The 43,115-nt window shown below is 58.0% G+C and carries 27 protein-coding genes, 6 pseudogenes and 1 riboswitch; of the genes and pseudogenes, 11 read left to right on the top strand and 22 right to left on the bottom strand.

The genetic code is table 11. From position 1 onward, the window contains the following. Positions 1 to 652 precede the first annotated feature (652 nt). A pseudogene (locus AC04SF_RS35600) lies at positions 653 to 1,099 on the bottom strand (aminotransferase class I/II-fold pyridoxal phosphate-dependent enzyme); the annotation flags it as partial. A 751-nt stretch (positions 1,100 to 1,850) separates the two neighbouring features. Between AC04SF_RS35600 and AC04SF_RS35595 the strand changes: the two are divergent. Together AC04SF_RS35595 and AC04SF_RS35590 are read left to right on the top strand one after the other, a co-directional pair. Then, complete coding sequence (locus AC04SF_RS35595; protein ID WP_488481588.1) at positions 1,851 to 2,414, top strand: hypothetical protein; 564 nt, start codon at positions 1,851 to 1,853, stop codon at positions 2,412 to 2,414. 26 nt (positions 2,415 to 2,440) lie between these two features. Continuing rightward, positions 2,441 to 3,424: a S8/S53 family peptidase gene (locus tag AC04SF_RS35590; RefSeq protein WP_488481587.1), complete on the top strand. Its 984-nt coding sequence runs from the start codon at positions 2,441 to 2,443 to the stop codon at positions 3,422 to 3,424. Positions 3,425 to 3,679: 255 nt separating this feature from the next. Here AC04SF_RS35590 and AC04SF_RS35585 read toward each other — a convergent pair whose 3' ends face one another. From AC04SF_RS35585 to AC04SF_RS35570, 4 genes are all read right to left on the bottom strand, one after another. Next, a complete protein-coding gene (locus tag AC04SF_RS35585; protein ID WP_488481586.1) occupies positions 3,680 to 3,868 on the bottom strand; it encodes a hypothetical protein in 189 nt (62 codons plus the stop codon). A 63-nt stretch (positions 3,869 to 3,931) separates the two neighbouring features. Continuing rightward, entirely contained in the window at positions 3,932 to 5,563 is a 1,632-nt protein-coding gene (gene groL / locus AC04SF_RS35580) for a chaperonin GroEL (protein ID WP_488481585.1), read from the bottom strand. A 56-nt stretch (positions 5,564 to 5,619) separates the two neighbouring features. Then, a complete protein-coding gene (locus AC04SF_RS35575) occupies positions 5,620 to 5,934 on the bottom strand; it encodes a co-chaperone GroES (RefSeq protein WP_488481584.1) in 315 nt (104 codons plus the stop codon). A 301-nt stretch (positions 5,935 to 6,235) separates the two neighbouring features. After that, positions 6,236 to 6,430, bottom strand: coding sequence for a hypothetical protein (locus AC04SF_RS35570; protein ID WP_488481583.1), 195 nt, complete (start codon positions 6,428 to 6,430; stop codon positions 6,236 to 6,238). Positions 6,431 to 7,213: 783 nt separating this feature from the next. Here AC04SF_RS35570 and AC04SF_RS35565 point away from each other — a divergent pair. Beyond that, the gene (locus tag AC04SF_RS35565; protein WP_488481582.1) at positions 7,214 to 8,377 is read left to right on the top strand and encodes a porin; all 1,164 of its coding nucleotides are present in this window, start codon (positions 7,214 to 7,216) and stop codon (positions 8,375 to 8,377) included. A gap of 382 nt (positions 8,378 to 8,759) precedes the next feature. On the opposite strand, the gene AC04SF_RS35560 is transcribed toward AC04SF_RS35565, so the two are convergent. From AC04SF_RS35560 to AC04SF_RS35540, 5 genes are read right to left on the bottom strand one after another with little or no spacing between them, the layout of a single operon-like run. Then, positions 8,760 to 9,542 (bottom strand): ABC transporter permease, encoded by a 783-nt coding sequence (locus AC04SF_RS35560; RefSeq protein ID WP_488481581.1) that lies wholly within the window; start codon positions 9,540 to 9,542, stop codon positions 8,760 to 8,762. 4 nt (positions 9,543 to 9,546) lie between these two features. Continuing rightward, entirely contained in the window at positions 9,547 to 10,575 is a 1,029-nt protein-coding gene (nodI, locus tag AC04SF_RS35555; protein ID WP_488481580.1) for a nodulation factor ABC transporter ATP-binding protein NodI, read from the bottom strand. A 39-nt stretch (positions 10,576 to 10,614) separates the two neighbouring features. Continuing rightward, a complete protein-coding gene (gene nodC / locus AC04SF_RS35550; RefSeq protein ID WP_488481579.1) occupies positions 10,615 to 11,895 on the bottom strand; it encodes a chitooligosaccharide synthase NodC in 1,281 nt (426 codons plus the stop codon). A gap of 13 nt (positions 11,896 to 11,908) precedes the next feature. Continuing rightward, a complete protein-coding gene (gene nodB, locus AC04SF_RS35545) occupies positions 11,909 to 12,541 on the bottom strand; it encodes a chitooligosaccharide deacetylase NodB (RefSeq protein WP_488481591.1) in 633 nt (210 codons plus the stop codon). Positions 12,542 to 12,564: 23 nt separating this feature from the next. Further along, positions 12,565 to 13,149, bottom strand: coding sequence for a NodA family N-acyltransferase (locus AC04SF_RS35540; protein WP_488481578.1), 585 nt, complete (start codon positions 13,147 to 13,149; stop codon positions 12,565 to 12,567). Positions 13,150 to 13,607: 458 nt separating this feature from the next. Between AC04SF_RS35540 and AC04SF_RS35535 the strand changes: the two genes are divergently transcribed. The 3 genes from AC04SF_RS35535 (at position 13,608) to fcl (ending at position 16,951) form a co-directional block, all read left to right on the top strand. Further along, on the top strand, positions 13,608 to 14,645 hold the full coding sequence (locus tag AC04SF_RS35535; protein WP_488481577.1) for a nodulation protein NodZ: 1,038 nt from the start codon (positions 13,608 to 13,610) through the stop codon (positions 14,643 to 14,645). A gap of 210 nt (positions 14,646 to 14,855) precedes the next feature. Then, a complete protein-coding gene (gene gmd / locus AC04SF_RS35530) occupies positions 14,856 to 15,926 on the top strand; it encodes a GDP-mannose 4,6-dehydratase (RefSeq protein WP_488481576.1) in 1,071 nt (356 codons plus the stop codon). After that, positions 15,926 to 16,951, top strand: a complete 1,026-nt coding sequence (gene fcl, locus AC04SF_RS35525) for a GDP-L-fucose synthase (protein ID WP_488481575.1) — start codon at positions 15,926 to 15,928, stop codon at positions 16,949 to 16,951. Before gmd ends, fcl begins: the two co-directional genes overlap by 1 nt. Here the strand turns inward: fcl and AC04SF_RS35520 are convergent. From AC04SF_RS35520 to AC04SF_RS35510, 3 genes are all read right to left on the bottom strand, one after another. Continuing rightward, the gene (locus AC04SF_RS35520) at positions 16,948 to 17,556 is read right to left on the bottom strand and encodes a 4'-phosphopantetheinyl transferase family protein (protein ID WP_488481574.1); all 609 of its coding nucleotides are present in this window, start codon (positions 17,554 to 17,556) and stop codon (positions 16,948 to 16,950) included. The two genes, fcl and AC04SF_RS35520, sit on opposite strands and share 4 nt — an antisense overlap. Before the next feature lie 251 nt (positions 17,557 to 17,807). Further along, on the bottom strand, positions 17,808 to 19,190 hold the full coding sequence (locus tag AC04SF_RS35515; protein WP_488481573.1) for an MATE family efflux transporter: 1,383 nt from the start codon (positions 19,188 to 19,190) through the stop codon (positions 17,808 to 17,810). Next, complete coding sequence (locus AC04SF_RS35510) at positions 19,165 to 25,689, bottom strand: amino acid adenylation domain-containing protein (protein WP_488481572.1); 6,525 nt, start codon at positions 25,687 to 25,689, stop codon at positions 19,165 to 19,167. The genes AC04SF_RS35515 and AC04SF_RS35510 overlap by 26 nt, the downstream gene beginning before the upstream one ends. Positions 25,690 to 27,625: 1,936 nt before the next feature. On the opposite strand from AC04SF_RS35510, the gene AC04SF_RS35505 reads away from it, so the two are divergent. The 4 genes from AC04SF_RS35505 (at position 27,626) to metE (ending at position 35,425) form a co-directional block, all read left to right on the top strand. Further along, positions 27,626 to 28,969, top strand: a complete 1,344-nt coding sequence (locus AC04SF_RS35505) for a serine hydroxymethyltransferase (protein WP_488481571.1) — start codon at positions 27,626 to 27,628, stop codon at positions 28,967 to 28,969. Between the two features lie 44 nt (positions 28,970 to 29,013). Then, entirely contained in the window at positions 29,014 to 30,210 is a 1,197-nt protein-coding gene (gene metK, locus AC04SF_RS35500) for a methionine adenosyltransferase (protein WP_488481570.1), read from the top strand. A gap of 107 nt (positions 30,211 to 30,317) precedes the next feature. Next, a complete protein-coding gene (locus tag AC04SF_RS35495; RefSeq protein ID WP_488481569.1) occupies positions 30,318 to 31,310 on the top strand; it encodes an adenosine kinase in 993 nt (330 codons plus the stop codon). 1,473 nt (positions 31,311 to 32,783) lie between these two features. Beyond that, positions 32,784 to 32,982: riboswitch (cobalamin riboswitch) on the top strand. Positions 32,983 to 33,100: 118 nt separating this feature from the next. After that, positions 33,101 to 35,425, top strand: a complete 2,325-nt coding sequence (metE, locus tag AC04SF_RS35490; protein ID WP_488481590.1) for a 5-methyltetrahydropteroyltriglutamate--homocysteine S-methyltransferase — start codon at positions 33,101 to 33,103, stop codon at positions 35,423 to 35,425. A 451-nt stretch (positions 35,426 to 35,876) separates the two neighbouring features. Here metE and AC04SF_RS35485 read toward each other — a convergent pair. From AC04SF_RS35485 to AC04SF_RS35445, 9 genes and pseudogenes are all read right to left on the bottom strand, one after another. Continuing rightward, positions 35,877 to 36,826, bottom strand: a pseudogene (locus AC04SF_RS35485) (LysR family transcriptional regulator). A gap of 389 nt (positions 36,827 to 37,215) precedes the next feature. Continuing rightward, positions 37,216 to 37,470 carry a hypothetical protein gene (locus AC04SF_RS35480; RefSeq protein ID WP_488481568.1) on the bottom strand — a complete coding sequence of 85 codons (255 nt, stop codon included), beginning with the start codon at positions 37,468 to 37,470 and terminating at the stop codon, positions 37,216 to 37,218. 1 nt (position 37,471) lies between these two features. Further along, positions 37,472 to 37,816 carry a hypothetical protein gene (locus AC04SF_RS35475; protein ID WP_488481567.1) on the bottom strand — a complete coding sequence of 115 codons (345 nt, stop codon included), beginning with the start codon at positions 37,814 to 37,816 and terminating at the stop codon, positions 37,472 to 37,474. After that, positions 37,817 to 38,194, bottom strand: coding sequence for a hypothetical protein (locus tag AC04SF_RS35470; RefSeq protein ID WP_488481566.1), 378 nt, complete (start codon positions 38,192 to 38,194; stop codon positions 37,817 to 37,819). It lies immediately after the preceding gene. Positions 38,195 to 39,137: 943 nt separating this feature from the next. Further along, positions 39,138 to 39,252 (bottom strand): annotated as a pseudogene (locus AC04SF_RS35465) (class I tRNA ligase family protein); the annotation flags it as partial. A 69-nt stretch (positions 39,253 to 39,321) separates the two neighbouring features. After that, positions 39,322 to 39,511, bottom strand: a pseudogene (locus tag AC04SF_RS35460) (class I tRNA ligase family protein); the annotation flags it as partial. A gap of 152 nt (positions 39,512 to 39,663) precedes the next feature. Next, positions 39,664 to 40,044, bottom strand: a pseudogene (locus tag AC04SF_RS35455) (MFS transporter); the annotation flags it as partial. Positions 40,045 to 40,050: 6 nt separating this feature from the next. Beyond that, positions 40,051 to 40,999 (bottom strand): IS630 family transposase gene (locus AC04SF_RS35450; protein WP_488481589.1). Its coding sequence is split into 2 segments (ribosomal slippage): positions 40,051 to 40,662 and positions 40,664 to 40,999, totalling 948 coding nucleotides; the frame shifts between segments, so codons are not numbered across the junction. Positions 41,000 to 41,088: 89 nt separating this feature from the next. Continuing rightward, positions 41,089 to 42,357: pseudogene (locus AC04SF_RS35445) on the bottom strand (MFS transporter); the annotation flags it as partial. A 493-nt stretch (positions 42,358 to 42,850) separates the two neighbouring features. Here AC04SF_RS35445 and AC04SF_RS35440 point away from each other — a divergent pair. Next, complete coding sequence (locus tag AC04SF_RS35440) at positions 42,851 to 43,051, top strand: hypothetical protein (RefSeq protein ID WP_488481565.1); 201 nt, start codon at positions 42,851 to 42,853, stop codon at positions 43,049 to 43,051. Positions 43,052 to 43,115 lie beyond the last annotated feature (64 nt).

Here is a 43,115-nt window from a genome sequence, read left to right as displayed (position 1 = left end):
GCGGCGTCTTTGTGGTGGACGGCACGCGCGAGCTGGTTAGGCGATTGGCGCAACCAGGGCAGCCAGTCCAGCTGGACCTCGACGGGCTCCGTGCCGATCGGCAGGCACTGCAAAACCGACTGAGGGGCTGAAGCTTCGCCATGGCGGGATAGCTTAGATTTAGATTGGAGCACCTCACGCCTACGGCTTGGGGTTCGGGTCCGATAGGTGGGCGGCGCACGGCCTGCGAAGGAGCATTCCCACCCGACCTGAAAAAGCAGCTGACTCATTTCTTGTGACTGCCTTTGGCCAGAAAATTCCGACGCAGGGGACCATCAAAAATTACACTTTGATTCAAGGGGAAAATTGCAAAAAATATCTTTGAGGTTATGCGAACTATTGGACCAGTCGGGCGGGCTCGCCAGCGGCTGAGAGTGGCACCTGCTCGCGCGATATGGATCGAGTGACGGAACTTTTTGCGGGAGTCGGATATGTCGTCGCCTGGTGTCGCAGCCATTACGTCGTTCACCGCTAGTGGAGCTGACCTCGATCTTTCCCGCCCCATGAAGAGCCACGGAAAATCGACGCTTCCTCCTCGATACCAACATGATCAGCAATGTCGTAAAATAGCAGCCGTCGGAATCGCACCTGGCATGAATGTCGAGACAGCGTCGTGCGCCTCGTCGACGACGATGAAGGCCTCATGCCGATCGCCAAGCGCGATCAGGCTCTCCATCGGCGCGCGCGATCGCCATCCATGCCGTAAGAACTTTCGACTGCGATCCAGATGCGCCCGGTGCCGCCTTCGGCTCGCCAGCGCGTGATCGCATCCTCGAAAGGATCGACGCCGTGATGCTCGGAGAACTTGAGACCGGCGCGTGCCCCTCAAGTATGCTGGTATGGGCCAGCTCGTCGAGGATCAAAATGTCCCCTCCTGCGACAGGGCGGCCAGCAGAGCGAAGTTGGCGATGTAGCCGCTGCCGAAGAACAGCGCGCGTTCAGCTCGGAAGAACGCCGCGGCGCCCGCCTCCAGAGCCTCGCATTCCGGCGCATTGCCGCGCAGCAGCCGCGAACCGGTGGCGACCGGGGCACCCCGCGCGATCGCCGCCTCAACCGCGTCGCTTCAATCCCTTCCGGCAGTTTGCCTTTCCGTACAAGAAGATCCAGCAAGCCGACCAAACAAGCCTATGTCGTCAAATTGCCAAAGCGACACAAATTGTCGGACACCGTCCAAGTCTGCAGAACTCATCCGCTTCGACGAGAGCAGCGTCAGCTTCCGTTATAAAGACAATTCCCGCCTGGCGCCAACCCGTGGCAAGCCATGACGTCCAGACAGTTGGTCCGACATTCCTAATCCCTCCATGTCCTGCCACCCGGCTTCGGAAGTCGTCTGGTATTCCGGGGTGGTCATCGGGCGGCAGACATTCACCAATTACGGGCGAGTGGGGGCTTGATAATGCTGCGCCGGACACATGGGCGTCATCGAGTTGTTCGCCTGCCGTGGGGCAGTCGCGAGCGCCGCCGCACAGCTTTCCAGCAGCACGCAGGGCCGCGATTGGTCGGACCCAAGCCGCTCTTGCGCTGTATGCCTGCCAGGTTGCCTTCATTTTCTAGCGGCATCGTACAATCGGTATGAATTTTGCTGCTTCCATTGAGAGGCGGCGGAGTTGCTTGCCAGGTAAGAGCGAAGCGATCGCTCGGTAAATTGCAAGGACTGGAGCAAGTGAGTTTGTTGAGATCGATCGCGTTCTCTGCTGGCAGGCATGCGTCTGCGGCTACGGCCGCTGCCGCGCTTGAACACGTGCCCAGGGATATCGTGTGCCTGTCGAGGCCCGATGGTTTGGAGGCGGCTCCACCTATGGGCGTTGCAGATGGGCATTAGGTTACAGGCGAGTTTCGTCCTATTTGGGATGACATTTCCCCTCAGCGTGATCACTGCGAACGGACAGGAGACCTGTCTCGTCGACATTCAGCAGGGGTCAGAGCTAACCGCGGTCGCCAGCCGCCTGGGGAAGGGAGGATATGAGCTGTCGGATGGCACCCAGGTGTCTTTTGACAAGTGGTACCGTAGCAAATGGATCGACATGCGATTTGAAATGTTAACAAAGCTGTCGGACGATTTCGGTCTCCTGTGGGGAGCCAGTTCCGGCCAGCACGCCAAAAAGGTTCGTATCGACCCGGGCATAAAACTGGGCTTTATTGTGCAAAAGCGCCCGACACCCTCGACGGCGCTTTCTCTCATCGTCAGTTCGATTTTGGGCGGGAACCTGACTGAACAACCCTGCACCGCTAATTATGGCGACATCGGCGGGGTCCAGACCGTGAATTGCCGTCTAGCGGCGTCCCGGCTTCCGCCCGCCGATACGTTGAAGCATTTGGTAAACGTCCATCCGAGCCGATTGAGACTCAGTCTCTGGTTCAAAGGTCAGTTCTAAGTGATGGTGAATGGTTCATTTCGTTGATGTACAACCGCAGACAGGAGTTTGATTTGCGCAGAAAGCAATTGTTGCAGGCAGGGTTTGTTGCCGGTTTTGCCGTGTGCCTGTGGGCACCAAGCGGTTTCGCCGGTGACCTCGATTCCGGAGTGACCGGCAAATGGAGTGCCGGAACCCCAACCATGGAAGGCAGTAGCTCGGGCTGCGCACAAAATCCCGACGGCACCTTTTGCTGGATGAGTCCGGATATTGGTGAAGCATGGGCATCGGGCTATACCGGTTCTGGGGTATCTGTGACTATCGTGGACGACTTCAAAGGTGAAATCCAAGAGGGGGATCTCGGCCATGGCCCCCAATGGCGACACCATGGGCAGTGGAGTGCTGAAGTAGCCGGCATGGTGGCACCTGGCGCAAAGATAATCGAGGTTGACTATTCTGAATCCGTTCCGCTCACGCTGGAGGACGGGCTCAATGTCGTCAATCTGAGCTTTGCCCTTGAGGGTCCCGTGAGCGAATTTCCGCTTGAGCAATCGATTGCCGCTGCGGCTCGGGCGGGTGATGCGGTCTTCACAAAGGTAGCCGGCAACGAGGCTGTAGCGGTAGGGACCCCGATCGAGGGGACTGTGGACTACCTAGCTCTCGACCTGATTGGGGCGCCATCGACCATCTTTGTGGGTGCGCTCGAGCACAATGGCACTCCCGAAAACAAGGCAAAGCTCGCCTCCTATTCGAATTATGCCGGTTCAGATTCGGAGGTGCAGAGCCACTTCCTGACGGTGGGGGTCGAAAGTGACAAGACCGGGCTATCCGGAACTTCTGTCGCGGCACCTGTGGTTGCGGGCTATGCCGCCATCCTTGGCAGCAAGTTCACGTCTGCAACACCGACACAGATTACCAATCAGTTGCTGGATACAGCCAGGACCGACACGCTCGTCAACTATGATGCGGCGACTTACGGCCGCGGCGAGGCCAGCCTCTCGAGGGCACTGGCACCCGTTTCGATCGAGTAAAGGAGCTCATAGACCGGAAGAGCAAACGTGTTGCGAGGCGTTGATAAGCCACAAGAACGCCTCGCAATCCGCCTTGGGAACTGTGCTGTTTCGTGCAACAGCTCTTTGTGAACGACGAAAGTTCAACGATTGGCTCCGAAAAATGGGCAGGGAGAGCATCGGGAGTCGTGCATTCTGACTGCGAACCTCCTCGGTGCGAACAGACAGCCTTTTCAGCGGCCCCGGCGACGACGCCTCCGCGGGTGACGTTTGAGACTATCTGACGGGGGTGCCGGTCGGAATACCTTTGGGATCCAGTTCCACAACCGGCAGGGCGGGGTCGATGAAAGCTCTGAGCCAAACGCTGACCCCACCATCATTGTGGATATCGACCCAACCCAGGACACTTTCAGTTTCGATGCTGTAGGTCTCACTTGCCGCGCGCGCCCCGGGGCGCTCATTCATGGCGATCCCCATTCCAGGGAAGTGCTCGTTCCCGCGGGAGCGAGCACTTCCCCTTCAATTTGATCAAAAGTCCATGCCGCCGCCGCCCGGAATCGCCGGAGCGGGGGTGTCCTTCTTCGGCCTCTCGGCCACCATCGCCTCGGTGGTGACAAGCAGGCCGGCTACGGAAGCGGCATCCTGCAGCGCCGTGCGCACGACCTTGGCAGGATCAATAACGCCTTGGCCGAAGAGATCGCCGAATTCGTTGGTCTGCGCGTTCCAGCCATAGCCAAAATCGGGCTTTTCGCGAACCCTGCCCACGATGATGGAGCCTTCCGCGCCGCTGTTTTCGGCGATCTGGCGAGCGGGAGCCTCGATCGCGCGCCGCACGATGTCGACCCCGGTCTTCTGGTCCGGGTTGTCTACAGCGACATTCTCGAGCGCCCTTGCTGCCCTGAGTAGTGCCACGCCGCCGCCCGGCAAGACACCTTCCTCGACAGCTGCGCGGGTGGCGTGCAGCGCGTCGTCGACGCGGTCCTTACGCTCCTTGACCTCGACTTCCGTCGAGCCGCCGACGCGGATCACGGCGACACCGCCGGCGAGCTTGGCCAGGCGCTCCTGCAGCTTCTCGCGGTCATAGTCGGAAGTGGTCTCCTCAATCTGCACCCGAATTTGAGCCACGCGGCTGTTGATTTCGTCCTTATGGCCGGCACCATCGACGATGGTGGTGTTCTCCCTGTCGATGTCCACCTTGCGAGCGCGGCCGAGCATTTCCAGTGTCACATTCTCGAGCTTGACGCCGAGATCCTCGCTGATGGCCGTGCCGCCGGTCAGGATGGCAATATCCTCCAGCATCGCTTTGCGGCGGTCGCCGAAACCCGGGGCCTTGACGGCGGCGACCTTCAGTCCGCCGCGCAGCTTGTTGACCACGAGCGTAGCCAGTGCCTCGCCTTCGACGTCCTCGGCGATGATTAGCAGCGGCTTGGCGGACTGAACCACGGCCTCCAGCAACGGTACCAAGGCTTGCAGATTGGCCAGCTTCTTCTCGTGAATCAGCACGTAGGGCTCTTCGAGCTCGACGCGCATCTTGTCTTGGTTGGTGATGAAATAGGGGCTGAGATAACCGCGGTCGAACTGCATGCCTTCGACCACTTCCAGCTCTGTCTCGGCGGTCTTGGCTTCCTCGACGGTGATGACGCCCTCATTGCCGACCTTGTCCATCGCTTCGGCCAGGAAGCGGCCGATCTCTGCATCGCCATTGGCCGAAATCGTGCCGACCTGGGCGATCTCGTCGTTCTTCGTTACCTTGCGGGCATTGGCCTTTAAATCGCCGAGGATCGCTTCCACCGCCTTGTCAATGCCACGCTTCAAATCCATCGGGTTCATGCCAGCGGCGACTGCCTTGGCGCCCTCGGTCACGATCGACTGCGCCAGCACCGTGGCGGTGGTGGTGCCGTCGCCGGCGATGTCGCTGGTCTTCGAAGCAACTTCGCGGACCATCTGCGCGCCCATGTTCTCGAACTTGTCCTCAAGCTCGATCTCCTTGGCGACGGTGACGCCATCCTTGGTGATGCGCGGGGAGCCGAAGCTCTTGTCGATTACCACATTACGGCCTTTGGGACCGAGCGTCACCTTCACCGCATTGGCGAGAATGTCGACGCCGCGCAGCATGCGGTCGCGGGCATCAGCATGAAATTTCACTTCCTTGGCAGCCATTGGTTCACTCCAGCAAGTAGGCAGTTCTTGTTGACTCCTTGTGTCATGCGTCTCGGTTACGCGGCCTGGCTGGCCGAGCTCGAAACCTCGATGACGCCCAGGACGTCGCTTTCCTTCATGATGAGCAGGTCTTCGCCATTGAGCTTGATCTCGGTGCCCGACCACTTGCCGAACAGAACGCGGTCGTTGACCCTCACGTCGAGGGGGCTGAGCTTCCCGCTCTCGTCGCGAGCGCCGGCGCCGACGGCGATGACTTCGCCTTCCTGCGGCTTTTCCTTGGCTGTGTCGGGGATGATGATGCCGCCGGCCGTCTTCTCATCGGCCTCGATGCGGCGGACGAGTATACGGTCATGCAATGGACGGAACGTCATGTTGTTCTCCTTCAGGATAAACAGATTGCGAGAGCCTCCCCCGATCCTGGCTATCAGGACCAGAACGGGGTTCGCGCGACCTTTGCGGGGTCGCGCGCATGCCGAACGAGTTTTGCTCCTTTCGTTTCAAGGGGTGGACTGATTGAGGAAATTCCGATGGCCTCCGGTGATTGCGCCAGGGGACGATCGACGTCGATCGCCTGCGCGCGAGATCAACGTTCGCCCTTGGTCATCCTGGGTGTTGCGCGCATTGGGTCTGCAAGCCGAGGCGTCAGATGCACATCATATCAGGCTGATGAGTTCAACTTGCAGCATTGATATGAAAAGAGAGAAGTTTCCTCTTGCCATTGGCTGAGGCGACAGGTGACTTTTTTCGTGTTGATATAGCCAGCAATGCGAAACCTCGATGCTCGGCCACGTTGGCTTCATATAATTCCAATGCGAAGCCCAAGGTGGAAACAATCAGCAAAGCCGTTTCCGCCATTGTATAGGTCATCTGTTTTCTCCACTTCTGGTACACAACCTTCATTTGTTTTAGCCCTGAATAAATCGCATCAATCAGGCATCATGTCTGTTAAACGTTGGCGCACGAAAAACGACTGTTCGATAGTGTTAGAGGCGAGACAGCAAACGCCATGCCAGATGCAGCGATCTTGATTTTCAATGGGTTACGCCAATTGCCGTGCCGCTATTTTGTCGGATTCCTTGCAGAATTTTGAAGGGCACCGGTAGCTCCCGATATTTTGGGATCGGTTGAGGTCTTTCACCGTTACCGCCCTGCCCTGACGTACTGAACGGTGCCGCATAAGGGGTCAATGTCGAGGCTCAAACAATTCCCGTCACCATTCCACGAAACCTGTCGCGCATCGAACATAACAACAGTACCCAAAACGTCTGCGTTTCGTGTGCTCGGCTTGTCTCAAAGCAACGGCAAACCAAGGTTGGCCGGGAAACTGGATTTAACGCGGAACTGCGTTAGCGAATGGCACGTCAATTGCGTAGGAAAATTGGAAACTGTGGCGGCAGTGTGCACGACTAGGGACATAACTATGGCGATTGGCTCACACAATGGCTGAATTCTCTACCTTAATTGCGGTCAGTACAGTCTATAAACACCTATTACTGAGAGGACGCTATAGGTTTCGCCGCCTTTGTTCTTGACTGTTGGTCACCCGGCGCAAGTCGCCGCGCATTGCGCCTCACTTTTCCATCGTGGGGATAGCGGAAGGGTCCGCTCTTGACGTCCTTCCGCTTTTTTATCTTTGAACGGAGATCAAGAATGAACATCATGAGCCTTCTTGTCGGCTCAGCTGCGGCCCTGATTGCAGTTTCCGATGCCGGCGCCGTCGACGCGATCGTCGCCGAACCAGACTCGACCAAATACGTCAAGATCTGCGACGTCTATGGGGCGGGCTATTACTATATCCCAGGCACCGAAACCTGCCTGCGCATCGGCGGCTATGTCCGCTACGAAACCGGCTTTGGTGACGTTGGGTCATTCGATGGCGCGAAGGCAACCGACCGCAAAGACGGCAGCACCAACGCCACCTTGCAGAACAATGCCCGCTTCACGCTAAAGACCTGGACCAATCAGGAAACCGAGTTCGGCACGTTGAAGACCTATACCGAAACCCGCGTGAACTTTGGCAACCGTACCGCACATTCCGATCCGGACAGCCGTCAAGGTTTTGCTTCCAACAGAGACCTCGGCCTGACTTTCGCTTGGATTCAGCTTGGTGAGCTGCGAGTTGGCAAGGACTGGTCGGCCTTCGACATGTTTATCGGCTATCCTGCCAACGTGCTCAATCTGATGCTTGTTCCCTACGGTGATCTCGATACCAACGTAGTCCAGTACTATTTTGATGCCGCTAACGGCTTCTCGGCCGTAGTCTCGCTTGAAGAAGGCGAAGGCGCGGTCGGCACCATCGACAGCTACGTTCCGCACGTGGTCAGTGGCCTGAAATACACACAACAATGGGGCGCGATCGCCGGCGTAGCTGCCTATGCTAGCAGCTACAAATCGGTGGCCGGAAAGCTTCGCGTTGACATCAATGTCACCACCGAACTGTCGCTGTTCGGAATGTTCGGCTACGGCTCCAATGGCAAGCTCAACGATAATTCCACCAACGCAATTGACGCTCGCGGCCGCGGCTTCTACAAAATTTGGGGCGGCAACTGGGCTTTTTGGGCAGGTTCCACTTACAGGTTCAACGAGACAACTTCGTTCAACCTTCAGCTCTCGGGTGATCAGCTCAAGAACTATGGTATCGCTATCAATGTCGCCTATACTATCGTCCCTGATTTCACGATTACAGCCGAAATGGATTATAACCGCTACGGCGACTTCGCCGTCGACGTGGCTGACCCTTCCATCGTGAACAGGACCAACGCCGACAAAAAGAACAGCGTCGGCGGCATCCTGCGTTTCCAACGCTCATTTTAAGGGGATGAAATGCTGCATTTGGCTGGAGTGGCCCAATCCGAACGTCGCGTGGAAGCCAGGCGACATTCGTCGCCCGGTGCATAGCGGCGATACCATGGGCTTGTTTCGGTGCTGCAAGGAAGTCTCACGGTCGCCCTAAGCTCAGAGACAATGTCGTTGCATCCAGGCCGGGACTTCGGGTTCGTCACCGGTATGCGGCACCCTATGCCGAGACCGCATCGCCGGCAAATGCGCTTGATGCCGATCGGCGCTTTGACGCCGCTGTATCCTTTGGGAGTGACGCGGGGATTTTCCGGACCACCGACAAGCTGGATCAAGATCTACAGCCTAAATGCTTCGGAGTACCTATCCAGACGATACAGGTCGGATATGCGAACGTTGGTCAGCGCATCAGCCGCCTATGAAGCAAGCCCAGCGACAGGATGAACGGAATTACTATGTAGATGCAAAGCGCGCCGATGTGCAGGCCGACGCTTTCAACCGAGCGTCCAAGCAGCGTCGGACGAATGAGATCGATGGAATGTGACAGCGGCAAGAAACGCGACAGCCGCTGAATTGAGTCGGGTTGTTGCGTGAGCGGAAAGAGCGCGCCGGACAAGAACAGCATCGGGGTGACGACAAGGGTCTGGTAGAATATGAAATAGTCGTAGCTGGGTGCAAGGGCCGTGACAATCATGGCTAAGCTCGCGAAGGCAAAGCCCGTAAGCGCGATAAATGGCAAGGCACAGAGGACGGACGCCCATTGCGCATAGCCTAGCATGGCAGCAACAACAGTAATTCCTATACCGGCCACAAGGGCCTTGGTGGCTGCCCACGCCAATTCACCTAGAACGATATCGCCAAGAGAAAGTTGTGTACACAGGATCGCTTCCCAGGTTCCGCCCATACGACCGTAGACCGCATAAAGCGTTTCGAAGGTCGACGCAGTCATCGCGCTTGCGGCGACCATGCCCGCTGCCAGAAAGGCGATGTACGATGTACCCTCAACATGCCCTACCATTATTCCGAAGCCGGTGCCCAGGCCAAAGAAGTAGATCATTGGATCGGCAAGGCTGCCGAGAATTGAAGCAAGTGCAACCTTCTTCCACGCCAGATAATTGCGACGCCATACCGCAATCCAGTTCCACCCATTGGCGGGCAGAGCCGTCGCATAACGTTCCCACATCCGTCTAATCCCTCATTTCCCGACCAGTCAGCCGCAAAAAGACATCCTCAAGATTGGGCGGCCGCTCTAGAAGCCGCAGGCCGGGCCGCTCACGAAGTTGTGCGCGGACCTGATCCGGATTGGTCGCATAGCAGAAGAGGGTCTCTCCGCTCACCTCCAAGCGCCGAACATAAGGCCTGACCAGCGTACTCAGCTCACCCGGGTTACCACCGTATATCTCAACTACCTGACAGCCGATCTGCTCCTCAATCAGCACATGAGGCCGACCTTCAATAATCTTGCGCCCTTCTTCAAGGATGCACAATCGATCGCACAGCCGCTCTGCCTCATCCATGAAATGGGTCGTCAGGAGAATCGTTTTGCCGCGTGCCAACAGGTGCCGTAACCGTTCCCAGATCAAGTGGCGCGCGTGCGTGTCGAGACCAGTAGTCGGCTCGTCCAGTATCAGGAGCTGTGGGTCATTGATGAGTGCACGCGCAAGCATCAGGCGCCGCTTCATGCCGCCAGACAGATCCGCAACGCGCGAGTTCGCTTTGCTCTCGAGGCGCGCGAAATCGAGCAGAGATGGGATGACTGCTTCGATCTCGCGCGTGCTCATGCCGAAGTAACGACCGAACATCATCAGGTTCTCGCGCACCGTGAATTCCAGATCAAGGTTGTCGAACTGCGCTACCACGCCGATGCCGCTGCGTGCCAGGCGAGCCCTTTCTGGCACAGGTACTCCGAGCACAGCGATGCTGCCTGCGTGAGGCGGTGTCATGCCGAGGACCATACGCACGATTGTGCTTTTCCCCGCCCCGTTCGGCCCCAGCAGACCGAAGCACTCCCCGGCCGCAACCGTGAACGAGAGCCCGTCGACAACGGACCTGCCGCCATATGACTTTCTTACCCCCGCAAGATTAATCGCCGGGACTGAAACACAGTCAGCTGGAGAATGTTCTGCATCTATACGCCCGTCGTTCTCCTGCTCGAGCCGATTGGGACCGCACCGGGACCGACCATCCGCGATCGATTTCTGATGCAGTAAATTCATGCCCCGACTCAAGCTCGTCCATCTAGAGTAACGCAAGTATCACCCGTCACTTCGAGGGCCCTGAGGCACCGCCAGCCTTTGCGTTTGAAGGACGTTCAGTTTCTCATCACTATCGGCTACGCTGGTCGCGGGTCCGCGCGACAACCAATCGCTGTTGCTCAATGTACACAACGCATAGGCTTTCAAGGGAAGTAAGAGAAAGATGTTGATGAGTGTGTGCAGCGAGAACGCGAGAAATCGAAGTTGGCCCGCTCGCAGGGCCACTACGCTGCAGCGTATCGCGGTCATGGATCCAATCATGAGGATTGTCGACCAGGGAACCGTGGCGGTCAGTGCCAATTGTGCGAGCCCCGTCAGCACCGAGAGGGCGAGAAGCAGCGGACCAAGGTTCTGTCCGATCACGTCCAGCGTCAGATAGCGATCGAGACCAGATAGCAGACGCAGCCCAAGCAAGGTGTCCCGGAACGTACTCCTTGCCCAGCGCAGTTGTTGGCGCAGATACGGTTTTAGCCTATTTGGAACAACGGTGGCCGCGATGGCGTCGGGGACGTACTCCGTTTGAAAGCCTGCCTTCAGCATAAGGATCGTGAGATGGCGATCCTCGCCGAAGTCGCTTGGCTTGCCCCTAAAGAATTGCGTCTCGTATTGATCGAGCAGCAAAAGGAGCGCGGACCGGCGGTACATGGCACAGGGGCCACAGCAACACATTACAGCGCCGAAGCGAGCCTGCGCCGCACGCTCCTCGTTGCAAGCAAGCCAATACTCCATATCGATCAATCGTGTCAGCCAAGTGTCGCTGCGATTGCTAGCCACGAGCTGACCCATTGCCGCGCCTATCGCGGGATCCTTCATCTTCAGGACAAGTCTGGAAACGACGTCGGACGCGATTGTGGTATCCGAGTCCACGTTGAGCACCAAATCTCCCGACGAACGTCGTATCGCGGCAATCTGCGCTTTACGCTTTCCGACGTTCTTTGGCAGTAAAATGAAGTGAAACTTCGGGTTATGCGCATAATGCGCCTGCACGGATACGACGGCATCCCGATTGGCAGAACCGTCATCGACTACATAGACCCGCACCTCTCCCTTATAATCTTGATCCGCAATGGAGGCCAAGCAAGCACAAAGCGTCCGCGGCTCCTCATTGTAGCTCGGCACAATGACATCCACGCTCGGCAGCATGTCGGAAGCGGCGGCACTCCCAGGCGCAGATGACAAGTTCGGTGGCAAGGCATAAATGGCTTGCATGCCTTTGTAAGCAGTCGAGAGCAGCGCATATAAAGCAATGGCCACACTGCTGGTGGTGCCGAGCAGATCCATGGAATACCGTTCGTTAATGATGCTGAGCAAGCGAGCGGATTGAAAATCCGCGAAGCTGCAACGCTGGGATTATGCGAGATAGCGCCTCGACCGTCTGATCGCGTAGGCTGCCATGAGTGCCCGGCTCCGACTCGCCGGGAGGGCATCCGTCGTGCAGAAGGACGATCGCGCCGGGGCGGACCGACGCCAAGACTGAATCGACAATGGCATCGACCCCGGGGCGAGACCAGTCGCGAGGATCCACCGACCAGTGCACGGGCGCCATTTCGGCCTTGGCCGAGGCAGCAAGTACTTCTTCTGTCCAGGCTCCAAATGGCGCTCGCATGTGTCGGACCGAGGCGCGGGGGCATGCCATCCGGATCGCACTGTTTGCCTCAAGTATTTCGTGTTCTATTTCACCGAGACCGCATGTAGACAGGTCCAAATGAGTCATCGTGTGGTTAGCGACCTCGTGCCCTTCGGCAACCATACGTCGGATGAGTTCCGGTCGGTCTTTCGCGTAAGCACCAATGACAAAGAAAGTCGCCGACACACGGTGTTTCGCCAGCAGGTCCAGAATCTCAGGAGTGGAGAGCGGATCTGGGCCATCGTCGAACGTCAGGTAAACGCTACGATCTTCGGCGCCATCGACGGAGAGAAGCGGCATTTCGGATTTGCAATTCGGTTGTTTCACAGCTCTGGACCATTCCTGTCAATGAACGTTCCGGTGGGCCACTCGCTCATTGGACGTCCGATCGGAAAAACAACAACGAGTTGCTCCTCGAACCGCGTGGGGGGCAGGTCGAGGTACACATCTGCGAGGGTGGAGCGGACGCGAACGTCCGGAAGGATGGTCGCCAGACCGTCTTGGCAGAGCCTAGCAACACGCTTGAAGAGAGCGTGCCGCACAGTGCCGAACAGAAATGGAACGCCAAGCTGCCGAAGTGAAGGGACCAACGCCCGCATCGAATGAGCGAGTCCACGCCCTTCCAGGTCTGGGCGGACTCCCCACAGTCCTAGTTCGCCCACCAATAGGTCAGTCTCACCAACTTTGATAAAGCGGCGTAATACTCCAATGTGAGCCGCCACACCGCGCGAGTCGTAGCCGACGATACGCAGCTCGGGCCGTGCTCCGGCCCAGCTGCGACCATTCTCAAATGGTTTTGCGTTAAAGGCACCCGTCGGCCCATAGGTCGCTCGAAAAAACTCACAAAGCTCTGTGTGGTCGGAGAGTTCTAACTCGCTCTCCCAGCACCGTGTCCACCGGACCTGCATATGCGTGCTCCTGGCACCGCCCCGACTTTGGGGCCGGTGCAATCAGACTAATTCAGCATCTTCTAATAGCTCTCCACGCGGCCGGTAAAATTGATTCTTTGGATCATTTTTATCCAAACCGTGAATGTCTCGTGACTCGGAGCAAGTCGCGGGAATGCAGGGTTAGCCCGTCGTCAAAGGCATTTCCGATGGTATCCACCACATGGATAAAACCCATACACACAATCAATTTTACAAATTCCGCCTAGGCCCATTAGAACACGCTAAATTTGTCCGGAAGCGAGTGCATCGGCGTCAATATCTGCGAGCGGCGCGATAAGGGCGGGCAGAGCTGAGGAAGCTCTTCCGCTTACGTCGCAGTACAACGGGGACTCACAGGTGCCCGAGGTCGCGGTCGACCTGTGATCGGAAACGTCAGATGCAACTTCGTTTTCTTCTCTGAAACGAGACTATGAACAATGCAGGTCAGCGGATTGAAGCGCCGGTTTGTCGTCTCTCGCAGGCGTACGGGTTTCGGTGACTGTTTGTGGTCGCTGGCCGCGGCCTGGCACTACGCTCGGCGGTCGGGACGAACGCTAGCCATCGACTGGCGCGGATCCTGCTATCTCAATCAACCCTTCACAAATGCCTTTCCGGTGTTCTTCCAGCCGATCAAAGACATCGCTGGCGTATCGGTTGTTTGCGACGACGGGATCAATGATTTTTCCTTCCCGGGACCATTCTTCCCAGCCTCGTGGAATAGGTCATCGCTCGACTGCGTTTACCGTCCAGATGAGCTGATTTTCCAAGAGCGCGAGGAATTAAGCGATCTCTTCAAGGCTGAGCAGGATGTCGAAGCGAACACGGTCGTGTGTGACGCTTGTTTGATGTGGCGTTGTGATGAGGATGCCGAGCGGCAGGTGTTCCAGAGTGTCAAGCTCCGGCCCGAAATTCAATCACGTATAGACGACATCTATCAGGAGCGTTTTGAGGGACACAGCATAATCGGAGTTCATGTTCGGCATGGTAACGGTGAAGACATAATGGACCATGCCCCCTACTGGGGTGACCCGGAGCTCGCCGTTCGCCAAGTGTGCACTGCGATTGATGAAGCTAAAGCGTTACCGCACTCAAGGCCGGTCCGGGTGTTCTTGTGCACGGACAGCGAGCAGGTCCTGGATCAGGTGTCGGCAAGGTTTCCCGATCTTCTCACCGTCTCCAAACGTTTCCGATCCGACCAGGCGGGCCCTTTACACACTGCAGCACAAGGCGTTGACGGCGGAATTTCCGCCCTCGTTGAGATGTATCTTCTCGGGCGCTGCGACACCGTCATTCGTTTTCCCCCGACCAGCGCGTTTAGCCGATATGCGCGCCTTTTCGTCCCCCGGGTAATTGAGTTCGATCTGAAGGACCCAAGACGTCTGATTTTGATAGAAAACAGTCAAATCTCTGGTCCCAGCCGAGACGCGCCATGGCGGCCATTCAGCGAATGCAAGGAACCGGCATGGGGCCATTAGGTGCGTTCCACGGGATGCGGGCCCAAGTCATAATGTTCGGCCGCCGACGTCAAAACGCACCAAGCGCGACAGTGTGGCGGCACTCCCATTGCGCATGGCGTACCGCTGGCGCCGTCTGATGATCTGCGCCAACGAGGGATGATCTCGCTGGAGAACCCGGGCAGTCACCCAAACGCCTCGCGCCAAGCAAACACATCGGAGATTTCGAAGGTGGCAAACCAAAAAACAGCTTTGATAACGGGCATAACGGGACAGGATGGGGCATACCTTGCGGAACTGCTGTTGGACAAAGGCTACATAGTCCACGGCATAAAGCGTCGTTCATCATCATTCAACACCGGACGAATTGAGCACATTTATCAGGATCCGCACGACCCTGAGGCCAGACTTTTTCTCCACTATGGAGATATGACGGATGCAACCAATTTGCTGCGCATTATTCAGCAAGCCCAACCGGATGAAATCTACAACCTTGCCGCGCAAAGCCACGTCCAGGTAAGCTTCGAGACGCCTGAATACACCGCAAACGCGGATGCGCTAGGTACATTGCGCATGCTGGAAGCTATCCGAATTCTTGGATTGAGCAATCGGACGCGGTTTTACCAGGCGTCATCTTCAGAGTTATATGGGTTGGTTCAACAGGTCCCCCAAAACGAAAAAACACCGTTCTACCCACGTTCACCTTACGCTGCCGCTAAACTCTACGCATACTGGACTGTCGTAAATTATAGAGAGGCTTACGGCATCCACGCATCCAACGGTATTCTTTTCAATCACGAAAGCCCACTTCGTGGTGAAACATTTGTCACGCGCAAGATTACGCGGGCCGCGGCAGCAATCAGCGTGGGCAAACAGGAAGTGCTTTACCTCGGCAATCTCGACGCTCAACGTGATTGGGGCCACGCTCGCGAGTATGTGCGCGGCATGTGGATGATGTGTCAGCAAGATAGCCCTGACGACTATGTCCTGGCCACGGGCGTGACGACATCTGTCCGCACGTTTGTGGAATGGGCATTCGACGAAGTCGGAATGACGATTGAATGGCTGGGAGAAGGCATCGAGGAACGAGGTATTGATGCCGCCACAGGCAAGTGCATCGTGGCGGTGGATCCGCGTTATTTCAGACCGACAGAGGTAGATCTTCTCCTAGGCGATCCGACCAAAGCCCAGCAGGTCCTGGGCTGGAGACACGAGACGAGCGTAAGGGAGCTTGTCCGCGAAATGGCCAGGGAAGATCTGAAGTTAATGAACGGCACGTCACACTCTGGGGGTCGGATTTGATGTACTCGCTGAGCGGGAAACGAGTTTGGGTTGCAGGACACCGAGGTATGGTCGGCAGCGCCATAGTACAGTCGCTTGCTTCAGAAGATTGCGACGTCATTGTTGCGGATAGACAAACCCTTGATCTAACGCGGCAAGAGGCCGTTCTGCAATTTCTGTCAAAAGAAAAACCGGACGCCGTCGTAATGGCTGCGGCGAGGGTTGGCGGTATCCTGGCAAACTCGACCATGCCCGCCGATTTCATCTACCAGAACCTGATAATGGAGGCCAATGTCATCGACGCCTCGTTTCGAAATGGCGTTGAGAAGCTTGTTTTTCTGGGATCGAGTTGCATTTATCCGAAGTACGCCTCGCAACCCATCAAAGAAGACGCGCTCCTGACTGGTCCGCTTGAGCCGACGAACGAATGGTACGCAATCGCAAAGATCGCCGGCATTAAGTTGTGTCAGGCCTACCGCATACAATATGGCGTGGACTTCATCTCGGCCATGCCGACGAACCTCTATGGTCCTCGCGATAATTTCGATCTTAGCTTAGGACATGTTCTGCCGGCATTAATACGCAAGGCACACGATGCAAAGGTCAAAAACCTAGATCGGATGTGTGTATGGGGAAGCGGAACACCCCGTCGGGAGTTCTTGTACTGTGAAGATTGTGCCGACGCCTTGATTTTCCTGCTTAAACATTACTCTGAGGCAGAGCACATTAACGTAGGGTTCGGCAGCGACATGACTATTCTTGAGCTTGTGCGAGTCGTTTGCGATGTCGTCGGCTTTCAAGGCGAGATAGAACTTGATGTCTCCAAGCCGGACGGAACGCCGAGAAAGCTTATATCCAGCGAAAAACTGCTAGGGATGGGGTGGCGCCCTAAAACATCCATCGAGGTGGGAATTGCCAAAACTTATGACTGGTTTATCCGAAATGTAGCGGACAGACAGACTGCGATGAGCGGGCTGAGAGTACCTCCCGCAGCAGAACCGCCGGCTTCGGAGTTCACCCGTCAAATCCGGACGTATCTCACCTAGCGTCCGGCGGCTGGAAAACGCAACAGCGGATTGAGCGCCGGAACGAAGACGGCCGTGAGGATCAGTCCATCGGCAATGATGAACCGGCCGCGAAGCTCCCATGCACGACCTCTGGCCGGCCGGAATGTGTGAGGGAGGCGAGCACGAAATTTGCCTTCGTCGGGCATGATAGCGACCACGGCATCCTCGAAGCCCAGCCATTCACGTGTGAGCGGGAACCATGCCTTGAAGATGCTTTCCTTGGCACTGAAAAGCAACCGGTCCCACTTGAGGCGGCCGGATGCGTTGGCCAGCCAATTTCGTTCCTCGTCAACCGAGACGAGCTCCAATACGCCCGACGGCAACTCCTCGTCGACTTCTGCATCAATTCCAAGCGCAGCGCAGTCTTCATGGCGAGCGACGGCGGCAGCATAGAATCCAGCACAATGTGTTATGCTGCCAACCACACCAGGTGGCCAAAGCGGCTCACGGTCAGGTCCCCTTGGGATTGCGCAAGGAGGAACGCCGAGCTTGGACAATGCCGCTCTGGCGCAGGCGCGCCCGAGCGAGAATTCACGTCTTCTGCTTTCGGCCGCGGTGGCGATTGCACTCTCTTCTTCGGCCATCACCGGCACACTGCCGACATTCGCTGCTCGACAGGTTTGCACAGCAACATATGGGGGGAGCAACGTATCCAGATGTCCTCGCTTTCTCGACCATGACTCCGTTGTTTGGCGGCTTAGCGCGCTGCGGTCCACTTCCGTGCTTTGTCCTCGCCCTGTTGACGGAGTGATCATTGGCGTGCCCGTACGGAGCGGTCTTGTACTGGATCAGGTTCTTCAACCACCATTTGAGGCAGAACCGATATGATCGCTCTTCATGTCAGCCCTTTAGCCTCGACCCGATCCTCCAGCTCAGCGAGGGCATTCTTCAGAACGCCGATCTGACCGCGAATTACAAACAGAGCAATCAGCCCCGCCAGCAACTCGGCAACCGCCTGGCTCGCCAGCAGTCCGTCAAAGCCCCAAACAGCTGGAAACAGCAGTATGGCAGGTATGAAAAGATAGCCTTGCCTGGCTAGGGAAACGACGGCGCCAAGCCGCACTCTCCCCAATGACTGAAGCAGGGTGATCGTAACGTGCTGAACGCCAAAGAGGCCGAAGAAAAGGTGAAAAACAACACAGGCAGAGGCGGCGATATCGATTACATCCACGTTATCGCTGAAAAGCGAAACCACTGGTCGAGCAAAAATCAGGACCACGGCGGAAAAGCTGACTGAAAATGCGACGGCTATGGAAAGCATGAACTTGGCGGCCTTCTCAACCCGGGCGAAATCCTGTGCTCCCCAACCGAAACCAAGCACCGCCTGAGAGCCCATGCAGAAGCCTATAATTGGGAGCGCCCCGATCGTTGACAATCGCGTGGCTATTCCCACAGCGGCAACTGAAGCGTCACCAAATGGCGCGGCGGCGCGGTAGAAGAGCATGAATGCAACGGCAGACAAAATACTGGTGATGGTTGCCGGCGCTCCAACGGCCGCGATCTGTTTGATGCGACCCATCCTAAAGCTAACGTAAGAAGTTCCGACACGGACACGCCCACGCCTCTTCAGAAAATACGCCACGTAGAGGCTGATGGCGGCGATCTGGGACAACAGCGTCGCGAACGCCGCTCCTCGAACGCCCAGACCGAGCGAAAAAATGAAGATGGGGTCGAGCACGGCATTCAGCGCGAAGGCCGTGATCATGGTCCACATGCTGAAACGTGTATTGCCCTCGGCCCTTACGATGAACCCATTGACCACGTTCAGCAGCATGAGAGTGTAGCCTAACAGCAGCGTCGAAGCGTACTCGAGCGCGGCCGGCATGATTGTCGCACTGGTGCCCAGCAAAGCGAGAAGCTCGCGCAGATTCAGGAGCAGACCGACAGTAAGCGCCAATCCGATCGGAATCGCGAGAGCGAGTGCCAAGCTCGCGCCTCGGTTCGCCTCAAGCGACCTGCCCGCGCCAAGATTACTAGACACGAATGACGCCGTGCCAACGCCGATACCCTGTCCGATTGCCAAGAGGAGGACAACTATCGGAAAAGTCATGCTGACGGCGGCGATAGCCTGGGCCCCAAGCGTGCCTACAAAGATCGCGTTGACGAACTGCTGCAGCGCATTGATCGACAAGCCAATAATTGAAGGAATGGCGAGTCGGACGATGAGGCGGGAAAGTTTTTCGTCCGACAGATCAATGCGCTTTTCCGGTGCGGCCATGCTTCCGATTGCCCTGTTCATCACCTCGCACCGGCTTATAGTCGGCCGAACGACCGGCTACTGCAGATGTGTTGATTATCTGGAGCAGTTCCTGGTGCAAGATTGTGCACAGGTTGCGGGTCGTTCCATAGCCAACCTGTCTTGGATCGTATCTCACTTCAATCTGCAGCTCGCCAGCTTCGTATCCGACATTGAACCAGAAGAGGTAGTTCATGGCGGATTGTTTCATATTTTCGCCGATCCAAAGCGAGTGCGGATCTCTGTCTAACAGACGCCGTCGATAATGGTGTTGCAGTCGTGCTCGATAGTTCAGTCCGATCCTAGGCAACGGCAATTGGTCGATGCGCTTGCGCACTGCCGGATCCCGGTTCAAGAACTTCATCGCCCGAAAACCGATCCCCCGGCGCGGCAGCGCGTTGCGCTGCCGATATATCGAACGAGCGCGATCTTGAGGGGTGTCCTTCCCTGTCAGATATAAGGGAAGCGGAACCAGTTCGCCGACAAATCCGATGATCTGAGATGGATCGATGTCGTCGAACAATTCACCTCTGGTCGATGTGAGGCTGTCGATCCAAAGCGAGTAATTCCCGAATGCGCGGCCAAATGCCCCTGACAGGGCCGAAAGGACTATATCAAAATCCTCGCATTGTGCAGACGTCGCCGAGACATTGAGAAGTCTGGCCGTCTCCTTCTCGCCGAGCGTTACGCAATATTTGGCCTGATCCTGCCAAAATGGCCTGCAATATTCTTCATTTAACAACCCCTCCAGCCGTGCATAATGGAGCCTTCTGGCAGTTTCATCCAAAAATTCCGCTGTGCCCGATCCGCTATCGCTCACATGCAGATCGAGCAGATCATATCGAATCCCCTCCCAATATTCGAGTTCGGTTGGCGCCTCGCTATCTGCGTAATGGCCCAATCGCTCCAGCCAGTGAGAGAGAGACGTCGTCCCTTGATCCGCAATGGGGCCGCCTGCGGCTAGCGTATTGTAGGCTGTTTCCAGTGCATTGAGGAACAGTCGGTATCCAGTCCCGTCCACCACGAAGTGATGCATCAAAACAAGCAGATAGTAATCGCCGCGCTCTGATGTCCGGAAGGCTGAAAGCCTGACAAGAAGGGATTCGCCATCAAACCGAAAGCTGGTTTGACGCTCTGCGCAGGCGCCTTCCATGATCGTCAGCTGTTCTGCCGTGGTCATGCCGACCAGATCTATTTCTTCCACGAGCGGATTTGGTACCGGTCCGATTGCCTGCGACAGGCCGTTCTCGGTTTGGACTATTCGAAGTCTCAGTCCTTCGTTCCGGCCAATGACATGAGCAAGGGCGCCTTCGAGGATTGATAGATTCAAAAGACCGGCGGGCAGGAAGAAGAGGTCGCCTATGTTGTAGTGCTCGCCTAAACCGACAAGGCTATTCCAAGAGGAGACGCCAGGAGTCACTCGCATCGGCCCAGCGGGGAGCTCATTGGCAGAGTTCGTCGTGGCCGCTGCGATCTCCTTGGCCAATTCCCGAATGGTCGGTGTTCTGTACAGTTGGGCGACGGTCAAGCTCAGCCCGGCTTTACGCGCTAATGTAACGCAACGCACGCTCAGAAGAGAGTTTCCGCCAATATCAAAGAAACTGTCATCGATCCCGATGGATTTGACGCTCAACAATTCCTGCCAAATCCCGGCGAGAAGTCGCTCCCGTTGCGTGCTCGGCTCAGGGGATTGCACACCCCGAAGCTCGCGCGACCGGACAGATGAGAGACGGCAACGATCTATTTTCCCGCTCGCCGTGAGTGGCATGTGGTCCACGGTGCGAAACTCGGATGGTATCATGTAAGGTGGCAATTCCTGCCGTAGGTGATTCACCACATCTAGCGAGGTAAGGCTGTCGTCGGTTAGGACCACGATGGCCACCAGTCGCCGATTTTCGTCCGCTCCCCGAACGATTGCCGTGGCCCTCGCAATTCCAGGATGCGCTTCAAGGGCGGTTTCGATTTCCTCCAACTCGATTCGGAAACCACGGAGCTTGATTTGGTTGTCCGACCGACCGCAAATCTCCAGAAGACCTTCGGCTGTGACACGAGCGACATCGCCACTGCGATAAAGAAGGCCGTATTGGCCGTCATCGAATGGATTGGCCACGAAACTTTGCTTCGTTCGCTTGCGGTCCCGCCAGTACCCGGTGCTTAGGCAGCGTCCCGCGACGCAGAGTTCGCCTGCTACCCCGACGGGGACCCGCTCAAGCTGCGCATTGAGCACGTAGATTTTCACATTGTCGATTGGGCGCCCCACAGGCACAACTTTAGAGCCATCGTCGGTCCCCGATGTTGCATAGACTGCCGCATTAGACGCGCATTCCGTTGCGCCATAAAAATTCCATAACGGCACATCCGGAAAGCACTCTCGCCAACGAGAAGGAAGCGATGGCGGCATTGGTTCAGCACTGCTTGTGACCAGGCGCAAGCTGGTCGCCTGCGCATGTCGCTTTTGGGAGGCGATCAGACCGGACAGAATGGGTGGGGAGGCGAACAATCGGGTTACGCGATGCTTCGTCAAGGCGCTCAACAAGAGGTCGGGGTCGAGCAAATATTCATCGGTCAGGATCAGCGTCGGGATGCCTCTCAGGAGGCCTCCAAGATACTCCCATGCTGCTGCAACAAGTGCCCCCGACTTCTGAACGACTGCCACCTCGGCGTCATCAAACGGAAAGCATCGCCACATCCAGTTCAGTCGATTGAGTATTGCTGTCTCGGGTATGAGCACGCCTTTCGCTTTACCCGTGGAGGATGACGTGTAAATCAGGCTCGCTGCGTCCTTATCAGGCCGCACCACCTCGCGGTGCGACGCCCGAGTGGGGCAGGATCTGGCCTGCAGGGAAGACACGCTAACGGACGGGACACCGAAATCGATCTCTTCATCCGCGCGGGCGTGGATCAGCAGCTTGGCACGGCTATCTCTGATGATGTGGCTGATCCGTTCCTTCGGGTAATCTGGCGATATAGGCACGACAGTCGCCTGCACGGCTCGGATGGCCAAAGTTGTAGCGGCCACATCTGGTGACCGATCGATCAGCATGGCGACCATGTCGCCCTGCCCTACCTCGCAGGTACGCAGAGCGGACTGGATCGCCGCCATGCGCTCGCGCAGTTGGCCGAACGTGACTTCTCCGAACTCGCCGAAATACGCCACCCGGTCGTTCTTTGCGCTGACGTGATTGAAGGCCTGCACGAGCGAAGGCTCGTTCTCGTATACCTGTTCGGGGCCCTTGAGCGCGTCCAGCATGGCGACCTCCGAGGGGCACAGGCAGTCCAGGGCGACTATCGGCTCAGCAGGACTATCGACACAGGCAGCAATAAGCTGGCGAAGGTTGGCGGCCATGCGAGCGATCAGCTCACCTGAAAAAATGTCTTCTGCATATGCCAGTTGCAGCGCGATCTCATCGCCCTGGTCTTGCGCATATAGGGTAAGGTCGAACTTTACATAACCTGTGTCATACTCACGAAACGTCAGATCCAAATCGCGTCCGGCCGGCGGCTCCTGGGGTTCGGAGTACATATTGAACATGACCTGGAAGATCGGAGATCGACCAGCTTCGCGGTACAATCGGGCGTCCCTCACCATCCAACTGAAAGGATACGCCGAATTCGCGATGGCATCGCTGACAAGGGTTTGCACACGCGTCACGTGAGCCACAAAGGACTTGTTGACATCGATCGTGGTTCGGATTGGCAGCATATTGAGGAAGAAACCAACGATCTCCTCGGTGCCTGTTTGGTCACGCACGACGTGCGGTATACCGACAATGACATCGTCCTGACCGCTATACATCCGCAACAGCAGCTTAAAGCATGCCAACAGCATCGTGGATGTGGTGCACCTGTGCCGATGAGCAAAACGCCTCACTTGATCCGACAGTTCTTCACCAAGCGGAGCCGCATGCGAGGCCCCGCGGTAGGAATTTCCTTTCGGCCGGGGTCGATCGCTCCCTAGCAAAAGCGCGGGCGGGTTGTCGCCAATCTGCCCACGCCAATAGCGCTGCTGCTCGACCAGCGATTCCGGTGTAACGTGTACAGCTTCCCAGTGCGCATAGGCCGAGAGTGACACACGATGCTGCGGAGAAAACGGGGAAGCATTGGAGTATCTCGTTCGCAGGTCTCTGAGCAGGATCGAGATTGACCAGGCATCTATAATGATTTCGTGCGCGGTTATCAGTATTAGATGATCATCTGGGGCAAAGCGGATCATGCGCGCACGAAACAAACGGCCCTGGCTGAGATCAAAGGCGTCATTGAGCTCGGTCTGCCGCATCTCCGCCACAAGCGCCTCAGCCTCTTTTGGCGTAAGGTGATCAGCGTGAACCAATTCTAAGTTGGGGTGCGGATTGTCAAAAATCTGGACAGGCCCGTCGTCGTCGCTGAAACGAGCCGAGAGCGCGTCGTGAGCCCCGACGACATCGATCCAAGCTTCATTGAAGGCAGTGGGATCGATTGCTCCTCGTATGCGCAGGCCGCCTTGAATGATGTAGTTCCTCGCGTCCGGATCGAGCTGCCAGAGGAACCACAGGTGTTCCTGCACCCGTGTCAGCGTTGACCGTCCGTGCTTCTGGCCCGCGGGAGGCATGTTGTGCGTGGTTTCCGATCGACTTGACAGCGATGCTGCCAGCGACCTGACGGTCCCATTTAGCACCAGCCTGAAATCCATCTTCGCCCCGAACTGCCTCTGCAGCCGGGCTAGTACAAGCATCGCCCGCAGTGAATCCCCGCCAAGGTCCATAAACCGGTCGTTCACGCCGATACCTTTGATGCGAAGAACGCTGGACCAGATATCTCGCAGCTTGGTTTCGAGTTCCGTCTTTGGTTCCTCGAAGGAACTCAGCAGCTGAGGGCGAATAGTTGTGGCGTCCGGCAAAGCTGCAAAGTCGACTTTCCCGTTTCTGGTAATTGGAATGCGATCGACATGAATGATTCGGTCCGGGACCATGTAGGCAGGAAGCATTTCGGCAACAAAGCTTCGGAGTTCGCTTTCCAAGACTTCGGGAGAGGCCGACACGTAGGCCACTATCCGTCTTGGCCTGTTGCTTCCGTCGGCCTTGGTTATGTCTCTTGCTGTAAGCTTCACGCCTTTATTGACGGGTGCTATGGCGACGGCGCCACTAACCGAAGGATGGGCGCAGAGACGAGACTCGATCTCTCCAAGCTCGACCCGGTGCCCGCGAATCTTGACCTGGCGATCTCGTCTGCCAAGACATTCCAGCAGCCCGTCAGCTCTGAAGCGTCCGAGATCACCAGTTTTATAAAGGCGCCGATGGGATGGATGGCTGGAGAACGGGTTTGGAAAAAAAGCATCTTTGGTACGCGCGCTATCGTTGATGTAGCCAGCAGCGACACCGACTCCGCTGACACAGATCTCGCCGACTTCGCCCGTCCTGCACGGCCGCCATCCATCGGCGACATAGACTTCAAGATTGGAGATCGACCGACCGATCGGTACATAGGCGTCAGCTGTACCCGGCGGGATAGAAACCACATGGTGTGTAACCCCGTCAGCACATTCTGTCGGGCCATAGTGATTGAGAATTGGGACTTGGGGATACAGTGCCAACCACGCGCGCGCCAAGGCAGGCGTCAGCGGCTCGCCGACCGTGGAGATCATGCGCAAGGCACTGAGGGGTCGCTCGTCGACCGGGAGTGTCTGCAGAGAGTCAACAAATATGGCAAGCACCGATGGGACAAATTGAACAATTGTGACGCCCTGTTCCCCGAGCGCCTTGAGAAGAGCGATCGGAGATCTAAGCGTCGCATCGTCGATAATCGCGACGCGGCTTCCAACGCATAGGCCTGCCAAGAGCTGCCACAGCGAGATGTCAAAGCAATGCGAAGCAGTTTGAGCGATGCAGTCCTTTTCGGTCAGCTCGAGCGCATCGATCTTGGCCGTCAAATGGTTGTTTAGTCCAGCGCGCTCGACCATCACACCTTTTGGCCAACCCGTCGAACCGGACGTAAACAAGATGTAAGCCAGGCCGCGTTCAGCCGATGAGGGCATCACGGAAGCGGCACTGTCCCCTGTTAACGCGGTCTGCACCGCCATGAATTCTCGATTGCCATGGCTGTTTTGTTGAAGCACGCCAAGGGTCTCCGGTCGCTCTTTCCCGATAATCAGAGTGCATCCACTCTGCTCGAGAATGAATGAAGTGCGTGAGGCGGGTAAAGATGGATCGAGCGGCAAGTATGTCGAGCCGGCCTTCAGGATTGCGATTACTATAGCTGCCCAATTGGGATCTCGTTCACCCCAATAGCCCACGATCGCTCCCACCGCGCAGCGCTCTCGTAGAGTGCTCGCGATGCTGGCCGACATGACGCGCAGCTCACCATAGGTGAGTTCCGCCGCGCCATGCGTAATCGCGATTCTGTCCGGAAACGCTGCTCCGATCTTATCGATAGCCGCGATCACATCGGTGAACCGACGGCCGACCAGATTGTACTTCTCACGTGGATTTTCGTTAAACATGCGCATCCAGCTCTGCGCCGCTACTTGCGCCGCACTCGAAACCTACAATTTTTAGGGTATGCCCCGTTCTGGGAGTCCAAGTTGCGCCGGCGGTCCCGGTCAACCACGAACAAGGTCGGAATTTCCCACAGCCTCGGGCCCTCCAAAGCTTGTTCATTTCGCCTGCGCGGTCGAGCGCGATCCGATGCATCAGACTCGGACCTTCTCTGTCAGCCTCACGCGTCGAATTTTGGTGCGCTCATCTCTCCCGTTAGAGCGTGTTCATGAGTGCAACTACGACCTCAACTTTGCAGTCCTGTATTTCTGCTGCATCCATAACAGATGGTGCATGGCGGCCACATGGTCGGCACAACGCAAGATGCTTCGATGCCAAGGCTGCAAGTTCGTGATGGGCTGCCCAGGCGGCCAGGCCTCCGACCGGGGCTCTATCTGCAAGACATGTTGCTCTCCAAAGCTATTGCCACAGGCTGCGCGACACTATGCGCGAGACGAAGCAGCCCTCACGCAATGTTCCCGCATCTCAATGAGCAAAGGCCGTGCCAACGCGCTCAGCCGGGGGAAGCACATGATGCGCGTCGAAAAACCACAATATCTAAGATGGCAGGTGTAATGAACCTGACATGTTACTGTCAGGTTTTGGACACGCATCACGAGCATCGCACCGCCACAAGCGTACGCCGCTACGACGTTGTTCTGTGCTATGCGCGGACAGGGTCAAATAGCCGCGGCCACGGCAGATGCCGAGGTCCCGCTCCATTACGCACCGGCGGGGACTTACTCACCTGGTGTGGTGATAGAGGATCTGGACCGGCAGCATCCTGGCCCTGCAGTTCAGCGCCGGCTCGGCCGCGCATGGCGCTCTTGAAGGGTTTTAAGCCGGTCGGTTCTGCACCTGGGGTCTCGATTCCATCCTGACCCCATCGATGGCGCGTCTACGCCGAACCCGCGCGCATTGCCGACCAGGCTTCAACCTCGAGGCGCCCCGGCTGCCAGAAAATCCGCAAACGGCATAGCCAGGCTGCGCCCCACCCAAATGCGGGCTCGAGCTGCCATCCACTGCGCGGTTCGCCCTGCGGACATCAGACAGCGCTGCGCACGATGATCAGCACCGCGCGCCCATCGCTCAAACCCCCCAACCGGGCAAATCCAACGCTGGAAACGAACTCGAAACTGGATAGAGATTGGGGCCGAGGTCAGTAGTTATCCGTCTGTCTTCTGGCCGCTTCAGTGTCCTCGTCCTGTTTCCGCCGGCCGAGCCTCCAACCGGGTTTTCAGGCAACCCTAAGAGGAAACGGCAGATCGTGGTGTCTGTTGCCCTGGTCGCCGCATGATCAGCACGTCGCCAAATCGCATCGAGGCGTTGCAACAGATCTTTCAAAGAAATTCATAGACTCTTAGCAACTCCAAACCGCTGTGAATGGTACGCTTGTCGAGACATGTAAAGTCGGGCAGGTCGAAACCGACATGGCCTTTCGGGAGCATGCAAGATGCGGAGAACGCCAATGACAAGGTCCGAAGGACGAGTGCCCCATTTTCCTATATGACGTGATGCTTACCAATGATGACACTTGTCAGTCGCCTTCGCACGGCAGCGCATCTTGATCGCCTTCGAATACTGGGGCTTTGCGCGCATGCAGACCTAACTGTCGGTGAACTGGCTGAAATTCTAGGTCTGCGCCGCGAGCGGGTTGTGCACCATGTCCGGCTACTCGCCAGAGCCTCGTTTCTTTGCAGCGACGAACAACACCCGTGGCGCTCATACCACCTCAAAACGCGAGGCAAGGACAGTAGGCTGGTTCAGTTTCTGGTCGATCTCCTGCCCCACGCCGACGGCTGTCATGAACGAGACCTACGGCGACTCGAAGCGATGCAAAGCGAGCGGTCTAAAGGACTGCCTGCCTGATCGTGAAATAGTTCAATCAAGTTGGAGCGCGATCCCTCGATGGACAATTCCGCCGACCGCACTGGCCTACCCGACAGATGTGTGCCGTCGCGGTTGGCCGAGGTTGATAGCCGCGTTCACGAACTGCTTCTGAGGCAGGAGCGACAGGAGCGGACGACGCTCAAACTGATCGCTTCGGAGAATTTTGCCTCTTCGGCCGTGCTGGAAGCGACCGGCTCGATTTTCACGAACAAGTACGCCGAGGGGTACCCAGGTGCCCGGTATTACGAGGGAAACGAGATCGTCGATGAGCTTGAGAAGCTCGCCATTGAACGCCTGAAGGCGCTATTTGGCAGCGAACACGCTAACGTCCAACCTTATTCCGGCTCGCCGGCGAACCAAGCTGTCTATCGCGCACTTTTGAGCCCCGGAGACAAAGTGATGGGCTTGCCTCTTCCCAGTGGCGGTCATCTGACTCATGGATGGGCGGTCAACTTCTCAGGAACTGATTATAAACGCGTTCCCTATCGGCTCCACGAAGAATCCCAGCAAATCGACTATGATCGCTTGCGCGAGACGGCCAAGCAGGAACGGCCAAAACTCATTTGGGTCGGCGGAACTGCTTACCCGCGTGTCTTTGACTACGCCACGATGGCCGAAATCGCGTCGGAGGCGGAGTCCTATCTCGTGGCCGACATCGCGCACATCAGTGGCCTGATCGCCGCGGGAGCGCATCCCAATCCCGTAGCATATTGCGACGTCGTCAGCAGCACGTCCCACAAGTCAATACGGGGCCCCCGCGGGGGCTTCATTCTGTCAAAAAATGAAGATCGCTATCAAGCGCTCTATCATCTGGATAGCAAAGTCAATCTCGCCAAGCGACTAGATCGGGCGGTCTTCCCTCAACTGCAAGGCGGGCCTCATATGAATGTCATCGCTGCGCTAGCTGTCGCTTTGCAGGAAGCCGCGAACCCGTCCTTCCGTAGCTACGGTCAACAGATCGTCAAAAATGCCAAGTCCCTCGCCAAGGGGCTCATGGAGCGAGGTTATGACCTGGTCACGGGCGGGACTGACAATCACATGCTGATCCTCGATCTTCGGGAGCGACCATTGCCCGGAAAGGCCTATGCCGAGCGACTGGCAAAGGCCGGCATCATCACGAACTTCAACATGGTGCCGGGCGACCGGCGGCATCCGGCGCTCACAAGCGGAATTCGGTTGGGGACACCCGCGGTAACGTCCATGGGTATGCGCGACCAAGAAATGGTGCAAATCGCTGGCTTCATCGACTGCGTCCTCCGGCGGCCAGACGACGAAGGTCTCCATGCCCAGGTGCGAAAGGACGTTGCCGACCTGTGCACTGCGTTCGAGGTGCCGGGCATCACCGACCGGCAAGGCAGCTGAAGCAGAGCGCCCCGACAACTTTAACACCCGAAACGAGGCATTTCATGGCTAGGCAGTTCGTGTTCTCTTCCGAGTCGGTTGGCGCCGGCCACCCGGACAAGTTGGCCGATAACATCTCGGATTCAATCCTCGATGCATTGCTCCGCTTCGATCCGAAAGCGCGCGTCGCTTGCGAAACGTTGGTCAAGACATGTGAAGCCTTGGTGAAGACAGGGACAGTCGTTCTGGCCGGCGAAATTACCAGCAATGCAAGGGTTGATTACAGCCAAGTTGCCCGCAATACGATTCTCGATATCGGATATGATGATGAGGCCATCGGTTTTGACGGCCGGCGGTGCTCCGTCGTTGTGGCCATAACTGAGCAGTCGCCCGACATCAGCCAAGGCGTTGACGAGGGCAAAGGGCAGGATCTCGACCAGGGAGCTGGAGATCAGGGCCTCATGTTCGGCTACGCATGCCGCGAGACTGATACTCTGATGCCCTTGCCGATCCAACTCGCCCACTGCCTGACAAAAAGACAGGCGGATGTGCGGAAGGCAGGAGAACTCAGTTGGTTGCGTCCTGACATGAAATCCCAGGTTTCGGTGCGCTATGAAGGCTTGCGCCCCATCGCATTGGACACCATCGTCGTGTCGACGCAACACGATGAGCAGGTATCCCAAGAGACGGTCCGCGAGGGCGTGATTGAGGAAATCATAAAGCCAGTCCTACCGCCCCACCTGGACGCCGAAGGCGTCCGAATTCTGGTCAACCCGACGGGGCGGTTCGTAGTCGGTGGGCCACGCGGCGACTGCGGCCTCACTGGGCGCAAGATCATCGTCGATTCCTACGGCGGGATGGGGCGCCACGGCGGCGGCGCTTTTTCGGGCAAGGACCCGTCCAAGGTTGACCGCTCGGCTGCCTATGCGGCTCGTTATGTCGCGAAGAACATCGTCGCTGCGGGACTTGCGGACATCTGCGAGGTGCAGATTGCTTACGCGATCGGCGTGGCCAGTCCGGTTTCCGTCATGGTCAATACATTCGGGACCGCGAGAATTCAGGAGAAAAGGATTGAGCAACTCATTCTTGAGCTGTTCGACCTCAGACCAAAGGGCATTATCAAGATGCTTGATCTCTTACGCCCGATATACCGCAAGACAGCGACATACGGGCATTTCGGCCGTGAAGAGCCTGAGTTCACCTGGGAGAGGACTGACAGAGCCGACGAATTGCGTCGCGAGGCAGGGCTCGCCGCCCCGTGAGGGCCGGCGCCGAGTCGATTGGGAAGCGAAAAGTCCATTCCAACTGGCCACACCCACGCCGGGCCAGCGCGGCAAGAAACCGGCTCGGGTTTTTGGTGGAGACATTGATGCCGGATTATGACGTGCTTTGCATCGGCAATGCCATTGTCGACATCATCGCCCAGTGCGAGGAGGACTTCCTCGAGACCAACGGCATCATCAAGGGCGCGATGAACCTGATCGACACGCAGCGCGCCGAACTGCTCTACAGCCGCATGGGTCCGGCGATCGAAGCCTCCGGCGGCAGCGCCGGCAACACGGCGGCCGGTATCGCCTCCTTCGGCGGACGTGCCGCCTTCTTCGGCAAGGTCTCCAACGATGCGCTGGGCGATATCTATGCGCATGACATCCATGCCCAGGGCGTCGCCTTCGACACCAAACCGCTCACGGGCGAACCGCCGACGGCGCGATCGATGATCTTCGTGACGCCCGACGGCGAACGCTCGATGAACACCTATCTCGGCGCCTGCGTCGAGCTCGGACCGGAGGATGTCGAGGCCGACAAGGCATCGGGCGCCAAGGTCACCTATTTCGAAGGCTATCTATGGGATCCGCCGCGCGCCAAGGAGGCGATCCGGCAGACCGCCAGGCTGGCGCACGCGGCCGGCCGCGAGGTTTCGATGACGCTGTCGGATTCGTTCTGCGTCGACCGCTACCGCGACGAGTTCCTCGACCTGATGCGCTCGGGCACCGTCGACATCGTCTTTGCCAACAGCCACGAGATCAAGTCGCTCTACCAGACATCGTCCTTCGACGAGGCGCTGGCAAAGATCCGCAAGGACTGCCGGATCGCCGCCGTGACGCGGTCCGAAAAAGGATCGATCATCGTGCGCGGTGACGAGACCGTGGTCATCCAGGCGACGGCGATCCGGGAACTCGTCGACACGACCGGCGCCGGCGACCTCTACGCCGCCGGCTTCCTGCATGGCTACACGCAAGGCCGCGACCTCAAGACCTGCGGCGACCTCGGCTCACTGGCCGCCGGACTGGCGATCCAGCAGATCGGCCCAAGGCCGAGGCAGAACCTGCGCCGCGAGGCGGAGCAAGCCTGGCTGCTCTAGTTGGCGGCAAGACCAGATCCACCCGGTGCGAGCTGTTCAATGAACAGCGGGGGCAAAGAGGGATCTCAGGATCCGAGGCAGCAGGATCAAGGCTATGTCGGCACCGTTCAAGACAGGCAGGTGGCGGCGCCCCTGACCAGATCACGCTCGTCGTAGCTTGACTGGACGGGAACGTTGATGCCGCGCGTATAGAGGAGGGATCAACAGTCTCCTCTGAGGACTGCTGGGTTGCTGATGTTTCAATCTCGTCCCGACAAAGTGCAGCCCTCTGAATCCCGAAAGCGGAGTCGCATCTCCGCTCTGCGCCCGAGGGGATCACCGTAGTGCCGTCAATTGCCGCCTCGACATCTTTGCTTTCTACACACTCCAGGTGTGCATCAGGGGTGAGATGCAGCAACTCGGACTGGCCCAGCCAGCTGTCGGGTTGAGCGCCGGCAGGAAGCACAGCGCCTCGCAGCGCTCTTCGACGGCCCGATATGTCCTTCAGAGGCATCGAATGTCCTATCCATCGTCGCACTGGCTTCGGCCGCATGGGCTTCTCCACCAGGCCTCATTTGCTGCGCGCTTCACCCGGCGGACAGCAGACCGCGAAGCCGCCACGGCCGCGAAAATCTCGTGATGGCGGCTCGACTGCGCGACCGGCCCGCCATTTTGGGGCGACGTCCAGTGCAGTTGCCTGGCGTCGACCTCGCCCTTCATCTCTTGACCGCATGTTGCCTCGTCCTCTCAGCCAGCCGAGCCTCCCGACAGCCGGATAGATGATGACGATCCCCTCCTGGAGAATGTCTCGTTTGAAAAGCGTGACGGTCTGCGCCGCCTTATTTCCTCCGGCCGATCGCGTACCGTCTGCGGTTCTGCCGCGCTCGCGGCGAAACGCAGTCACTCTACCGTGCAACACACAATGGAAATACGACAGGCGCACCAGAAATGGTGGGGTCCGTGTCAAAGATTTCTAGGTAAACCCGCGAAAGCGAAACGGCATCTCTTGGTTTTGGCGTCGAGCAAGCTTTGCCTTTTGGCGCTTTTACGCTTCGAGCGGGCAGAATACCCGCAACCGATCCCGTGTGTATGAGTGCAACGTGTCAGAGCCGGATCTGCCAAATGCGGGCAAAAACGTCTGACCTGAGAAGAGACATAGGCACCTTGCCGACGCGTCATGTGTCTTGGCCTTTGGATTTCAAGAAGTCAGGGATGTGGGGCCCTCGATTCGGCGCTGAGGCCATTGATGATCGCCGGCATGTAGGCGATCGGATTGACGCCGCCGACTTGGCAGGCCGCGGTGGGCTCGAACAGCAAGCCGGCCGGAGTTCTCGATGTCTACTGGGCTTCGGGCGGTTCAATGCGTGGCCTGATTGCCGGTTGATCAGCGCGGTCGCAGTTACTCGCTCTCGGTGCAACCTATGCGCAACACCAAAATGTCACATAATGACATAAACATTTCTTTATGCGGTATTGACACACAGTTCCCTGCTGTGATTGTCTGCATGCCGTGGTTCTCCGTACGGCACTGCCGCATGGAGCTAAGAGGGAAGCCGGTGCGAGGCCGGCGCTGCCCCCGCAACTGTTAGCGGTGAGCCAACCCCACTCATGTCACTGAGGCGACAGCCTCGGGAAGACGGGGAGAAGCTATGACCCCGCGAGCCAGGAGACCTGCCACGACGAACTTTGTCCACGGGCGGGGTGTCTCGGTGGCCGCAGCAGCCCGGCGTTCGTGCCGGCCTACGAGGCGCCTTCTTGTCCCCACGCCCCAACCATCGGGGTATGGCATGACTGTCTCTCAGCAAATTCCTGTGGCAACGCTCGGTGTGCCGCGGTTCGGTCGCCGACGAGAACTGAAATTCGCGCTTGAAAGCTACTGGTCCGGAAAATCTTCCGCTACCGACCTTCTCACAACGGCGAAAGCGCTGCGTGCCGCCAACTGGGAAGAGCAGCGCGATCGCGGTGTGTCGAAAATTCCGTCGAACGACTTCTCGCTCTACGACCATGTGCTCGACACTGCAGAAATGGTCGGCGCGGTGCCGTCCCGATACGCCTGGAGTGGCGGCGAGCTCCCGCTCGACATCTACTTCGCCATGGCGCGCGGCGACCAAGACCAGACGGGGAGCTGCGGGCACTCTGATCAGGAGCGTGCGGCTGGCCCTGCCCTGACCGCGATGGAAATGACCAAATGGTTCGACACCAACTATCACTACATCGTGCCGGAACTCGACGATGATCAGACGTTTGCCCTCTCGTCGACGAAACCGGTTGATCACTTCCTCGAGGCTAAAGCCCTCGGCATTCATACACGCCCAGTCATCCTTGGACCTGTCACCTTCCTCAAATTGGCGAAGTCACCTGCCGAGGGTTTCAATCCCATCGCGCTGCTGCCGCGGCTTCTGCCCGTCTACGAGCAGCTCCTGCGGAGGTTGAAACTTTCGGGAGCCGATTGGGTGCAGATCGACGAGCCGGCGCTTGTGCTGGATCTAAACCCGAACGAACAAGCGGCCTTTGAATTTGCCTATGGGCAGCTGTCAAATGCCGCGCCCGAACTGAAGATCATGCTGGCTACCTATTTCGGTGCGCTGGGTGACAATCTCGACACGGCGATTTCGCTGCCCGCAGCCGGACTGCATCTCGATCTTTCGCGCGCTCCCGAACAGTTGGAGACGATTGGTCGGCTCGCGCCTAAGGATCTGGTGCTGTCGCTTGGCTTGATCGATGGCCGCAACGTCTGGCGCGCGAACCTGCCTGCCATTCTCGACCGCATCAAGCCGATCGTCGCCGGCTGGCCCTTGGACCGCGTCGAAATTGCGCCGTCGTGCTCGATGCTGCATGTGCCCATGGACCTTCGGATGGAGACGGCACTCGATGCCACCATCAGGTCGTGGCTCGCCTTCGCCGCGCAGAAGACCGACGAACTGGTGGTGCTGGCGAGGGCGCTGTTCGAAGGCAGGGATTCAGTGGCAGACGAGTTGACAGCTTCCGCCGAGGCTGCCGCTGCTCGCGCAGCGTCCGCAAAGGTCCATGATCCGCTTGTTGAAGGTCGGATCGCCGGCATTGACGACAGCATGAAGCAACGAAAGAACCCTTTCCTCGTGCGTTCCACGGTCCAGGCCCGCACGCTAAGCCTGCCCCCGTTCCCAACCACCACCATAGGATCATTCCCGCAGACGACTCGGGTGCGCAAGGCCCGCTCCGCCCACAGGAAGGGCGAACTCAGCTATCTCGACTACGACAGCTTCCTGCAGAACGAGACCAAGACTGCCATTCGCTGGCAGGAGGAGATCGGGCTGGACGTGCTGGTGCACGGCGAGTTCGAACGAAACGACATGGTACAGCATTTCGGCGAGCAGCTGTCCGGCTTCGCCTTTACCCAGAATGGCTGGGTGCAAAGCTATGGCTCGCGCTACGTGCGCCCCCCGATTATCTTCGGCGACGTATCGCGCCCCAATCCGATGACGGTGCGCTGGTGGGAATTCTCCCAGTCGCTTACGCAAAAGCCAGTCAAGGGAATGCTCACAGGCCCTGTGACCATTCTTAACTGGTCTTTTGTCCGCGACGACATTCCCCGCTCCGAGGTCTGCCGCCAGATCGCGCTCGCCATTCGCGATGAAGTGACGGACCTGGAAAGATCTGGCGCAAAGATAATCCAGATCGACGAGGCGGCGTTTCGCGAAGGCTTGCCGCTGCTAAAGCGCGATTGGCAAGTCTATCTGGACTGGGCGGTCGAATGCTTCCGGCTGGCCTCGACGGGTGTAGAGGACGCGACCCAGATCCACACTCACATGTGCTATTCGGAGTTCAACGCGATCATCGACGCGATCGCTGAGCTGGACGCGGATGTAATTTCGATTGAGACATCGCGCTCGGCAATGGAACTGCTGGACGCCTTTACGAGCACCAAATATCCGAACGAAATCGGTCCCGGGATCTATGACATCCACTCACCGCGCGTTCCGGAAGTCGCCGAGATTTCGGCCCTCCTCATGCTTGCGCGCGAGCGGCTCTCCGACCGGCAACTTTGGGTAAACCCGGACTGCGGCCTCAAAACGCGCAAATGGGATGAGGTCCGCCCTGCCCTCGTGAACATGGTCGCTGCAGCACTCGCGCTCCGGGAGAGAGTGCAGGCCTGAGGCTTTGCCAAATTGTCGTTATATGGTGCGTCACCGACTACTGGTAACGCAAATTTCCGCGAACCCCCTCGGTCCGCAGAACGCTATCAACCACCTTGGATAAGCTGCCTGAACATTATCTGGCCGGCCTCACCTTGGATACTGGCGTGGTGCCACCGCGAGGGGCAGACGACGGAAGCGTCGTCTGCCCCTTGATATTGTATCGGGCACTTGGCGTCGGTCGCGACCGCCTCGCGGCCTCGCCTCCGTGATGGTCCGTCATACCGTTGTTTGGGGCTTTCCGAAGCTCAGGCCACTCACTTTCCCGAGGTCTGCGAAACAGGTCTAGGCGTCGTCGAGGTTTCAGCCGGTAAGATAGGATAACCCCCTTACGTGACGCTATGATCTACGAGGCATTGGCAGAGCCAAACATCCGCGTACGTCCTCAACCCTCGATCAGATTGACGTTTCTCTAAGCCAGGCCCGGAGCCGTTGCTGACCAGTCCTTGCTCTCAATCAATGTTTTCACGACCTTGGGGATCAACTTGCGGACCGGGGACACGGCTGGAGAGAGCTCATCTTTCGGGTTGACCGCAAGCACAACGGAACGGGTGATTACTGGATCGATGATCTTAACGGTGCGGACCTGGCCTTGAGACGCCTCTTTCCGAATAGCGGACGGGGCAAGGATGAATATGCCTTTCCTTCCATGACCATATCGATGATCGTGGAAAGGGAGTCGACTTCGAATTTTATGTCCAAAACACAGTCGTGCTGGGCGACGACATCAGCCACCGAACGCCTGACATTGTTGTTGCGCGTGGGCACCGCCAGCGGGAACGCATGCAGGCCGGCGAGCGGTATCGAATCTTCAAAAGGCAGTTCACCCGGCAGTACCACTAAACAAAACTCCTCGCGGGCCAGCACCGTCATTGGCCCCACGCTCTCGGCAGAGCGATAAAGGACTGCCAGGTTGAAACGGCCGGTAGCGATCCACTCCTCCAGTGGCGCTGTCATGCCCTCGATCATCTTAAGCGAGATCCTTGGCAATTCGCTTCTTACCGATTCAAGCAGGGGACCACTGAGGACGCGGGAGGCTCCGGACGGAATGCCAATGGTCACCTCCCCCGAAGGAGCAGCCACAGTTTTGGTCAGTTCCGCCTCAGCGAGCTGAATTTCCTTCAGGATGATCCGCGCGCGCTCAAGCAGCTTGCCTCCCGCCGCCGTGACGCTGATGCCGGTCCTGTCGCGAACCAGAAGCTGGGTGCCGAAGCCATCCTCCAGCTGACGCACATGCAGGCTTAGATCGCTTTGAGCAATGTTGAGTATCGCGGCTGCTTTCGTGAAACTGCCGGCTTCGACGATGCCGACAAAGTATCTTAGCTGCCTGATGCCCGCGATGAACAAATCCAACCAGGGCATGATCCCCAGTCCTTTTTTATCTATCTCGACACGAGATGACAGGCAAGACAAACCGTCCGCGCCAATCTCTTACCGTTCAACGAGGATGCAAAGTCTTGACGCTCCGATCTGGCTGTTCGTCCGTCCGGACCTGCCGGCCACCGCGGGGCTCGTTGCGCTCAACGGTCGGAGCTGACACTGACGCTGGGCGGCACGCCAGCCGCGTTTCGGCAAATGAAATTCACGAGAAGCGCTGCGGGACGACAGTTTCAGCGCGGCCGTTGAGGTCGCCGTGGCGATCAATCGACGAACGGTGAGGAATACTCCTGTACATGCGCCAGACTTGCGCGCACACGCAGAAAGAAAATCCAAAATCGGACTCTTCTGTTGCGGCAACCACTAGCCTTAACTCACCAAGTGCCTCGGGTTGCTTCAATTATCGTTGCCACATCGTTCCGATGATGGAACTCCTGCAGCGAAGTCAGTGCTCTTAAGAAGTCACGCACATCCACTTCAATGTCTGCAAAGTCGGACGCAGGATCGAGATGAGCCACAGCTATTTCAACGCCCGCATACCCTTTCGCTCGCGTCGTGCGCCAGTTCCGCTCGATGATCGCTGCCAGAGCGCGCTCCATACCGATCGCGTCGCGCGTCTCGATACGCATTTCAGCCGTGCCCATCTTGGCTTTGAAAAGGAGCTTTGTCGCCCCGTCCTGGCAGCGCATGGGGGAGATGGATGATCGAATCGTCATGGCCCGCTTTCTCTATCCAGGCAATGCGAATGGCCGGGAATTCTGCGGTCGCGATTTCATAGACGCCCTGATGGAAGGCCGTCATGCGGGTGTCGCGCTTCTTTGAATATCCCGCGCGGGCATCGGCGATCGTCTCCCGCAAGACCTGAATCTTGAATGCATGCCGAATTTCGTCCTGGCTTACGAGCCAGGCGACGATCCGTTCGTAGGTCAGATATCCGTTCAGAAAATCCTTCTCCTCGGCAAGCAGCGCGTCCACCTATCGTTGCGGGGCGGCGAGAATGACAAGGAACGTATCCCATAGGCCGTTCGCAACGCCTTCGTCGCCGCGCATTCGGTATCGCTCGAACTGCCGCGCCATCCTGATCGCCCGGATTTTATTCTCGACCAGAAGGCCGCAGCGGCTCCCTTCATTTTCAAGCACGAGTTCGACATCGGTTTCGCCAAGCGAACTTTCGTGAACGCTTCGTCTTGCCGACTTAATCGAATACGGCTGCGTCATTCCGAGATGGCCAGCAACCGCCGTGATGAATTGCGGTTCCGAGCCCGCCAGTTCGCAAAGGATGAGATCGGTCATGACCTCCTCGACACGATTCAGCGTGCGGCTATCTGCGAAGACAGGCGAACGGGTCTCCATGGATTTCTTCTCCTCCCTCAAGGACAGCGCAGCGGACGCATCCGCTCCGGGTAAAGATGCAGGCGTTCATTCCTATACGGGTACAGTAACTCCTTCCTATCGCCCCATGACGGTGAGAGTTGGCCGCCCCCAAAGAGTTTGCACGGTGCGGCCGCGAGAACGCCCCTTGTGGCGCCCTATTCTATTTGGATGACAAGGCTGCGCGGCAGAACCAATGGGAAGAAATTTCCCGGAGCTACGATGGCTGCGCATCCAAGCGTCGCACTTACCAAAGAAAGAATGCAGTTCCTGCCGCAGCCATTGTCCTACCCCGTTTTTACACCAATCCCTCTTCTAGGCGAATGTAGGTGTTTTCTGATGCATGGCGTCGCCTGCTGAAATGTAAAGATGCGGTTGTTTTCGCGTCAATGGATTTCCTGGACGGATCGAAATGCACGATCTGAGGCAATTCGTTAAGACACATTACGGTATTCGTCACCAAGGAGGCAGCCCGGGGATGTGAAGCCTCCGGAGAAGCCACCAGTGCCAAGGGGACCATGATCTGCTGGGTTCGAACCGTATTCTTTTGGTCTTTGGCGCTCGCGGTCCTTGTGTTCGCCCTATGGTTCGGTATTACGACCTACAATCTCAATCCGCTGGCGCGTCTCGTCGTGGTTGCCATCATGGTGGGCTTCTCAGCACTGAGCCTGTTGGAGCTCAAGGGTCAAAGTGCGCCGGTTCTGCGGCGCGGAGTATCCGGCCCATGGGTTGGCCTTTGCGGCGGCGTAGGCGTTGACGGGAGACAGCGCCGGCGTCGCTTTACCGCGTGAGGTCTTGGCTGGTTACTTTGATCGACACGAACCACTCGATCGTGTGCGAGCGGATGCCTCATGTCGGGATTCGTGGCCGCGAGTATGCCGCATGCTGCAACATGCATCCGTCCGACTGCTCGGGAAACGGCATCATACGGATGCAGCAGCTTGTAGATCTCGTCGAGCACGAAGGCGACGCAGGCTGGCTCTGGCTGCCTCGTCCGTGCCCATGAACACCGGCTTCAGCAGCTCCAGATACCAGTCGCAGAACAAGGTTCCAGACGAAGCGGTGGGCAGCGTGCGCCGGCCGCCTCGTTGAAACTGCGCGACCTCGTTCATCTCGGCGAGCGCGCCGCGTTCCACAGCTTGGCGCCGAAATTGCGGTAGCCGGCGATGCGCGCCGGATCGAGCTTCATACCGCGCGCCTGCGCCGCCATGACGGTCAAGGTGAAACACAGCGCATCAGCGCGTATTCGTCGATGCGGTCGAACGGGTTGATGACGTTGCCTTTTGACTTCGACACTTTGACATTCTGCCCGCTTTGTTGCGCACCAGAAGGGAGAGGTGGCGGTGGGCGCTTCGGTCGCCACTTATGTAAGGCTCGTCCTCGCACTGAGCTATGGTGATGGAGCGCGATCAAGTGACAAGCCGTGTCCAACTCCGAAAGTTAGCATCTACTTACGGGCGCGATACAAAGGGCACTGGCTGAACCTGGCTGCCGGTGGCAGGGCTTGTCGACCGCTCGATCGAAAGAGCGAGACGAGGAAGAGACCCATCAGCCTGCAGAGCGGCAAGGCGCTCGCCTACCTCCCTGTCGGTCACCGTTAGCCGATGGTTTAGACGAAGATAGTCCGTCCATGTCGGGGTGCGGAATGTCTCGGTCCAAAGCGTCGGCTTCTGAAGGTCGCGCTGGAGGGTCCAGTCCCGCGCACCGGCACGGCTCTGAACGCGCCGCCTTTCGCGCATGCAGCGCAGAAATTCATCGATGTTCTCCTCGGCGATCAAGTACTCCACCTTGATCACGATCGGACCGCTCCTGGGCCTCGGATCAAGCGCTAGAGCCTTTCACGTTTTGACGGAAGCGTAGCCTGCGTTTTCGAAGTAGTGCTTGCATTCGGCCGCCTCGATGGTTTCGACGAGGTGGCCAATGTGGCGCCAAGTGTCCTCGACGGTACGTTTCTGAGCTTGGCGCATCCAGTGTTTGATCTTGGCGAAGGCCTGCTCGATCGGATTGAGGTCCGGAGAGTAGGGCGGCAGATACCAGAGCCTTGCGCCGGCAGCCTTGATCATCTGCCTGATGGCCGCCGACTTATGACTTCCCAGGTTATCCATGACGACGATATCGCCGGGCTTCAGCACGGTGACGAGCTGCTGCTCGACATAGGCGCGGAAGCACTGGCCGTTGATCGGGCCGTCGAAGACGCAAGGCGCCGCGAGCCGATCCCAGCGCAGCGCGCCGAGGAAGGTCAGCGTGCGCCAGTGGCCGTGTGGAGCCAGGCCGCGCAGCCGCTTGCCCTTCGGCCCCCAACCCCGCAGCGGAGCCATGTTGGTCTTGATCCAGGTCTCGTCGATGAAGACCAGGCACTGCGGATCGAGGCCAGTCTGCCAGGATCGCCATCGCTGACGCCTGCGGGCAACATCAGCGCGCGCCTGCTCAAGGGCGAACAGCGTTTTTTTTGAAGCTCAGGCCCTCGCGCCTCAAGAACATCCAGACCGTATTGTGCGAGACCTTGATCCCGCGTTCTTCCAACTCGTCCTTCAGCCGATGCAGCGTCAGTTCAGAGGTCTGATTGATCCGCTCCACGATGAAGGCCCGATGCGGCTCAAGAACGCGCTTGCGGTGTCCGCCCATCTTGCCCGGCGCCACCGAGCCGGTGGCACGGTAACGCTGCGACCACTTCACCACAGAGGAAACTGCAACGCCAAAGCGCGAGGCAACCGCACGACAGGTCTCCCCATCGCGAACTGCCGCTACTGCACGCTCACGAAGATCATTTGAAAGCGCTCGCGTCATCAGATGCTGGCCTCCAATCCAGACAGCATCTTGAATCACAAACATCCGACTTTGGGAATCCTACGATTCTCTCAAAGGAGGAAATGCTCTAGTTCTGGTGGTGTGAAGTCGAAGGCCCCTTGATCGGATTCTTCCCATAGCTGTATCGGCAATATCTTTCCCGCAGCTGCAACCAGCAGCAATGCCGCTGCAGCACCTTCCAAAGCCCACGTCAGGGAATAGTTCTGCGCGACAGTACCCCAGATCCAGCTTCCAGCTGCTATGCCGCCGTAGGTCAGAGCGTAATAGATCGACAGCGTGCGGCCAACCACCCACCTTGGGCTTGCCAACTGCACACACACGTCTGTACCGGTCCAGGTGACGACCCAGCCTGCCCCACCGATGGCAAGCGCGATCGCCGCCACAGCCACCGATGATGTGAGGGCCTGCAAAAGGCAACACGCTGCGCAGGCAATGGATGCGAGCGTGATCAATCGATTCTGGGACGTGATGTGTCTCAGGTAGCTATTGCCAATGCCGGCGATAAAGGCGCCAGTGCCGAAACCGGCCAACAGGACGCCGTAGACAATTGGACCACCGGCCAGTTGGTCGCGAACCAGCAGGGGGAGCAGAGCAAGGATCGAGATGCTTGACAGTCCGAACAGGGTTGCACGCACGATCGCCACTCTGATCTCAGAAGAGATCGCCGTGAAGCGCATGCCATCATGGATGGCCGTCGTCATCCTCTCGCGCGGAAGAGGCGAAGCGCGGACTTGCCATTTGGAGCGCAGGACAGCGCTCAACGGGACCAGGTCGCTCAGCGCTGCCAAGGCGAAAGCTGCCAGCGGGCCCAGCAACGCCAAAATCACACCGCCCAGCGCCGGTCCTATGCTTCGAACAACGTTGTAGCCCACCGACATCAGCGTCACCGCGGCGGGTATCTCGCGCTTTTCCAGAATATCACCGACCGAGGCGTGCCAGGCTGGATCATTCAAGGCAAAGCCGCACCCGGCCAAGAAACTCAGTCCCAGGATCAGCCATGGACTGACATAGCCCAGCCCCACAGAGAGAGCCAGCACCGTGGATGCCAACGCGATCAGGCAATGTCCGGCAAGCATCACCCCGCGGCGGCTGAAGCTGTCTGCAATCGCTCCAGCAAGGATCGACAAGAAGAAGGCGGGCAGTGCCGATGCGGCTTGCACGAGCGCAACCATTAGGTCGGAGGCCGAAATCGTGGCCATTAGCCAACTTATAGCAACGCTCTGCACGAGCCAGCCAAGGCTGGATATCTGCGTGGCTGTCCAAATCGAACGAAAGACCGGGTTCTGAAGAGGGATCAGTGTGGTTGCCACAAAGGGCGGGGAATCTTGACGCCGCATGACTTCTCACCTTCACGACGTAGTTCTTTCAGTCACTCAAAGCGGTGCGCTTGACGCACAGCCTGCGTCACAACCACGTTCCGATATCGCGCTCGCAACAAAGTTGATGTCGCATCCACGGTGATGATGCGCGATAAGTGTGCCAGTTGGGCGTCAGCTGGTCTGGGTCGCGCAGCCCGATGGGTTGCTGTCTGCCCTGCGACTCTTGGCCTGGACGGTGCTACCGCGCCGATGGACGGGTTGTCAAACTGCCGCGGTGCTTCGGGCGTTCATCAGGCACTGCAACGATGACAGGGCAGCATGACCAGTAGGCCGCCGGCGGTCATCGGGTGACGGTCCTCGACACCGATCCGCAACTGTCCGCCGTGGAGTGGAGTAAAAACAGTCGCCGCGCCGGGTACGCTCTTTCGAACAGCCACGTCATCTCTATCAGTCGACCGACGAACTGATCGATCGCCTGGCGCAATCCGACGCCGAGGACCTTCTGCTGTCGATGATCCAGCTGCTGCGGCAGGCCGACGCCAGCGTGCTTGAGACCTTTTTGTCACAACGGCCGACCTTCGCCTCCATCGCAACCGCCGGGACGCTCTACGAAGTCCAGCCCGTGAACAAGGCGGTGCAGGACGCTCGCGACCAGACGAATGCCCTGACCGCCGAGATCATCCGCAAACTGAACGGAGCCACCTCGCAATGAACGAGAAAAGCGATCGGACCGCAAACCAGCTGCCGCTGCCTGCCTTGAAACCGCGTGCCCGTTC

The organism is Mesorhizobium sp. CNPSo 4671, from assembly GCF_057784245.1.
The sequence above is the reverse complement of the archived record's forward strand: the minus strand, read 5'-3'. Positions and strand labels throughout refer to the sequence as shown.

Coding starts and splice junctions, on each gene's coding strand:
- AC04SF_RS35595 (WP_488481588.1), top strand. CDS start 1,851: ATGGGCATTAGGTTACAGGCGAGTTTCGTCCTATTTGGGATGACATTT.
- AC04SF_RS35590 (WP_488481587.1), top strand. CDS start 2,441: ATGTACAACCGCAGACAGGAGTTTGATTTGCGCAGAAAGCAATTGTTG.
- AC04SF_RS35585 (WP_488481586.1), bottom strand. CDS start 3,868: ATGAATGAGCGCCCCGGGGCGCGCGCGGCAAGTGAGACCTACAGCATC.
- groL (WP_488481585.1), bottom strand. CDS start 5,563: ATGGCTGCCAAGGAAGTGAAATTTCATGCTGATGCCCGCGACCGCATG.
- AC04SF_RS35575 (WP_488481584.1), bottom strand. CDS start 5,934: ATGACGTTCCGTCCATTGCATGACCGTATACTCGTCCGCCGCATCGAG.
- AC04SF_RS35570 (WP_488481583.1), bottom strand. CDS start 6,430: ATGACCTATACAATGGCGGAAACGGCTTTGCTGATTGTTTCCACCTTG.
- AC04SF_RS35565 (WP_488481582.1), top strand. CDS start 7,214: ATGAACATCATGAGCCTTCTTGTCGGCTCAGCTGCGGCCCTGATTGCA.
- AC04SF_RS35560 (WP_488481581.1), bottom strand. CDS start 9,542: ATGTGGGAACGTTATGCGACGGCTCTGCCCGCCAATGGGTGGAACTGG.
- nodI (WP_488481580.1), bottom strand. CDS start 10,575: ATGAATTTACTGCATCAGAAATCGATCGCGGATGGTCGGTCCCGGTGC.
- nodC (WP_488481579.1), bottom strand. CDS start 11,895: ATGGATCTGCTCGGCACCACCAGCAGTGTGGCCATTGCTTTATATGCG.
- nodB (WP_488481591.1), bottom strand. CDS start 12,541: ATGCCGCTTCTCTCCGTCGATGGCGCCGAAGATCGTAGCGTTTACCTG.
- AC04SF_RS35540 (WP_488481578.1), bottom strand. CDS start 13,149: ATGCAGGTCCGGTGGACACGGTGCTGGGAGAGCGAGTTAGAACTCTCC.
- AC04SF_RS35535 (WP_488481577.1), top strand. CDS start 13,608: ATGCAGGTCAGCGGATTGAAGCGCCGGTTTGTCGTCTCTCGCAGGCGT.
- fcl (WP_488481575.1), top strand. CDS start 15,926: ATGTACTCGCTGAGCGGGAAACGAGTTTGGGTTGCAGGACACCGAGGT.
- AC04SF_RS35520 (WP_488481574.1), bottom strand. CDS start 17,556: ATGGCCGAAGAAGAGAGTGCAATCGCCACCGCGGCCGAAAGCAGAAGA.
- AC04SF_RS35515 (WP_488481573.1), bottom strand. CDS start 19,190: ATGGCCGCACCGGAAAAGCGCATTGATCTGTCGGACGAAAAACTTTCC.
- AC04SF_RS35510 (WP_488481572.1), bottom strand. CDS start 25,689: ATGCGCATGTTTAACGAAAATCCACGTGAGAAGTACAATCTGGTCGGC.
- AC04SF_RS35505 (WP_488481571.1), top strand. CDS start 27,626: ATGGACAATTCCGCCGACCGCACTGGCCTACCCGACAGATGTGTGCCG.
- metK (WP_488481570.1), top strand. CDS start 29,014: ATGGCTAGGCAGTTCGTGTTCTCTTCCGAGTCGGTTGGCGCCGGCCAC.
- AC04SF_RS35495 (WP_488481569.1), top strand. CDS start 30,318: ATGCCGGATTATGACGTGCTTTGCATCGGCAATGCCATTGTCGACATC.
- AC04SF_RS35480 (WP_488481568.1), bottom strand. CDS start 37,470: ATGCGTATCGAGACGCGCGACGCGATCGGTATGGAGCGCGCTCTGGCA.
- AC04SF_RS35470 (WP_488481566.1), bottom strand. CDS start 38,194: ATGGAGACCCGTTCGCCTGTCTTCGCAGATAGCCGCACGCTGAATCGT.
- AC04SF_RS35440 (WP_488481565.1), top strand. CDS start 42,851: ATGATCCAGCTGCTGCGGCAGGCCGACGCCAGCGTGCTTGAGACCTTT.